We start from the raw sequence: 56529 nt of genomic DNA, 5'->3' as shown, positions 1-56529 counted from the left end.
ACTCCACAAGATTTCAATTATCGAGAAGAATCCGCTGGACGGATCCTCCAAGGTGTTCAGGACCATTTTCCCACTGTTGCTTTTACTTGTGATTGCGCTTCCCTTCCTGTTCGTGACCGAAACGGAACCCGGAATTTCAAACATGCGTAACCGCATCCACGAACGCGACAAGCTTTCCATTGCGCCCTCGTTCGAATACACCTTCGACGGCAAGGAAACTCTGCAACGCATCGCCCGCTACGCCATCGGAAGGTTCAGCGCCATCATCACCAACGAGCGCATGGTGCAGCAGTACATCAAGGTAACACTCGAAGAAAACGGCTACCCTGCCAACGCCTGGGAAAAGAACAAATTAAACGTTCCTCCCGAAGGGACCGTCGTCAAGTTTTCGAGGCCCGACTACATCGGCAACACGGCATCGGATTCCATCGGCGCCGCCTGGAAATACTGGACATCGATCGTGTCGGACAGCGTCGCCTACATTACGGAATTTTACCACCCCCAAGCCACAGCGAATTTTAGACAGCACAACGGCATCGATGTAGCCAGCCGTCAGGGAGCACGCATACTCGCGCCGTTTGCCGCCAAGGCATGGACCGCCCGCGATGAACGCGGTGGAATTGTCATCGGTCTTGTGCGCAAAAAAGACGTCGTCATTTTCATGCACTGCGACCAGTTACTTTATCTGGACGGCCAGGAAGTCATGGCCGGAGATCCCATCGCAACGGTCGGCCTCACAGGGCACACGACAGGCCCCCACGCCCACGTTGTCACGGGAATCATCGACCGCAACGGGAACAAGTCTATCGGCAATGTTCGATACAAAGTAATCGACCCGATTAAGTGGTTCTACATGTTCAAGCCCACAGCCGATGCCGTACGGAATCGATAACCCCTGTTGAAAAAAACACAACACTTCGACGCAAGTGACACTCATCACAAACTCACTCAAAAAGTGTTCTCTAAGTGTTTTTTTTAGGTCAGTTGTAAGCTATTTGTTACATCTGACCCCTCGCCAAAAAATTGACATTTAAATAATTTTGATTTCGGAATTAGGGAATTGGCTTCAACAAAGAAAAAGGATAAATAAAATGAAGTTTAGAGTTTTGGCTCTTGCAACCATGACCGCCGCCCTTCTTACCGGATGTTCCGGTGTTGTCACTCCCAAAGCAGAACTCGCTAGCCACGATTCGGACCACAACATTCCTGCCATCGACGAGATGATTATTTCTTACAAGCAGGATTACATCAACAAGTGCTATATGCCTATCGTCAAGAAGAACCCTCCCGAAAACGCATGCCAGGCGGAGCTTTTCCAGATGCTGGAACGCAGCTACCACCTGGACTACAACCAGAACCACGTGGCTATGGCATCTAACAAGTTGCTGTTCAAGGACATAGATGCAAAAATTATCGAAATGTCCCGCAACGACCCCGAAGTCCGCAACGCTATCCGTGCGGGCGCCTTCACCAGCACAAGCGAAATGCTCAGCTACTACCACGAAAAGTACCATTTCGACACTCACCTCGAACAGTACTAAGAATCAACCAATTTTACGAGAGAGAGACGCCCGCAGTTGAAAAGCTGCGGGCTCTTTTTCTATATTTGTGCCGCATTACAAATAGTAAAAACAATCCTGATGGATTCTATCGGGCCTTCGGCCCTCCAGAATGGCATTCGTATCTGTCACCCTGGAGCGAAGCGATAGGGACCAAAGAATTCAGCGGGAACAAAAAGAGACAAAATCATGGGAAAATCACTCTATCAGAAGATTTTTGAAAGCCACACGGTAGCAAAGCTCCCGAGCGGCCAGTGCCAGCTCTTTATCGGGCTCCACCTCTGCCACGAAGTCACGAGCCCGCAGGCTTTTGCGCAGCTCCGCGAAGAAGGCCAGAAGGTACTGTTCCCGGAACGCACGTTCGCCACGGTGGACCACATCATTCCGACCACGTTCCCGGAACGCAACCGCCCGCTTAAGGACGGCATTTCCGAAGAGATGTTCTCCCATATCGAAAACAACACCAAGAACAACGGCATCAAGTTCTTTGGCCCCGCCACCGCCGAACAGGGCGTAATCCACATCGTGGGCCCCGAAGAAGGCGTGACCCAGCCGGGCATGACTGTTGCCTGCGGTGACTCCCATACGGCAACCCACGGCGCATTCGGCGCTATTGCGTTCGGTATCGGAACAAGCCAGGTGGCCGACGTTCTCGCCACCCAGACCCTCGCCATGAGCCCCTTGAAGACCCGCCGCATCAAGTTCACCGGCAAGCTCAAGCCGGGCGTGACCGCCAAGGACGTGGCACTTGCCTACATCGCGAAGCTCGGCGTGAACGGCGGCGTTGGCTACGCTTACGAATTTGCAGGCCCGGTCATCGAAGAAATGGGCATGGAAGGCCGTATGACGGTCTGCAACATGGCTATCGAAGGCGGCGCCCGCGTCGGTTACTGCAACCCCGACGAAAAGACTTTCGAATACCTCAAGGGCCGTCCGTACGCTCCAAAGGCCGACAAGTGGGACGAAGCCGTTGCTTACTGGAAGTCCGTCGCTACCGACGCCGACGCCCAGTTTGACGACGAAGTCGAAATCAACTGCGACAACCTCGAACCGATGGTCACCTGGGGCATTACGCCTGCCCAGGCCATTCCGCTGAACGGCAACATGCCGAAGATTGACGAATTTACCGGCAGCGAAAAGAAGGTCATCTCCGAAGCCTACGAATACATGGGCTGGGAAGAAGGTTCCAAGATGATTGGCCGCCCCATCGACATCGCCTTCGTGGGTAGCTGCACCAACGGCCGCCTCAGCGACTTGCAGGCCGCCGCCGAAATCATCAAGGGCCACAAGGTCGCCCCGACCGTGAAGATGTGGGTCGTTCCGGGCTCCATGAAGATCAAGGTGGAAGCCGAAGCTCTCGGTCTCGACAAGATTTTCAAGGAAGCCGGTGCCGAATGGCGCGAAGCAGGCTGCTCGCTCTGCCTCGCCATGAACCCGGACAAGCTCAAGGACCGCCAGGTGAGCGCAAGCTCCAGCAACCGTAACTTCAAGGGCCGTCAGGGCAGCCCCACGGGCCGCACCATTCTCATGAGCCCCGCCATGGTGGCCGCCGCCGCCATCGAAGGCTGTGTCACCGACGTCCGCAAGTACATCAAGTAACGCAAGGAGATTTAAAAAATGAATTCTATCGACATTGTTAAAGGTTCCGGCGTTCCTGTACGCGGCAACGACATCGACACTGACCGTATCATCCCGGCACGCTTCCTCAAGTGCGTCACGTTCGAAGGCCTTGGCGACAACGCCTTTGCCGACGATATCGCTGGCCTCGCCGCTCAGGGCAAGGTCCACCCGTTCCGCGATCCGGCCTACAAGAACGGCTCCATCCTCGTCTCGAACCAGAACTTCGGTTGCGGTTCCAGCCGCGAACACGCTCCGCAGGCCCTGAAGCGCTGGGGCATCCGCGCCATCATCGCCGAAAGCTACTCCGAAATCTTCTTCGGTAACTGCGTTGCCATTGGCGTGCCTTGCTACAAGGTAAGCCACGAAGTGGCAGACAAAATTCTCGCCTGGATCGAAGCACACCCGAGCGAAGAACTCGTCACCAGCACCGAAAGCCGCACGCTCAAGATGGGTGACGAAACTATCGAGCTCACGCTTGCCGACGGCCCCCGCGGTCAGTTCCTCGACGGTTCCTGGCACGCACGTTCCGCCCTCATGGCCAACGCCGACAAGGTGCAGGAACTCGCCAGCAAGCTGCCGTACATGAACTTTCTGAAGTAAGAAGTAGACGGTAGGCAGTAGGGAGTGGTTAGTAAGGTCGCTGAGCCTGCCGAAGCGCCGCCTCCACATTGTCATTCCCGGCTTGACCGGGAATCTCCTTTTACAAAACGTCCAGGTTCAAAGCCTGGGCGTTTTTATTTTGCGAAATAGCACGGAATTCCAGCTTGTAAAAAATGCCAAAGAAAAGCTTTTTTCGTGGCTAGGGCATGTTTTTGAACAAAAGGACTTTCTGAACATTTTCTATCATCCACTAAATAAAGTTCATCTACATACTTTACTTTCTTGAGAAAGACATTAAAGTCTTCTTTTGTATCCACGTTCCCATCTAGAATAGACAAAGGGATTTTTCGTCGATAAACAGGATAATCAAACAAATCGTTCTCCTGCAAATACAAAGGCGTATCAGCAGGCATATTCAGACAATATGCCTTTATATCAAACTCAGTGAAGGCACATTGAAGAAGAAATTTTTGGTGCTGATACTGTTTCATTTTATCTACATTTCGTCCAATTTCTTAATTCTAAAGTGAGTTGCCAATTCATATTCTTCCTTCGTTCGTCCCCTCGTTTTACCATCAACGGTAATGTTATTTCGGAGAACACCATCCAAATCCAAATATCGTCTTTGTCCTGAAAGATCAAGCCTTTCTATTCTAACACTTCCAATGGTAGCCTCCGCAACCAACTGCACATTACTACCAGGAGTATGGAAAATGATTTTTCCGCTATCATTGATTTCAGGAACAGAATTAGGAGCAAACTTTTCTACAAGCGTATCTAAATTGACCTTTTGCCAAAGATCCTTGTTCTTCGACTGATGTTGATTTCTATTTTCGATTCGCTTTTTTAAAGCGGCATTCCTATCAATGTTTTCCTTGACATTTTGAACAAGTCTCGTGTATTTCCCTTTCGCGTCCATTATATTTTTCCTCCTCTTGAACGACTTGCATAATCTTCAAACACAGCATACGGAACCCCATAAGTTTCTAAAATATCCCTATATTCATCTTTCAACACGCCATAAACAAGCAAATACCCAGGCCGAGCAAAAATCAGCTTGTACCGAAGTAAAGTTTCATTTTCTGCAATATGCCCATTGGCACACCCCAAAGTTCCAACGGCGAACCAAGTTTTAGGCGGATAAATGTGAAAAACCTTCAAAGATGACAATTCCCCTGTAATCCTAAAATTCGGAAGAATTCTAATGCCACAAGAAGCAAAATAGGCGTCCAACAATTTATTTAGATAGAGATAAAAATCTTGATTCACTTCATCATCCCCCTCTCTTGCACTGAAATCAAATCCTGTCATCCCTAAGAAATTCTTGGCTATTTCCAAGCGTTCATCAATGCGGGCAAATGATGTGTACAGAATTTCATCATTCGAGAAGTTCGTAAGCAAAGCCCTTGCTGGATTCGTTGCTTTTAGGTGATTGGGAAAGGGAAGAATCTCATCTGGTATATCTCGAACAAACATATTCTGCGGAATAGTTGGAAATCCATCAACAAAAGGAACTCCCCTTTCCTTTAACTTTTTCTCTAACTCAGCCACAATTGCATATTTATCAATCTTCATACAGCCTCTGTTTGTTGTTCGCTAATTTCTAACAATATTGATAAAAAATTTTTTTAGGCGAATTCCACATCGCTTCCATATTCAATGGCAACATCAAATTGCTTCACGAGTTTATCACAAACATCCTTGGTTTCAGGATGCTGTTGTGCATATTTCTCTGTCAAAGTTTTTGCCGCGAGTACATCTTTATTCAGCAAAGTAGAGAATTCGCCTCGATCGATGAACACATTGAATTTTTCAACAAAAGTCAATAGAAACGCATCAATTAAATTAAATTCCTGGTGATTTAGCACCAATCTTTTGAAATGAGTCTTATACGTTTCATCTTCATCGTACCCGTATTCAAGGGCCTCTCGCCCCTTTTCATCCAACGGAACATCCACAAACAATGGCGATTCATCTTCTTTCCATTCCATAATTTTCCCCTATTTTTGAATAAGTTTAAGTTCTTGCAGCCGATACTTCATCGGATTAAAATTCACACCGAATTGCTTTGCCAGCATTGATATATGAGCATTTACCCAACGTTTCAACTCCAACGGTCTCTGCGGAAACCCCTTTAATCGCAGACGCTTAATAAATGCTTGAGCCACGTCATCTCGCGGCATCAAAAAACATGTTGTTGCGTAGTTCGCTTGCCATTCAAGAATGTTTATCTCAGAATCATTTTCAGAACATTCGAATAACGAAAAAGAATTGCTATTACAAGCGTGAACAGAATCCGAATTAGTGTTAGAAAAAAAATACTGGTGAAGCAACCAATGGAAACATTCATGTACAACCGTAAAATTTTCCTTTCCTCGATCAACACCTTCGCTTAAAGCTTGGTCTACAACAATTGTTCCCCGATTAAAATTCATAAAAACAGGGTGTTTGGACTTTTTTGCCACATAGTCTTCCCAAGTAGGCAAGCACGAATTGTCAAAACACACGCAACCCAAAATAGACTTGTCAGGAGTCAAATACTTCCAGTCCGGTTCGCAGCCAACAAAGTCAACAAAATCATATACATCAACCGCAGAACTCGCCTGCGGTCTCCAAGAAAAAAATTCTTCTCGTTTCTTGCGAGCAAAATCTTCTAATTGTGCCGATGTATAGATTTTCACGATCATTTACTTTTTGCACCCTGCTTTTCGATATTCTTCAATATCTGCACCCATTCCTTTTCGCCAAGGTTCAAATCCCTTGCCTTGCGAAGAGCAACACGTGCAGCATTTTGACTCATCACGTAATCCGAAATGTCCGGAGCAATCGTCCCGACCCTAGCCTCACCAGCCAAGTCAAACATCTGATTTTTTTCTTCTTCAGACAATTTTAAAACTTCAGCAATCTTATAAATTTTTTTCTTATCCGGCGGATAACGGTGATTTTTTTCGATATCGCTCATATATGCCGGAGCAATGTCCAATTCCTTGGCCAACGCTCTAAGGTTTACACCAGCATTCATACGCCTTTCCCTTACAAAATCTCCAAAAGTCATAGCCGTACCCACCGCTAAATGTTATATGTTCGCTAATTTCTAACAAGTATACATTATTTCGGCCCAAAAGGCAAGTTTTTTTTGAAAAAAACGTCTATTTCACTCAGAAAGATTTGAGTTTTCCCTCAAAATACACGTCGCCAACGTCTTTTGAGCCTCACCCAACGCACCATAGTTCTCCATCACCGACCTTACATCCAGCAAGATTCCCGCGATTCGGTGGTAAGGACGGTAATCGACCTCGCCCGGCCTTGCATCAAGATTTTTCCAGTTCCCATGGCAAAAGCCTATAAAGCGCATCTTGCAAGGACGCGTTTCAAAGCCGTCGTCCGGCGGTAGATTCAAGTTCTCGCCATCAAAACAATACGGCAGTAGGAACGCGTTGTAAATAGGCTTGGGCAGAGTGTCATTCTGGAGCGAAGCCGAAGGCGTTGCGATAGAATCCACGCCTAAAATTTCTTTCCAATGTGTTTCCACATACTCCGCATAAGCAATTTGCTTGCAGATTGAACCAGATGATGGTAAATCTGATGCAGAACCAGTCACGCCAAACTTATAATACTTGGCATCCAGAACATAAAGACGATTGCCTTCCTCATCCCACATAATCGTATCGGGACGCATTGCATAATTGGGATTTTCGTATCCGCGGGCTCCAGAACTCAGATCCCATTCACAATGCGGATTAAATTTATCCTTGGCAACTCCCTGCGGCAACTTCCCGAAAATTTTATCCACCATCGCTTCCCACACGGGGGCGAAGGTGTTTACGCCAAAATAAAAATCGTCTGCCGTTTTTCCGTCTTCGGTTTTATGCCCGGCAAGATACTCCACAATTCGGGCCAAGTCGGCGAGCAAGCGCAAATCGCGGTCGTTAAACGTTTTCGCGAGTTTAGAATGAATTGCGTTACAGAACAGGTCATAATCAAAATCCAACAGCGGTTCTTCGGACGGATCTACGCCAAACAAAAATCCGAGTTTCACAAGAGCGTCGTGAACGCAGAACTTGTGGACCTGCGTAATGAGCGTATCTTCGTTATAACTGACTTTACGGGCGATAAAGTCTAGGTACACGAGATTCTGTGCATCTTCGGTAATGACAGGTTGCACGGCCTTGATTGTCCGTCCCCAATGGATTTTCCCGTTCGCGCCCTTTTTGTACAGAATTTCCTTTTCGTCAAGGTAGCCGAAATCAAGAAAATTCCGAATAACATTCAAGTACGAAACCATCGGAAATTCAGATTCGCCATGTTCTTCCGCAAATGTGGAAATGGACGAATCCTGATGAATCTGTTCCTGCAGCAAAGGGTCAGAAAGTACCGTAAAAAGATTGACGACGCATTCCCGTAATTCTTCTTCGGGGAGTTCGCGCAAAGCCGTGTCATCCTTGAAATATCCCAAAGGAAAGATGATGCTTGTTTCCAGCGCGCCACCTTCCTTTGATTTTTCGCAACGAATGCCGACGAACTCGGTCTCCGAATTCGCCTTGGATTCGCAGGAACATATTTCGTTTAGCTTTTGCATCAAGGATTACAGCGTTGGCGATGCTACAAATGCGACAAGATTCGCCTTGTCCTTGAAAACGTCAAAGCGTTCTTTCCCTTCAGACGGTTTTTCAAAGAAGTTAATCAGCTTTTCCAACGTGTCGATACCATCTGCAAAAATCTGCGGACGCTTGAACTTGAAAACGTCATCCCACAGGAACTTCAAAACCTTTTCGGCAAAGACCTTGTCGTCGATAATGCCGCCCACGTTGCTCACGAACCAGACTCCCAGCCGCTTATCTTCGGTGCTAGAAAGCCCTTTCAGGGTTGACGTAATTTTGGCGTTGATCCATCCCCAGAATTGTCCCCATTTAATACCGGTATCGTCAATTTCTGCGTTGTACTGAGCATTGACGGCAGGCTTATTGAGGTCAAATTCGTTGCGAACCAGTTCCATGTCAAAACGACGCTGGAAAGCATTATCCAAGGTGAACACATTCTGGTCGCTAGTGTTCATCGTCGCCAAGATGGAAAGGTTAGGCGGCAAGCGGATAGCCGTATTCGAATCAAAGCGAATATTCCCAATCTGAATGCTGTTTTCAGTTCCCCGAATATAGGCGTTGACATCATCGTTCTGGACAAAATACTGGCTCCAGCCTTCTGTAAACGTGTTTACCGCCGCATTTGCCGGGTCGTTGCCGAGAGAGTCCGTTTCGCCAGCCTTAAGCCTATCTAACAACTGGAAGGTGTCACCGAAAATGGCCGCCGCATTGCCTCGGTTGATTTCTTCGATAACCAGGTAAAAATGCTCATTAGGGCTGAGATACGCACGCTTGATAATTTGCGTAAACGGCCCGGGAGTAAATTCGTAGGTGACGTGATCGTTGACTTTCGGTAAAATCTGACCGATGAATTCGGCGTTGGTGTATTCCGGGTGGAACACGACACGAACCTTGTTCTTCTCAGGAACGTCCTTCAGTTGCTCCCGGATTTTATTGCTCTTGCCGCACCCCGGAACACCGTAGTAGATGATTTGAGTGGGAATGTGAGGGTGCACATCGTGATGTTCAGGTTGTTTAATCGGATTCAGAATGTTGTTCAAATAATCTTGATTTTCGGGATTCTCATCAACAAGCCTTTTTAGTTGATTGAATAAATCATCAATTTTACGTTTTTCCATACATTTCTTTGAATTTTCAAAATTTTGGTATCCGTAAACGTATTCATATTTTTCAAATTCGTATTTCTTGTTTAAAGGAATAGCATCTGGATCATATTTACATGTTCCATTCACTTTTGCGACATACCCCTGTTCTGCAAACATTCTCGCTGTTCGACCAGGATCCCCATATCTTGTTATTTCAAGAATGTCACAAATATTATTTGATTCATCTCTTATAAACTCCGGCGACAGTTCTTGTTTTTCGTATTTTCTAAAAATACTTGATACTACATCTGGAGCGGTAGGCATTATTCATCACCTCCTAAGGCATTAACAATTTGTTCCGAAATTTTCTGCACCACCGGAACGGCAACGGAATTTCCAAACTGGTGATACATCTGCGTTCTTGATACTGGAATGACAAAATCAGGTGGAAATCCCATAATGGCTTTGCATTCTTGCTCAGTAAGAAGTCTAAGTCCCGTTTTTCCGCCTCTGACAAATGTTCCCGTAATTCTTTGAATTTTGTGGTATGATGCACACAATGTCTTTACAGGAAAATCACTATCCTTGTCAATAATTTCTGGATGACCATCATCTTTTTTGAAGATATACGATTTTTGCAAATGTTCCGAAATCGAAGGTCCTTCGGCATCAGTCTCAACAAATTGTCCGATGCCAACTTTTTTTTCATTTTCTTTAGGGAATTCAAATGAGTCAATGCCTAAATCATTTCTAAATCCAACAAAGTAAAGACGCTTGCGTTCTTGGGGAACTCCAAAATCTGCACTATTGAGAACCTTAATCGAAACGTCATATTTCAATTCTTTGCGAAGAACATCAAGGATTATTTCAAGCGTTTTGCCTTCATTGTGAGAAACAAGTCCGGGAACATTTTCCAAAAGAAATGCTTTCGGCCGTTTTTCCTTTATGATTTTTGCAATGTAAAAGAAAAGTGTTCCTTGCGTTTTATGTTCAAAACCTTCTCGTTTTCCTATAGAGCTGAAAGGCTGACAAGGGAATCCCCCGGTCAAAATATCGAAATCAGGAATTTCAGTCGGATTTATTTTTGTTATATCTCCGAATGGGTACTCGGCATAATTTGTCGAATATGTTTTCTGAGCAGATTCATCCCACTCACTTGTAAAAACACACTCTCCACCATTTCGTTGCATCGCCAAACGGAATCCGCCAATGCCTGCAAACAAATCAATGAAAGTAAACGAAGTATTTCTCTTCGGATTATAATGAGAAAAGCTTTTTTGATACGAGTTCTTACTAGGAAGACTTGATAAATCGAAATTATTCTTGCGAAGAATATTGGCGTAAAAATCTGCCGATGGAGTTCCTTGCAAAGAAAGATAATGGCTTAATACAGCGCAATCATTCTCGAATCGGTTTTCACCCAATTGTGTTTTTAGCCAAGAGGCTAAAGATTTGGTTTCCTTCGTCGGCACTTTTCGCTCCGTGTTGAAAGTGAACGAGTTCACTCTCGCGGGAGCGGTTCTGGCCGATTCGCTTGGCCGGGGTGCGGACAAAAAAGAACGGCGGGGAGCCGACTCACTCCTCGCCTAAAAGCGCGACATTTTCAAACGAATACAATACACCCGCACAATCTTGCAATGGATTGCTTCACCCTTTCAGGGTTCGCAATGACGTTGCAAAACAATCCCGAGCGGATACAATACGCCCAGGGTACACTACGCCCATGCAATCCACGGGCGATGGCGAGTTATTGTCTTATTCTCGTTGCTGAAAGTGTCGAAGTTCCAAGTAGAGGACAAGAGCAAAACTCAGCGAGTCCACCCTGTTCTGCATTTCTTCAGTCTTTTGGGGAAATAAAAAAGGCGTGGAGTTGAATGCATTTACCTACTTGAGGCCTTCGACTGCCCGCAACGAATAAACGCAAACAACTCACGCCCCAAATGGCCGTTTGCCTACAGGCAGATTTACAAAATATGCATGTACCAAAACGATGCGGCAGGCTTGCGCCGGTCGCAGACGTGAGCGTCCGTCTTATTCCCTGTGTATGAAAGTGTCGAAGTTTCAGATAGAGAACAAGAGAAAACTCTATTTGCCTTGAAATATAGATTTTTGGAATGGCAAAAGGTGACACTTGCCGTTTTTGTTGCAAAAAAGCGACCTAAAACCGTGAAAACCGGCCCCTGCGGACCGGTTTTAGAAAAAAAAGTTCCAAGGCCCTAGTTAAAGGAGCCCGTGTTCCTTGAGCATTTTCTCGTACCTGTCAGCACGGGATTCCGCCTCATCGGCGCGAGATTTCTCTTCATCAGCACGGCGTTCCGCCGCATTGGCGCGTTCACGCTCCACATACACTGCATCATCGATTTCCTGTTGCCAAGTCATATAGCGTTTCCTTGTTTCGTTATCCGACAGATACCATTGCCGCTGGCGTTCGATGTCCTTTGTTTCCTGGGATGTGGCCTTGTTGGTCGCGAAATATTCAAGATACTCCCTGCTCGACTGCTCGGCAACATCCCTGTATTTATTGAATATATAAAAATTTTTGAAGCATAGGTCTCCCAATTCATGCTCAGGGTGCTCTTTTTCCAAGTTCATGAACTTGTAAACAGCCCTACCCCACCCGAAAATGTCGTCGGGGCAAATGAACATGATATACTGTTCCTTGAGGTTGCGGTAGGATTCTCCCTTGTTCAATGCTTCCGAGTCACACAGCACCTGGTAGTAACGGGCGCGCTTCGGCAGTTCGTGGGTGTCCTCGATTTGCATCTCGATGTCAAAGGTGCGGAGGATTTCGCCCTTTGGTCCCTGCTCCTTTACAAATACATCGTAGCGGACCCCCTTGTTAAAGGGGCTGCTTTCGGTCGCTTTCTCCGGCTCCGGTTCCTGCAAGTCAAAAATTTTGACGCCGAGAAGAGCCTCCAGAAAGGGCTTTGCGATGTGCTTATGGCTGAACACCAGCGCGAACATGAAACGGTTCGTGATGGGCAACTGTTCAAACGGAACATGGTTCGTATTCATTTTTCACTCCTCCCACCTACATGCAAAAAAGGCGGGGCTTAGGTTGTTTTCTTCGCTCATTTGAGCAAGGCAAATATACAATCACTCGAATGTCAAAAGATGACATTTGTCGTTTTTTTTCAAGAACTATTTTAATTGACACAAGAATGGGCGGGTGGGTGGGGGAAGCCCGGGCGTTGCGGGCGCGGCGATTACAGAAACCCATGACGCTCGGTCCTGCCCATGCAAGCACGGTCGCGACACTCGCTTACAGGGTTTTGAGCGCCCGCTAGAAGGGGTGGTGAGCTACGAAGTGTGAACCAGGGGAAGGCTTTCCCCTCTCCCATAATTGAAAATGAATTCTATCTCCAGCTGTGAACACGCTCCGCAGGCCCTAAAGCGCTGGGGCATCCGCGCCATCATCGCCGAAAGCTACTCCGAAATCTTCTTCGGTAACTGTGTGGCCATTGGCGTGCCCTGCTATAAGGTAAGCCACGAAGTGGCCGACAAGATCCTCGCCTGGATCGAAGCACACCCGAGCGAAGAACTTGTCACCAGCACCGAAAGCCGCACGCTCAAGATGGGAGACGAAACAATCGAGCTCACGCTCGCCGACGGCCCCCGCGGTCAGTTCCTGGACGGTTCCTGGAACGCTCGCGCCGCCCTTTTGGCCAACGCCGACAAGGTGCAGGAACTTGCAAGCAAGCTGCCGTATATGAACTTTCTGAAGTAAGAAGTAGACGGTAGGCAGTAGGAAGTGGTTAGGAATGATCACGTCATTGCGAGCGTAGCGAAGCAATCCAACCCTAATCGTCATCCTGGAGCCGCGAAGCGGCGATAGGATCCACAGGCAATTCAAAAGCGTCCAGGTTAAAAACCTGGGCGTTTTCTATAAAATACATATTGCACAAAGACTCAAATTAGTATACTTTTATTATAAAAAACAAAGGTCTTATCAAATGACAGCCATCATCATTATAGTTACTATACTATCTCTCTTGCTAATTATATTCATCTCAAGGCTCTCATCAAAAAAGAAGCATATTGAAAAAGAATATGATGATGAATATGATGATGACGACGATGAAAATACAGAATACACAAAATGTTCTGCATGCCGTGGCGTCGGCGGACATTATGTTAACTCAAATGATGACGATGATGCAGAATATGAGGAATGTGAAAAATGTGATGGTTACGGAGAAATTCCAAACAAACGAATCAGTGAACAAGAACTAGATAGTTGCGAAAACGAAACAAAACAATGGATGAACTGTAAGAATTGTGACGCCTGTGGTTATATTTATACAGAAAAAGATCAAATGGTTGCATGTCCAATATGTGATGGATATGGCGTAGTAGAGGATACTCGAACTCCAGAAGAAAAAGAGGTCGATAAAATCGCAGCTGAAAAAAAAGCTCTCCAAGAAAAGCTTAAACATTTTATAGAAGACAATGAACTAGATTTCTATGGTGAAAAAAAAAGAAAAGAAGAGATTGAACTTTTCAAAACAAGGCTTAATCACTTCAATTCAGAACTAAACTCTATAAGCAATTATATCAATGACCTAAAAGAAACGACAAAAGCAACAAACAATGCAGAGCAAAAACAACTAGAAGTCCTTCACGAAATTTCTAAAGATATTTGGAAATTAATACTTCTTGTTATCTTTTTATTTTTCTATCAATGTTCAAACAACGATAAGATTTGTGATAAGATTTCCAACTTACGAGATGATATTTCCGACATAGAATATGATATAAAACACAAAAATCATTGACTTACAAGCTTGCTTGATTCAAATATATCCTTATATACAGGTCATTGCTGTGTGCCACCACTTTTTTTTCAAAACGTCCAGGTTAAAAGCCTGGGCGTTTTTTATATTTATAATAAAAGTTTTGACAAAATCTATATAAATGAAAATCAAATTTATTGCATTGATTATTACAACACTAATACTAACTTGCTGTGCACAAAATTATGCAAGTAAGGAAGGGGCAATCAGCCTATATCGAGAAAAAGAACTTCTAGATGTACACTGTTACTTGCAAACTAACGATTCTGTTTACATTTTAAAATCAACGGATTCATCATCTCTCCTGTATCAAAAAAACTATGAAAACGGTTCAAGATGCCAAGGGTGGATTTCAAACTCAAAGCTAGATTCTGTATCGCTTACATTCGTAGAGCATAAGTTTTTTTGGTTTTAGGGCGGAGCCCTAGACGTAGGGGAAGCGGAAGACTTGCCATGGGCCCTATCGCTCCGCTCCAGAGTGACAGAAGGGCAAGACTGTAGCGACCTTTGGACACTTGGCCTTTAGGCCTTAGTGTACATGGCCACCTTTAGGTGGTGGGGAGGCTTCCCCCTGCCCTTTCTCGCAAAATTTCATATATTATGCTTATACCGGTGAGGTTTATATGAATGCCATAAGACCCGTTTCAGACCTGCAAGATTGTCTCGAAGACATTTCCAAGACCGTCCACGAATCCGGACAGCCTGTGTTCTTGACTAAAGACGGCTATGGCGACATGGTTCTTATGAGCATGGAAGCGTTCGCGCATTTTCAAATTGAAAATGAAATCTATGCCAAGTTACATGAAGCCGAACTACAGGCACAGGAATCCACCAAAAGATATACTTCTGAAGAAATCCTAAATTGCCGACATTAACTCATTAGCCAATATCATTTCATTAATTCGATAACGGCATCTACAAAAAAAGAGGTCGGTCGGAATTACTCCAAATTTTAGGGCGGATAGGATTCAGAAACCCATGCTCACCTCACCCATCGACAACATTCTCGTAGAAAAGGCGAAGCGCCAAATGCACTTGCGCAATGGCGAGAATATCGTCAAGACATACAAGATTTCTTTGGGCAAGAATCCCGTTGGAGCGAAGGTCAGGTCCGGCGACAACAAGACCCCCGAAGGCAATTATACCATCGAGTGGCACAATCCCAAAAGCAAATTCCATTTATCGCTAAAGGTTTCGTACCCGAACGAAGAGCAAGTCAAGGCCGCGAAAGAAGGCAACTATGAACCCGGCGGCGACATCATGATCCACGGCTATCCGAACAAGGTTCCGGCGTTTCTTTTCAAATATTGGCACAGGTGGAAAGACTGGACCGCCGGCTGCATTGCGGTCACCAACGACGAAATCGAAGAAATCTACGCCGCCGTCAAGGACGGCACGCCGATAACCATCAAGACTTAAAATGCCGAGCTTTAGGACGTTCCCCTACCCTAACAAATCAAGCATCTGCCGGGGCGTGACAACAACAGGTGTCTCAGGGAAATGCTTAACATTTCCCGTCACAAGATGCGTTTCGACTGTTTTGCCGTGTGCTAACGCGACTGCATAAAAAACAATGTCCTTTGGGTCCGGCATCGATTCGCGAATTTCAACCAAGTCAGATTCCATCACGCAAAGGCGATTGATTTGCAACAAAGTTTCAGCGATTCTTACAGGCGAAAATCCGAATTTAGGTCTGTTGAGAACAACCCTATATTCCTCAAGAATTTCTTCATTCAAAACAGGGACTATACGTCCATCAAATACAGCCTGCAAAACGAAACCTGGAACAGAATCCCATTTCAGAAAAGCAGACACAAGAACATTCGTATCGATTACAGCATAATGCTTCATCGACCATTCCTTGCAGCGTCGATTTCAGCATTGATTTCGTCCAAAGACATTTCCGAAGCGCCCGCACGAGCCGCATCAGCGGAAAGTTGCCGCATGGTATTCAGCATCCTGCCGGCCATTGTCCATCCAGAAGCATCATAAAAAGTTCGACGTTCTGCCACAAACTGCGGAACAGTTGCGGAAGAAACCTCAAACGGAATTCGACGTTCACGCACAACCGCACGAGCGAAGACATTGATAGCCGTCGTCATGGACATGCCGAATTCTTCGCACAATTCGTCAAATTCCTTTTTAAGGTCGGATTCCATCCTGATGCTGAATGTAGTCTGCGACATAAAACGCCTCTTTAGGTTTCATTACATACCAAATATACACAAAAACGCACCTAAAAGCAACCTTATTGATAAATTCTGTAAATTTTGGGGGTTTTAGGGCGGAGCCCTAGGCGAAGGGGTAGCGGAAGACTTGCCATGGGCCCTATCGCTCCGCTCCAGGGTGACAGAAGGGCAAGGCTGTAGCGACCTTTGGACACTTGGCCTTTAGGCCTTAGTGTACATGGCCACCTTTAGGTGGTGGGGAGGCTTCCCCCTCTTTTTTATTTAAATTTCATAAAAACCCATGCTCTCCTCACCCATCGACAACATTCTCGTAGAAAAGGCAATGCGCCAAATGCACCTGCGTAACGGCGAGAATATCGTCAAGACATACAGGATTTCGCTGGGCAAGAATCCCGTTGGAGCGAAGGTCAGGTCCGGCGACAACAAGACCCCCGAAGGCAATTATACCATCGAGTGGCACAATCCCAAAAGCAAATTCCATTTATCGCTCGAAGAGCAAATCAAGGCCGCGAAAGAAGGCAACTATGAACCCGGCGGCGACATCATGATCCACGGCTATCCGAACAAGGTTCCAGCGTTTCTTTTCAAATATTGGCACAGGTGGAAAGACTGGACTGCCGGCTGCATCGCCGTCACGAACGACGAAATCGAAGAAATCTACGATGCCGTCAAAGACGGAACCCCGATAACCATCAAGCCTTAGAATTCACGTATATGCTCAAATATTAGCGATTTTCGATTAAATTCTATCAAAATCGACAATATATTAGCAGTTTTCACCCTAAACTTCAAAAACATAGATTCCTTACTTGACTATTCATTTAACATTTTGTATATTACAAAATGTTTAACGGAGGCGTTTATGGAAAATCCATTTGTCTTGCAACCATACAAAAACGCAGAACTTTTTTGCGACCGTGAAAAAGAAACAAAGGAAATCATTGACGACTTGCTGAACGGAGTCAACGTTACGCTAATTTCCCCAAGACGCTATGGGAAAACAGGACTGATTTACCACGTCTTCGAAGAGATCGCTCAAACTCGCCCATCCATCACGCTTTGCTACTGCGACATTTACTCGGCCGACAGTCTCGATGGATTCATCAAGCTTTTATCGGAATCAATCATAGCAAGCACAAAGACCGAGTCCCTCATCAAAAAATTCTTTTCGGCTTTGAGCGGAATCCGTCCCCTTGTTTCTTACGATCCGATTTCAGGGGCTCCACAAGTAAGTATCACATATCAAAATGACGGTCAGAAACAAACCACATTAAAAAATATTTTTGATTTTCTGGGATTCCAAAAGAAAAACTTTATCATCGCCTTTGATGAATTCCAAATTATCCGAAATTTCAAGGGAGTGAATATGGAAGCCTTGTTGCGAACATACATGCAGCCTTTAAAAAATGTCCGCTTCGTTTTTTGCGGTAGCCAGAAGCACGTTATGGCAGATATGTTCGTAAACGAAAAAAGCCCTTTCTACGAAAGCACGCACATCGTCTATCTTGACAAAATCAATGCCGAAATTTACGCAGCCTTCATCAAGAAGCTTTTCGGCATGGATAAACGGCGTATCGATGATGAATCTGTCAATTTTATTTTAGAATGGACTCGATGCCACACCTTTTATGTCCAATATCTTTGCCACCGAATTTTCCGCAATGGAAGCAAGGATATCACCATAAACGAAGTTCGTCAAGCCTGTTCTGAAATTTTGAGCGAAAACGTAAACGGTTTCTTGGAACGCCGCAACCTGCTAACCGACAAGCAATGGCAATTTCTGAAAGCAGTGGCCAAAGAAGGAACGGTGTCGCAGCCAACCGCAGGTAATTTCATCAACAAATACAAATTAGGAACCAGCGCCGCCGTAAAACGTGTACTCACATCTTTAATCGAAAAAGAACTCCTGCTAGAAACACTTTCTCTTGAAGGCAAGAGCTACTCTGTTTACAATGTATTTCTTAGCCGCTGGATGGAAGCTATTTAACATTTTGTATATTACAAAATATTTAACATACAACATTTCAAGAAAACAAATTTCCATCGCGAGATACTATATTTACCGTATGAAGGCGACCGTCCTAATCATATTTATCCTAGTTGCGCAAGTTTTTGCGGACTTCCACAGCATAGGTTTTGACGGTGTAGATCCGGATGCATACGAAGCAAGCATTGACTCAATGCCATTCATAGCGGATTCCGTTACAAAACTCTTTTCATTGCCCGATTCATCCCTGATACAAGCCGCAAGCGATTTCTATTCTTTCAAGATGGTCTTTAACCCCATTCGAGACAGCCTTATTCTTTTTTATACGGAACATCCAGAAGAACCGCTGGATTCACTACGGCAAGAAGTTTTGCTTAATTGGTCGTGCCGGCACCTGCTACACGTTACGAATATACCATCAACGCCCCCGTCGAAAAGGAGGACTTTCGTAAAGGACTCCTGCATGACGCCGTTTCCGCAACAATCCATTTCGGCTTCGACGTAAACATGTATGCCGCCGATGTCATCGCCATCAGGGCATTTGTCGGGCTTGGCCTTGGACTCTTTAAGTAAAAAAGCGTGCGCATCCAGGGCATGAACCGGCAGCACCACATTTCGCTACGCGAGGAGTTCGACGAGCACGACGGCGACGGCACCAGGTACATTGTCTTGCTGGACGACGAATATCCGGTTGCCACCTGCCGTTTCTATGAAATTGACGCAGACACGGCAACCATCGGCCGCGTGGTTGTTCTGCCGGAATATCGCGGACAGAAGCTCGGCGCCATGGCCGTGCGCGAAGCCGAAAAGTGGATTGCCGAATGCGGCTACAAGCAGATTGTCATCGACAGCGCATCGAGACGGTCGGCTTTTACAAGAAACTCGGTTACAAGAGTGCCAACGAAAAAACGCACCAATTCGGCGTCTTCGAATGCACCCGAATGACGAAATCGTTATAACCCTCTACTTATACGCCTTCCCCACCCACTCAGCAAGTTTCCCTTCTTTAGCGAGTTCAGCGGAATCCTTCATTTTGAAATTCGGATAAAGCGCTTGAATTTGCGATGCGGTTTTGCCTTCGATTTCGTTGTTGAAGCCGAGAATGTAGTGCATGGCAATCATGTAGATGATTTCGGTAGGAGCAGCACCACAGACTTGATTCTTGACGATATGCTCTAGCCTTTTCTTGTCGTCAGGGAAGAATTTCTTCATCTTCTTTGAACGATAAAGTCGCTTGATGATTTCGGTGATATAGAGTCCCGATTTCATGTACAGGTCGGCAAAGGTGTGGGACGGGTCATCGAAACAGCCCGGCGTTTCCTTTTCGAGCATATCCACCATGTCCTTTACGACTTTTTTCGGCGTAAAAATCTGGTTCGTCTTCTGCGGCGGAATGTAGTCGAATATGTCTCCCTTTACATCTTCCCTGAAGTAGTCCGCCAGTTCCGAGCGTTTGCGCATAAATTCCTTAACAGAATCGTTGAATACGACCGAATCAAAGAGATGACCTTCGTAATGCTTTCGTTCGCCATCGCTGTCGGTGTAGTCGCCGCCATCGCGAAGGAATTTGAATTCATCGATGGTGATACTCGTTACCTCAAGGAAAACATTACCCGGAATGTCGCGTTCAAATGTTTCGAGAGTCGTATTTTTCTTTGAATCGTCACCGTAGTATTTTCCGTAGGCCATCAAGAAAGAGGGAATCGTGCGGGCAAATCCACGCAGGTGGTCGCGAACCTTTTCTTCAATATCATTCTTTTTCTTTTCAATCTTGCTTTCTTCTACAGCCTTGACGGTTTCCTCTGTCGCCTTTTTCCAAATGTCCGATGTATCAGAAACAGTCTCCTGGAATTTTTTCTTGGCCGTTTCCATTTCTTTTTTGAATTCAGAATTAATTTGTTTTTCTTCAGCCTTGGAATTGCAGTTTTTCAACGCCTCGTCGCGCTTGTGTTCCGCTGTACCGGCTTCTATCTTGAAATCGGCGGCGGCAGAACTGATTTTCTTTTGTCCGTAATTTTGCAGTTTGCGCTCGAATTCCTTGGACTGAGATTTGGTCATCTCTTGACCAAACTTGACCTTGGCTTCTTCGGCTACTTTCTTTACAGATACATCGTAAACAGTGGTCAATTCCTTAACGATATTTTCAATTTTCGACGGCTCGTGGTCTCGCAGTAACCGATTCACGTCTTTTTCGTAATCATTAGATTGCTGTGCAAAAACCGGATTACCGAACTTATCTGCGGCGGTCCCGACCACCTGTTCCGATGGAACATCGACATTTCCATTCCCATCAAGAGGAAGTTCATTCGCCTGTTCCGGAGTAACAATATTCTTGTCCGCTTCTGCCTTGGTGACAGGATTCACTTTCTTAAGGATTTCATTCACAATCGAAGGCGCAGCAAAAATTCCGCTGATATTCTGGAAAAGGAAATTGCTCATGAATCCATGATTCACGACTTCCTTGGCGTGGATATGCCTCGGGATGGACAACACCTTTTCTGCATCCAGCTCTATCATTTCGCCATTGTCGTCTTCGCCTACCACAGGGAAGAAGTTCAAGAGTTCCAGAACATGCTTCTTGCGCTTTTCGCTATCGCCTGCACCACCGGCAGTATCCTTGTACTGGTCGTTTGCGATGGTTTCAACGATAGTCAGCGTGCGTGCCGGATCAAAATCAAACACATACGCATTATCTTTGCGATATGTTTTGCCATCCTTATCCAAGAAAAGGCACGGATTTTGAGCACGGAATGCGGCCTGCATATACAGCGCCGGAGAGCGCATGGAGCAAAGCATCAGAACAGCGGTCCATTCGGGAATGGTGACGCCCGTCGTAAGCTGCCCCACCGAAAGTGTGATAGTCTTTTCGTTGTTCCTGATAGCTTCGCGGACAGCGGTAATCGCCTTCTGGTTTTCCAGTTCCTCGTCGCCATTACCTACAGCAAGGACAACCGTATATTCCTTGAATACAGGGTGCTGTGTCAAAAGCTTTTTCAAGGCGATGGCTGAATCAACGCGATTCAACAACCAGAACGTATGCTTGAGCTGGTTCCTGAGTTCTTCCGTAGAGAACGGATACTTTTTCTGCTCCGTGAGAGCGTCCAGGAACTTCTTTACATCTTCGAGATGTTCAAAATACCCCGAAGCATTCGTCTTAAAGAACTCGTTCAAGTCAAAGTAATATTGCGTTTCTTCGTCATCAATGAGAGTTCCGGCATCGGCCTTCGCTCCCATCATATCGGACATCTGGTAAGTGAACAGATTGAGCTTCGGCAAGTCTTCGTAAGGATTTTCTACACCCTTTTCGGCAAATTCCTTTTTACGCTCCTGTTCGTCAGCGTATGTCCAGTTGAATATAGCCTCTTCGGGGAACTTGTCGGAAGCAAGCATCTTGAACGGAGTGCCCGAAAGGTTCAGCGTAAAACGGCGTTTGATGCGTTCCAGGGCAACATCCGTTTTATCGGTTTCTACGCCCTCGTGCGCCTCGTCAAGAATCAGCACATCCCAGTCAAGTTCAGAAACTTCACGGAGTTTTTCGTAATCGCCACCAAAAGCCTTTGCTCCTTTAAGGTCTTGCAAGGAGATAAATTCAATGCAGCCGAGCCTATTCTTGCTAACGGCACGAGTAAACTCATCCCTTGTCAAAACATGCTTGTATTTTTGCGGATTCTTCTTGAAAACATCCACCTGGCTTACAAAATAGTAGCCACCTTCCGTCCCGACGAAACGGGCATAATCGCTATACCAGCTATCGGCAATGGCGGGGCGGTTGGTCAAGATAAGAACATTCTTTGCTCCAATGCGCTTACAAAAGTCGTATGCCGTAAGGGTCTTGCCAAAGCGGGGTTTTGCATTCCACAGGAATTCGGGAGCCTTGTCCTTTTTCAGGATTTTCACCAGTTTGTGGTTATCGAAATAATCGGCGGTCTTTCTGGCAGCATCTTCCTGTTCATCACGGAGTTCGTAGATTTCGACGCCTTCCATTTCGGTAAGGATTCCGTGATTTTCCTTAAAATCATTAAAATGATTTTTAGAAGTTTTTGCGTCAGTCTTGAACCATTCCGTTTTCGGTTTCCTTTCGATATCCACCTTGTTTGTCAGGTATTTATGAAAATCATAATCACGGAAAGGCGTCAAATCATCTTCAAAAACCGCCCTACCGCTCCACGCAATAGGGGCATCGGTATCGGAGGTGTGGGTTTGCTGATGGACGCGTTCCTTTACGGCATCCTTCAAGTTTTCGCCAAAATTGACTTCGGTATCACCGATTTTTATCCATCCTTCATGGGTGCGGTCATTTGGAGTGGTGTATGCGTAGATGGCGCGGTTCACGGGCCGCATCGTCTTGATTTGAGTGACGCTGCTAGACATTAGACCATCTCCTTGACATGAGTTTCAATGAAGTCCTTTTCTTCTTTGGAGAGGCCGTATTTCTTATAGAGTTGCAAATCTATTTCGTGAACAGGCTTGGTCCAGTCGATATCGGATTTAGAGGTAAAATCTTGGAGGGGAACGTATTTCCAGACAGGCTTGTTTGCCATGGGGGTGACTTTGAGAACTCCGATTAATATACGAACAAATTTTGTCTTTATATAATTTGCGGTGTTAAGAGCCTCTTTTTTTGTATTAAATGCTCCTATACTGATGAAAGATTCTGTTGCTCCAACACCAGGCTTTTCAATAACAAGTTCGCTCATGGTCTCCCCAAGTGAGCCCGAACCATAAGCTTGCGCCACAAATACCTTATATTTGTCAAGATTTTCAACTTGCTTTACATATCGTCTATTAATGTATTTATACGTTCTGTTATCATCAATTCCGAGAATGCATACGTAATCTTTTCCATCAATCGGACTTTTGCCAAAGAAAACTTGCGGAAGACATTTGAAGATATTTGAGGACATGTCATATAAATGCCCCTTACTTAACATATCTGCAGCTTTAGGGAAGTCTGCATGAAGTTCGGGAGTCAATCTGTATGTGGAACGAGAATAGACTATATTGGATAAACTTTTATACGATTTGAAGTTTTTAACTTTGTCCAAAATACTATTCAGCTCTGTATAAGGTGTAAAAACTTCTATTGCACGATATTTTTTTGTCATATCATGCATCGTAACAACAATTCCTCCTTTGATTGGTGTTGAAAGAGATGGAAAAACCTTTTCGGAATTTTCTTCATAAAACAATACTGACAAATGCTCGTCAGCTAGCATTTTCTCATTCCACTGTTTGGGCGTAGCTCCTGCATTGAATAAAAAACGGGCCGGATGAATCATTTCAACTTTGTCTGATAATTTGTATGCTTCTGATAAATAGGTATGATAAATCGGAGGAGCAAAATTCTTTTTTCCAGGATCTATTTGATTCGTTTGTTCTTCCTGATACGGTGGATTCCCTATCACGGCAAAGAATTTTTTCATGATACACTCTCCCTTATTTTGAAAAAGTTGAAATTCCGGCGGAGATTGAAAAACACATTTGTGCTTTCTTCGCCAGTCGTAAATCCGGCATATTTCGGTGGAGGCTTCGCTTGTTTCACCTTCTGTCTCGAATCCGAGGAAAGTCATTTGTCCGCATTCCTTTTCCTTGATTTGCGGAGTCCTGCCCGTAAGGCCATCCATCTGCCAAAAGTTCCACGCAATTACGTTAGCGGCACTCCGCGCCGTCGTTCTGTCCGGTTTTTCGCCTAATTTCTTTTCCCAATGTTCCGTCCAAGACAAGAACACGTTGATGCGGGCAATCAAGAGGTTGTCCCCCTGGTATTCGTACCCGTAGCAACTTTCCAGAGAACGCATGGACCATTTCTTGTATTCGTCACCATCCGCATTCTCTTCGACCACGCGAAGTTTACGGTCCAAGAAACCAATGCGATCCTTGACCTCGATAAAATTTCCATCTGTAGGGTTGTAGCGGCTCGTCACGAAGGGCGCTTCGCCGCAGGTGATTTCAAGCCTTGTCTGGTCGATGTATTCTTGCCAGGTTCTACCGTCGGTAAACTGGATTTTTTTACGATTCCTAGTCCAAGCCTTATCGCCTTCGGTATTGAATGCTCCCGTATAGCCCAGGTAGTCATCGTCCAGGGCGTTATTCATCTGGTTGCAAATCCACGACGGTGTAAAAACTTCAGCACGCTTCTTGGTGCGATTCTTTTGGGTGTCGAGTGCCTTGGCAATTCGCGGACGCACAAGCATCAGGCTTCCGCCGGTAATGTCCTTGAATTCTATTTCGCTTTTCGGGGAAATGGCGTCATATTCGTCTGTGGCCCACAGGATGTTCTTGCCCGTGGTCTTGTCTTTTAGGAGTATCGGGAGTACGGCTCCTCGATACACGTCAAAGATTTGCCGGACAGGCGTGTCAGCCGCAATGTTTTTCATTCCATTCTCCCGAACTTCAAGCGCAACGTTCTGTTTCGCTCCCGTTCAGGGACTGGATTACGGCGATTTCACAAAAAGAGAATACACGACACCCTAGGCACACAATACACCCACGCCAAAACGGGGCGCGCATGCGTCCGGATTTCTAAGTACCCTCTTATTCTTTCGTTCTGAAATTGTCGAGATTCCAAGCTAAGAACAAGAGCTATCCCGTGAGAATTTCTCTTGTTCTGACTCAATCTACACAAAAAAGGCGTGGAGTTGAATGTCCTTACAGCTTGAGGCTCTCGACTGCCTGAACGAATAAGGACAAACAACCCACGCCCCGTAAAGGCCGATACGCACAAACGGACCGCATGAAAGCGGCCTGCATAGCGAACCGTTGCCGGTACTTGCATACCGACAGACGTGAGCGTCCGTCTTATTCTCTCGTTCAAAATGGTCGAGATTTCAAGCTGAGAATAAGGGAAACTCTCTATTTTCAACGACAATATAAATTATTATTGTTAAGAAAACACTAGCATTGAAAATTTTTTCAAATATCTAACTCTTTGACAGCCAACAGATAAGAAACAATTTTATTTGATTTTGTTTATTAAATTACAAAAACTCCTTGTTTTTAATCAAAATTCAATGTATATTTAATTTCTAGAAACAGTATGTCTGGCCCCAAAAAGGAAGGACCTCCGATTGCAGTCAGAGATCCTTCGGCGAAGAGTTTTTGGTAACTCAACCGCAAAACAAAGATACCAAATTCCTTTGCCTTCGGCCAACATTCAACCGCTCCTCCGGGGCAAAGGAAAGACTCATGGCAGAACAGTACATCCCGTACACAAGCACACAACGCTCGACAAGCGGACTTCGAGCATATCTCACGACCCCGCGCTGGACAGCACCCGCAAGTTCAACGCGAGTAGCACAGCCTTCCGCATACAAACGAATATTCGGCCTACCGAAGCCCCAAATAGAAAAGCCATCTTTCAGCCAACTACTACAATCCATTAAGAACATGGACAGTCTTGTGGTACTCCCTGAGTGGCACAACTACATAAGCAATGAACGCGCACTTGAGCTTACGCGGGTACTAAGGGATTATGGCGGATACAACGGACTTGACTGGAACCTAACCTCCGGCTTCGCAAATCCTCGTCTGGATTCCTTGATAAGATACAGATTCCCTGATTATCCGAGAAACTTCTCCAAGGATGACGCACTTTCATTCAAGGGAGTCCTCATTCCCGGCACAAATATCGGACTCGACGTTCCTCATTTCAATGCGACACTGAGCAGGTATTTGGACAACGACGTATACCGCCGCAACATTCCTGCGGAATGGGCAAGTTGGGCTGGCGACATGTTTACTTTTGCAGATAGTTTGGATTATATGTGGCGCAAAGGCATAGAAATAGACAGCCTAAACCGTTTAGCCAAATCAAATCTCGGATTTTCAACAAACTGGAAAGGCAATCCATTTGGTCAAGAAGATCTATATGCTGATATTGACGCACGCAACATATCCGTACTCATCAACAATGGGCTATCATTTTACGATGCAATGGATAATTATTACAACAACGGACTTTACAGTCGCTTCGGGCATTTCGTGAATTCTTACGGCGGCTGGAAGAACTTCAAAAATCGAGTAAACAGTTACACCTTTTTCCCGAAGACTCCATTTGTTAATCCTATCTTTGTAGAGGCCGCAAAACAAGCATTTATAAACAAAATCCGTGAAGGCTGTTTGAATGAGATGGATTGTTACATTCCTTGACGCAATCGTATTGGCATACTCCCTTTACGGCATCGTCGTTTGGAAAAACGTTTTTCCGGAATATATTCATTCTGAATATGCAGAGAAATTCAGCGAAAACGGCCTGGACGTAGCTCTTTTTGTCAATGTGAATCCATACATTCAATTTCTGAGACTCCCAGACTGCACCTATGACGTCTTTATAAAAAAAAATGGCGAACCCTCGTACAGCAAATTAACAGGGGGATACTTTGGAAGGGGGGCTTCTGGCACAGATGGTTGTTCAAAAGGAAACATGGAAACACCCCTTGTTCAAGTATTCCGTACAAAAAACGGTTCCAATTTTATTGGCGTGTATAGAGAAGAACAATACCATTACAACGATGCCACTTTTGATTTGTTTCTCGACTCAAACAAGACGGACCACTCCGTTTTGGTACTGAGACCCACTCCAAAAATAAAGAATCCATCGGACGATACTACTTATACCGACGACGATTTGCTATCACTGTATCTGGACAATCGGACTAAAGTCGACTGTGAATTATACACTTTCGACCGAGAAAAATATTTCGGAGCCAACAAACAAAAAAACAGCATAAAGCAGAATGCTAAACTCTTTTTTAGCGACAGCACAAACATTAATGGCCTATACGATGTTTTTTCGCAATTACATCTGAGTCCCGAATGCATCCATTCTCTCGCCATTTTTGCAAAAAACGATCAAAGTAGCATAGAAACACCTGACGCGCCTTTTAATTACTACTGCGAAGATTACCAATGTATATTTTGGTAGCAGACAAGAAAATTAAACAAATGTACACTTGTTTGTTATAAACAATTTTTGGTATATTTGTTTTTAACATGCTAGAACCATTCCAGGCAGAAAACATCGAAGACGCTTTCAAGCGCATCGACAAAACCACTTTTGTGGACGAACTGGTCGATTCTATTTCCCGTCTCAAGGTTTATTCGGCAGTTCTCAAGAGATCAATCGCCCGAGAATCCTGCATGACATCGATGTACATGAAGGAGAGCCTGCATTCTAGCCGAATGGAAACAACAAGGACTTCACTGCAGAACTCGCTCGAAAAGGCCGCCCTAGATGACGATTCCGACAAGGACGTAAACGAGGTGAGAAACTATTTCGCCGCCACAAGGTATGGGCGCGAATACCTGATGCGCACAGGAGTATTCTCCGAAGAAATGCTCCTGGAAATGCACCGGATTCTCTTGAGCGGGAACGTGCACAGGACAACGGAAAGCATCGGCTGTTACAGAACCGAGCAAAATTTTATTCAAAACGTAAATTCCAAGGAAATTACCTTTGTGCCGCCCGAAGCAAAGCAGGTCAAGCCACTAATGGACAACCTGATTAGCTTCATGAACAATCCGGCTTCCGGAGAACGGAACCTGGTGAACGCGGCCGTTATACACGAACAGTTCGAAACCATCCACCCCTTCGCCGACGGAAACGGTCGCGTAGGCCGCATGCTTATCCCGCTATTCCTTTTCAAAGTCCGCGAGATAGAAATGCCCTGGCTTTTCTTGAGCGAGGCCATCGAAAAGGAAAAATTCCGCTACTACAAGATGCTGAACGACGTTCGCACGAATGGCGCCTGGAACGAATGGATAAAGTTTTTCCTCGGAATTGTAGACCGTCAGTGCGTCAAGTACGAGGGAAACATCCAGAAAATCGAGGAACTCTACGGTTCCTGCCTTAAAAAGATTACGGACATTTCGTCTTCAAGACTATTGAAACAAGTGTTCACCTGTTTTTTCAAAAGCCCGATAAAAAACAGCCGTTCCATTGAGCGAGAAACAGGCCTTTCAAACACGACGGTAAACCGCATGCTAGACAAGCTCACGGCAAACAACATCGTATTTGCCGACGAGAAAAAACGCGGCAACCTGTACTACTTCTACGACTTGATTGAACTGCTGTAAATTCAGGGTTTTATCGTCAATCTCGATAAAATCAATCCTGAAACTTACGCAGTCTTTATCAAGAAACTTTTCGGCATGGATAAACGGCGTATCGATGACGCAACAATCAATTTTATTTTAATTTCATCAACAAATACAAATCCGGTTTACCGGCATAAAGGATTTTTTCCCCTTTTCCGACCAAAAGCGTCAGTTCGTTGTCCATAAAAGTACTCCTGACAAGAAATTAGCAAAGAATTTCTTAGCCTATTTTGTCGAATATTCCAACTTGGAATATCATTTTGTAAAAAATTTCTCACGCATTTCCTATAATAATGTATTATGTAGTTAAGGTAAAGATTGTTCATGCGAGAAACATTTGCAATTATATATATACTACTAATAATCCTTCTCGGACTATTTGGGACGATTTCACGACGGTCAAGCAAGAGCGTCGCGAAGCCTGTTTCTTATTTGCAATTTACCTTCATTGTCCCCATCATCGGAAATTTGATACTTGTCCTTTCCGAGAACGAATTTCTCTCGACTATTGGCAGCTACATTTATTTTATAGGCATGGACCTTATGGTCATGTGCCTGTTCGATTTCTCTCTTTCTTATTGTGGCATTTCTTGGAGAAACCACAAAAAGAAATGCATGATTCTCTATTCCATTCTGACCATCGATATCATCCAGTATTTTTTCAACCCTTTTTTCGGCCACGCCTTTGGCATGGAAGCCATCACGGTCGACGGTACGCTTTACTATAGGCACGTTCCCTATGCAGGGCAATTCTGTCACCGCATCATCGTCTACCTGGCTTACGCAACATCACTAGCCTTCTTCATTGTAAAAACAATCAAAGTTCCTCGAATTTACGTTGAAAAATACTATGTCATCTTGTTTGCCATGAGTTTAGGTGGAATATGGCAGACTTACTACATTATCTCAAGAACGCCCATAGACCGTTCCATGATCGGTTTTACCATTTGCAGCATTCTTATTTTCTATTTTTCGCTTTTCTACCGACCGTTCAGGCTTCTCGACCGAATGCTTGCAAATATCGCATCCAAGTTACCCGAAGCTGTCGTATTCTTTGACGCAAGCGACCGCTGCGTTTGGATTAACGGGAAAGCCCGAAAAATACTGAACATTCATTCCGACAATTTTGAGCATGTCAAGAAGCGTTTGGCCAGCAGGTTCAACATCGTTGACTCAGGCGAAGATAACTGGAGTACAAAACAAACCATCGGATTTGGGAAAGCTGCAAAGCACTACGCAATCGAAAAACATTTGGTGACTGATGCAAAGAACAAGAAAATCGGCCACTTTTTAAGCATCCAAGACAATACAGAAGATATCCTCAACCACCTGCGCGAAATTTACGAAGCCACCCACGACAAACTCACGGGACTCTTTACCAAGGAACACCTGTTCAACCAGATTCGGAACAAGGTCGCAACCAATAAGGACTCTTCCTATTCCATAGCACTCCTCGATATCAAAGATTTCAAGATGATAAACGACATCTTCGGTAATGAGGTGGGAGACAGCGTCCTCAAAAGGGTGGCCAACTGGATCAGGGAAAACGCAACCGAGGAGTGGATTTTCGGAAGACTTTCAGGGGACGCGTTCGGCATTTGCTATCCGACAGACTCCGTAAGACTTGACGCCGTCGAACAACGACTTTCGAAGTTCGCCATTTCGAACGGATCTATTGACCAGCACATTCTGATGCATGTGGGTATATACAACGTAACCGATCCCAGTATCGACATATCCATCATGTTCGACCGAGCCCACTTGGCCCTCACCACCATCAAGAACGAATTCAACCTACATATCGCCATCTACGACGACAATATGCGCAACCAGGTGCTCTGGAATCAAAAAATATCCACGGAACTGGAAGCGGCCATCAAAAATCGGCAGATTGTCCCCTATCTGCAGCCTATCGTAAACAATAATGGAACCATTATCGGCGCCGAAGCCCTTGTCCGTTGGCTCCACCCCGACGAAGGATTCCTCCCCCCGTTCAAGTTCATCCCCGTATTCGAGAAGAACGGGATGATCGCCCTGGTAGATAAGTACATTTGGCGTTGCGCCTGCGAAATTCTTTCTTCGTGGAAAGACGAAAAAGCAAATCTGTTTATCTCCGTGAACATTTCGCCCAAGGACTTCTACTTCATGGATGTCTATGCCGAAATCATGGCGCTTATCGAGGAATTCAAGATAGAACCGCCGCGACTCCGTATCGAGATTACCGAAACGGTGATGATGACCGAAGCCGAAAGCCGCATGGCCATCTTGAGCAAATTCCGCAAATCGGGATTCATCGTCGAAATGGACGACTTCGGCAGCGGATATTCTTCCCTAAACCAGCTCAAAGACATGCCGCTTGACGTTCTAAAAATCGATATGAAGTTCCTGAGCAAGGCCGAGGACAACCACCGCGCAACAACTATCTTGCGCAACGTACTCAGGCTTTCGAACGATCTCGGACTGTTCTCACTTACCGAAGGTGTCGAGACCGAAGACCAGTACAAGATACTCAACGAAATAGGCTGTCACCTGTTCCAGGGATATTTCTTTGCAAAACCCATGTCCGTCGCTGACTTTGAAAAACTTTGCGATAAAAAAGAAAGGTAACCTACGACGAATCAAACGCCCCCAATGCCACCCGAGATTCAAAAACAGATGAAAAAGGTCGGCCTCAAGATTTCTTTCATGATGGCGCTCATGATGAGTTTCGCGCTTTCACTTACCGGAAACCTGACCGCCGAACATCCGCCTGAAATGCCGATGATTGCGATTATCATCGGATTCCTGGAAAGTTTCGTCCTCAGTTTTGCCGTCAGTTTCGGTATCGGTCTCGTTGTTCCGATGCCCAAGGTAAATGCGGCGTTGGGACGCAAGTTCCACCTGCAGCCGAGAACGCACAAGGCCCATATCGTGGAATCCATCGTATCGAACCTGATCTATACACCGCTCATGACAACCGTCATGGTCACGTTCGTGTATTTCTTCTTGATTCCCCCTGGACATAGGCCGCCGTACCTGCCGATGTTCATCAGCTCGCAGGTCATCTGCTTTGTCGTGGCACAGGTTCTCATTTTTATCTTCGAGCCGATTATCATCAAGATTGCGATGCCGAAGATGCCGCCGCGCCCGCCTTTTGAGCAGGAGCACCCCCATCCTTAAGAAAACCTAGAGCCACGAAGCGGCGAACGGAATCAAAAAATCCGCTTGGGAAAACCCAGCGGATTTTTTCATATTCGTTTATGCCAACCTTATGCAAGGCGGTTGTTGACTACGTTCCAGTCCACAATCTGCCAGAGTCCCTTGAGGTAGTCCGGACGACGGTTGCGGTAGTCGATGTAGTAGGCATGTTCCCACACATCGAAAGTCAACAGCGGCTTGAGGCCCTTGGTGAGCGGGTTTTGGGCGTTGCCTTCCTGCGTAATAACGAGCTTGCCCTGCGCATCGGCAGAAAGCCATACCCAACCGGAACCGAAGAGGCCTGCACCCTTCGCCAGGAATTCTTCCTGGAACTTTTCGAAGGAGCCAAAATCGCGCGCGATTGCTTCGGCAATCTTGCCTGTCGGAACATTGCCCGCAGACGGAGCCTTGAACTGCATGAAGTACATGTAATGGTTCAGGAACTGTCCCGCATTATTGAACACGCCGCCTTCGGCCGTTTTCACGATTTCAGCGATAGACTTGCCTTCGAATGCGCTACCCGGAAGAGCGGCGTTCAAGTTATTGAGGTAAGTCTGCAGATGCTTGCCATAGTGGAATTCGATGGTTTCCTGGCTGAGCACCGGAGCGAGATCTCCCGCTGCGTAAGGAAGCGCGGGCATTTCAAATTTTCTATTGATTGGTTGAATCATTATGACTATCCTTCTTCGCGGCTATGCCGCAATGTGTGGTGTGGAATGTGGAATGTGGAATGCGAAATGAAAAATGAGAAATTGTAATTACTCACTAAACATCTCACACTTCACATCTGTTAAATACTTGTCTCTATATAATCTCGTCTAAAGGTGCCGTTGCCGAGAAGGATGTCAATGGGCAACTTCTTGAATTCGTATTCGTAAGGGGGCTGTTTCCAGGCGAAATCCTTCGGGTACTCGTTGAAGATATACTGCAACAGCTTTACCGCCATGTCAAAGCTGCGGAACTTGTCACGGTTGAGCACGTGAATCTGCGCACCGCCGCAAATCTGACCTGCGCCCTTATGGAATGTGGGCTGGAAGTAATTCTCGCGGAAATACACGCCGGGGAGCTTGAGTCCGTTCATATACTTGCAGAGCTTGACCGCATCAATAAACGGGGCTCCGAAAATCTCGAAGGGGCGCGTGGTGCCGCGGCCTTCGCTCACATTGGTGGCCTCGAACAGGCACATGCCCGGGTAGACGATAGCGGTATCGAGCGTCGGCATGTTCGGGCTCGGCAAAATCCACGGAAGTCCCGTCTGGTCGTACCACATCTTTTTATCGTAGCCTTCCATGCCAAGCACGTAGAGTTCACACTTGGGAAAACGTTCTTCCTTGAACTGCACCGCCAGTTCGCCAATCGTCTTTGCGTGGCGCGTTCGGATACTGTGGAGTCCCACGAAACTTGCGTAGTCAAGGTCCAGCACCGGGCCTTCTTCATCGACGCAGTTGATGGGGTTCGGACGGTCCACTACAATCACGGGGATTCCGGCCTTTTCGCAGGCTTTCATACAAAGAAACAGAGTCCAGATAAACGTGTAGTAGCGGGCACCGACATCCTGCAAGTCCACGAGCATTATGTCCACGTGACTGAGCATTTCTGCAGTAGGTTCGCGGTGTTCGCCGTAGAGGCTATAAACGGGAATGCCCAGTTCGGGGTCGGTGTAACCTTCCCATTCGATCATGTTGTCCTGGGTATGCCCCTTGATACCATGCTGGGGACCAAAAAGGGCAGAAAGCTTAAAGAGTTTGCCGTCGTATTCCTTGAGCAAATCGAGGGTATAATGCAAATCCGGGAGAACCGATGCCGGGTGGAGGACTGCACCAAGGCGCTTGCCCTTGAGGTTTGCCGGGAAAACCTTTTCGAAGCGAGAGAGAGCGAGTGTGACCATAATAGATTCGGAATTCAGATTTCGAAATTCGGAGTTAGAAGTTAAAATCGAAGAATCAATCAAAATATAAATCAAAACAAACGTAAAAGCAACAAAAAGTGTACATTCGTCCCTGAAAATGACAAACATTGTTTGCAAAATGCAAAATTTTCACAAAATGGCACAAAATGACAGTCGGAATTTTTTATTTTTACCATAGAACAAAAAAACAATAGGATGAATTATGGCATATTTGAATAAAGTGATGCTTATCGGCAATATCGGCAAGGACCCCGTCATTAGCGCAAGCGCAACAGGCCGCAAGCGCGTATCGTTCTCCCTTGCCACCAGCCGTCGCTATCGCGATAACAATGGTGAACAGAAGGAACAGACGGACTGGCACAATATCGTGGGTTGGGGCAAGATTGCCGACACCATGGAAACGCTCGGTGTCCACAAGGGCATGACCCTTTATGTTGAAGGTTCTCTCACCAACCGCAGCTGGACCGACCAGACGACCGGCCAGAAGCGTTACAGCACCGAAGTCAATCTGGATACATTCCAGCTTCTGACCCCGCGTGGCCAGAATGGAGGCAATTTCCAGGGAGGCAACTCCTACAACCAGTCCAGCAACTATACCCAGGCTAGCGCTCCCACCTACGATGCCCCCGCACCCGAAGGCGTGGATGACGACCTTCCTTTCTAAAAAATGAACCAACAGATTGCTGATATCGCCTTGATGATGGTGCTCCCGCTGGGCATCACCTTTACGGCGATACTCATGTCCGTATCTGCGGACACACGCACCCAGAAGATGCTGGGTGTGTTTTTGTCGATCCTGATTGTAGCCATGGACTGCATCTTCTACTTTGCGAAGAACTCGTTCATCACCTACAACTGCGACGGCGGACTTCTGCTTTCATTCGCAAGTCTGTTCTTTTTCGCCATCATCAGCTTTATCCGTTTCGAAGACCGTGCAGCCAAGGCCGGAAACATATTCCTCGCCTTCTTCATGTTGTCTGCCTTCATGGGTATCGCCTACTGGGACCGTCCGACCTTCATTCCCACTTCGGACTACACCGACGCTGAACTTGCAGCGATGAATTCCCAGTACCAGGACTACATCGCCTCGTTCGAGACCGGTGAAGGCGGAAAGATCCTGCCGAACAAGTCCAGAACTTCTGCAAAGGCAGCCTCCTCGGTAGCATCAGCCCAAAAGAACCGGGAAGACGGCTCGCTGAGCCGCATGGAAAGCTACCTTGTCGATGCGGAGACCGTCATCAAGCGCATGACCGACATCATCAACGCCATCGACAATTTCGAACCTCTCGCCTCGAACATTTCTGAAGCGGAACGCGAACAGCGCAGCAGCCAGGCGCTCGCCATCAACAACAATGCCGTCGCCTTAAACAAGAAGGTTCTCGGGCTTTTCCACCCGCACGAATCGAGCGAGGCGCACACGGAACTGATTCAGGCGAGCGAATGCGTGCGTCTTGCCGCATACGCACTCTACAGCTACACGCTCCAGGAAAACCCGGAACAGCAGCTGATTCTTTACCGACAGTCCAGAGACCAGATTGCCCAGATGAAAATCTACCTGAAGCGTTTCTGGAACGCCACTGAAGTTTTACAATCAAACAATCAACAACAAACCGAACAATAAAGGTTAATTATGATTCGCAACGTAGCCATTATGGGCGCAACCGGCGCCGTGGGCCAAGAAATTCTCTCCATCCTCGAAGAACGCAATTTCCCACTGCAGAGCCTGAAGCTCCTCGCCTCCGAACGTAGCGCAGGCAAAGAATTCAAGTTCAAGGGCGAAACCCTCAAGTGCGAAGTCCTGAACAAGGACTCCTTCAAGGGTGTCGACCTGGTGCTCAGCTCCGCTGGTGCAGCGATTTCCCAGGAATTCGCCCCCATCGCCGTCGAAAACGGCGCCGTGGTGGTGGATAACACCAGCTTCTTCCGCATGGACCCGAAGGTCCCGCTGGTCGTGCCCGAAGTGAACCCCGAAGACATCCAGCTCTACAAGGCTGAGAACGGCGGCAAGGGCATTATTGCCAACCCGAACTGCACGACCATCATGATGGTCGTGGTGCTGAACCCCATCGAGAAGATTTCCCACATCAAGAAGATTCACATTTCTTCTTACCAGAGCGCTAGCGGTGCTGGTGCCATCGCCATGGAAGAACTGAAGCAGCAGTACAAGGATATCCTTGAAACGGGTACCACCACCCACATCAACAAGTTCCCCTTCCAGCTCGCCTACAACGTGATTCCGCAGATCGACAAGATGACGGAAAACGACTACACGAAGGAAGAAATGAAGATGTACAACGAAACTCGCAAGATCATGCATTCTGACGTTCGCACGAGCGCCACTTGCGTGCGCGTGAGCTCGCTGCGTTCCCACTCCGAATCCGTGTGGTTCGAAACGGAACGTCCGGTTTCTGTGGAAGAAATTCGCAATGCCTTGAAGAACGCCCCGGGCGTGACCCTCAAGGACGATCCGCAGAACTACGTGTACCCGATGCCGCTGGAAAGCGCCGGCAAGGACAACGTGTTCGTAGGCCGAATCCGTAAGGACCTCGCCGACGAGAACAGCAACACGCTGTGGCTCACCGGTGACCAGATCCGCAAGGGCGCTGCCCTCAACGCCGTGCAGATCGCTGAACTTCTGTAATTTACACGCGGGCCATGTTCCGCAAAAAAATAATTAAACAACGACCCGATTTAATCGGGCCGTTTTTTTGCTTTTATGCAATTCGAATCAAAGGCACATCACCAAAGTGCCTGCAGAAATCAAAATACATCCAATGGCAGACTTAATGGTAAATGTTTCGTGCAGAAACACAAAAGCAAAAACTAAGGTAAGCACGATGCTCATCTTATCGATTGGAACCACCTTGGAAGCTTCACCCATCTGCAACGCCCGATAGTAGAAAAGCCAAGAGGCTCCCGTCGCCAGACCAGAAAGAATCAAGAACATCCAACTCTTGCGACTAATTTCCGTAATTCCGCCCAAGCCATTGGTAAGAAAAACCATCCCCCAAGCCATGGCTAGAACAACCACAGTTCGGATTGCCGTGGCCAGGTTGGAATTCACTCCATCAATGCCAACTTTTGCCAAGATTGATGTCAATGCAGCAAAAACTGCAGAAAGAATCGCAAACAGTAACCACATGTGGCAAGTTCCTTATAGCAATCAAATGCGACGGTTATGCTAAAGTTCCCATCATCTATAGTTTATTCAGAACCGAGCAGGACAAGGCGCGAGTCCCCGTAGCATATTTGTCATACGTGAGGGGACGAGTAACGCCGTAATGCGATGGTTATGGATAAACTATGCCAGTTCTTCCGGGTTCAGACACTTAAGCTCTTCAACGACGAACTTGCCGTCCTTGCGGATAAGCTTGTCGTCGAACCAAATTTCGCCGCCACCGTATTCCGGGCGCATGATAAGCACCAGGTCCCAGTGAATGGCGCTGATGTTGCCGTTCGGTGCTTCTTCGTAGCAACGACCCGGCGTAAAGTGGATGGAGCCAGCAATCTTTTCGTCGAAAAGGATATCGCACATGGGAGCGTTTACGAACGGGTTAAAACCGATAGCGAACTCGCCCACGTAGCGGCCACCTTCGTCAGTATCGAAGAGAGCGTTCAGGGCCACGTTGTCGCCGGATTCGCAGGTGGCATTCACAATCTTGCCGTCCTTGAATTCCAGGCGGATATTGCTGAAATACTTGCCATCGTAAAGGGTGGGCGTATTGTACTGAATCACGCCGTTGACACTGTTGCGTACCGGTGCGGTATAGACTTCGCCATCGGGGATGTTCATGTTGCCGCAGCACGGAATGGCCGGAATGTCCTTGATGCTGAAGGTCAAATCAGTGCCGTTTGCCACAAGGCGTACCTTGTCGGTGCGGTTCATGAGGTCCACGAGATTCTGTGCGGCCTTGGCCATCTTCGGATAGTCTGCAAGGCATGCTTCGAAGTAGAAATCTTCGAACGCCTCGGAACTCATCTTGGCACCCTGCGCCATGGAGGGATTCGGCCAGCGAAGAACACACCAACGGGTCTTATCGACGCGGTAATTCAGCACGGGTTCCATAATCTTGCGGTAATTCATCATCTGACGGCCGTCAATATCGCAATTTTCGAGAGCGTTGTCGGCACCGCGAATGGCGATGTAAGCCTGCATCTTCTGCATTTCGGCCATAGCGAGGTCTGCCTGAAGCTGCATCTGTTCGATGGTCGCCGACTTGATCATTTCGCGACGGACACGGCCGCGGTAATTATGCACGAATGCGTTACCGCCCACTTTAGCGACAGCCTTCACGAGTTCAGTCGTGACTTCGTCGGGAGTGTCGGTGGTTTCGATAAGGATGTTTTCGCCCTGCTTAAGTGCAATGGCATTGTCAATCAAATTTTCAGCTAGCTTTGTAACGCGAGGATCTGTCATTTCTATACTCCTATTTGCAGACTACAATATAGCAAAAGGAGATCGCCACGGCGCTACGCACCTCGCGATGGCGAGAACACGTAGCTTCCGCAGCGAAATAATTTATTCCGAGAATGTGAACGGAATTGTCACCGTGGTATTGCCCGATTTCACCTTGCTGAATGTCCAGCGACCGACTGATTTCTTGATTTCATTGTCGAATTCGCTGTAATCCGTCGTGGACGACACCAGCGACATACTGATGATTTCGCCACCTGGAGCAATCGTGAACTTGAGCGTTACCTTTCCTTGGAACCCCGGCTTCTTTTTGAGGTATTTATTGTAGACATGCCGAAGCCCCGGAGTACGCTGACGGACAACCTTCATGATATCTGCAGCGGAACGGGATGCGGGGCCAGCACCCCACTCGATTTCGTTTTCTTTGGGAGCCTTTATATTTCCCATTGACTTGGTCGAAATGGCGCCAGAGGAGCCCCCAATCAAGTTCGAGATGTCGTCGCCGATACCGCCGCTGCCACCGGCAAACATGCCTTGGTTAAAGCCGTCTGAAATTTTTCCACGGACTTCACCAATCTTTGTCTTGCCTGTCACTTGCAAGCCATTCGTATTCTTGAGGACCTTGTCGATATCCTTGGCAAAGCTTTGCCTGATCAAGTCATAAGCGGCGGCCGAAGCATTTGCAGTTTGTGCCTCTAGCGCATGAATCACGCCACGATTGAGCGGGGCTCGAGGGTTACCTCGCCCTACGGGTTTCCCGCCAGAGCCAGGCCTTTTGCGTTGGATATCTTGTGGTTTTCGTTCCGGTTTCTTGTCGGGCTTTTTATCCTCCTTTTTGTCGATGATGTTCATGGTTGCTTGCATTTCGGTGGTTGGCGTATCCACAAAAATGGAATCGTCAATCAGCACCTCGTACGTCGTGGCCCAGAAGCACAGGAGTATCGCGACCAGAAGCGATACGCCTGCAATGCGCACCATCTTCTTATCGGAATCCGGCATCAAGGACGCGATGAACGTTTCCGGGGTTTGTATGACTGCTGTCATGATTTTATCCTCCCTTTGCAGGGTTTTGGTGTTTTGAGATACAGGCAGGGACTCTACCCTTTTGACAGGGCATTATTCTTGCCTTTAGGCAGACTTCGGAACAGGACTTTAACAAGCAAGCCCATTACACAAAGTCAAAGATGTCAGGGAATCAAAACGACAAAATAAAGAAATTATTTTATTCGCAATCCATTCTATACCTGTTCCTTTATTCAGAATGAGAATGGTTCATATCTTTCTTCACTAGAAAACTACAAACAAAAAATCAAACGGATTCATCGGAATCGGTAAACAATTTTTCATCGAGCAAATTGTAAATTCGAACAAAAGAACAAAAATGCCGTCGTTATGGGGCCGCATCAAAATTCGAGTCTCTTTGGAGAACGAAGACTTTTTACAAAAAACATGTCAACCTGGTTTATTCCAACTTAGAGTACCAAGGCTTTTGAAGCCTCCGTTCGTATCGCATCCGTTACAATTAGCCCTAAATTAGCGCTCTTTGAAAGCATTTCTTTACGAATTTTGATAAAAAAAGTTAGGAGTTACCTATATTTTCACTATCATGAAACTTTTAGCAACACCCCCCGACTTAAATAAGATTGCGCGCCCGAACTGGATTGAAATCAACTTAGACGCCCTCTGCAACAACATTCAATTTATCAGGAGCCAGATTCCGGCCAACACAAAGATTCTCCTGCCCGTAAAGGCGGATTCATACGGCCACGGCAGTCTCGCCTGCTCCTTTGCAGCCAAGTTTGGTGGTGCCGACTACCTCGGAGTCGCCCACATTAGCGAAGGCATGCTGCTCCGCCAGTACGGAATGGACCTGCCGATTCTGGTACTCGGCCCCTGCACACCGGCGGACTTCGCCTACTTTGTTGAATTCCAGCTGACTGCAGCCATTACGGATATCCGCACCGCCATGGCATTCGACCAGTTCCTGTGCGAGACGGAAACCACCTGCAAGGCCCACCTCGCCATCGATACCGGCATGAACCGCTACGGCTTTGACGCCGAAGACTTCAACAACATCCGTGCGGCGCTCAGCCTCAAGAATCTGCGTTTCGAAGGGATGTTCACCCACCTGGCCACTGCCGACATGCCGGGGAATCCGAAAACCGAAATTCAGATTCAGCGTTTTACACGCCTAGTCGATGTTTTGGAAGCCGAAGGACTCCGCCCCGAAATCTGCCACTGCAGCAGTTCGGCGGGAACCCTCACCCATCCCGAAAGCCATTTCGACATGGTTCGCCCAGGCCTCGCCCTTTACGGTTACAACTGCATGGGCGCAGCCCCTTCCCCGTGGCCGATCAAGCCCGTCATGAAAATCAAGTCAACCATCCGCCACATCCACGACGTGAAGCCCGGCGAAACGGTGAGCTACGGCGGCTACTGGATGGCGCAACAGCCCACGCGCATCGCAACCATCGCCATCGGCTACGGCGACGGTTACCTGCGCGGTGAATACAACAAGGGTTTCGTCTTTATCCGTGGACAACTCTGCCCGATTCTCGGACGCGTATGCATGGACGCGACCATGGTCGATGTAAGCCACATTCCTGATGTACAAGTCGGCGAAACCGTCGATGTGGTGAACGGTGAACTCGACTTCCGCATTTCGATGGAAAGTGTCGCCGATGACCACCACACGATTCCGTACGAATTAACAAGCCGCGTCGCACGCCGACTGTATCGCAAGTATTACTGGAAGAACCGCCTGGTCCGCTGGGATTACCTGCGTCAGGAATTCGGGGTCAAGGACTACAAGGAATACCCTCTTCGTTAATGTCTACGGCATTAACGAAATTCAGAATTCGAAATCCTGATTTCGGGATTAAATTCGTATAAACTAAAAAAGGCTTCCCCAAGGGAGCCTTTTTTGTAACTAAAGCTAAGTTGCCAAGCGTTGGCATTTTTTGCTAAAGCAAGTTCGGGTCTATCGTCGGTTCGTATCCGGGCTGAACGAAATCCTCGGGAGCAATGCCGCGCTTACGGGCAGCCTTTTCTTGCTTGATTCGCTTGCGTTCCGCGGCCTTCGCCTTACGGTTCGCCGCACGGGCGGCACGTTCGGCAAAGCGCTGGGCGCGCGTCTTACGTTCCTTCAATTCAGGGAAAACACCTTCGTCAAACACATCCAGCGATTCGTTGTCCATTTCGTCCGCCTCATCGCCTTCGGTAAAACGCATTTCGGGATCAAAATCGCGGAAGCCTTCGTCTTCGTTGTCAAAGACCGGAGTGTCAGCAGGGCATTCCTTTTTGAGAAGCTTGAGAACTTGTTCGAAAGGCTTTTCTAGCGGGACCTTGAACTTCATCTTCTTGCCCGTCGTCGGGTGAATGAGCTCAATCTTGACCGCCTGCAAAAGCTGAGCCGGGGCAATTTCAAGAACCTTCGCCGCGACATCCTTCATCAAGGGAGCGACGCGGTTCAAGCAGCCGTCGCGGCCATCGTACAGCGGGTCGCCCACCACCGGGTGCCCCATGTAACGGCTATGCACGCGAATCTGGTGTGTACGGCCGGATTCCAACTGCAATTCCAGAAGCGTCGCAAAAGCGAAGAATTTCTTAGCCACAAAGTGCGTACGGGAAGGCTTACCGTCGCTTACGACCGCCATCTTGAGGCGGTTCTTCGGATTACGCCCGATAGGGGCATCGATTGTGCCTTCCAAGTCGCGGGGATGCCCCCACACCAGGGCGTTGTAGGTGCGGTGCAAGGTGCGCGTTTCCAGCTGGTGGGCCAGGTGACGGTGCGCGGCATCGTTCTTGGCGACCACCATAAGCCCTGGTGTATCCTTGTCCAGACGATGGACAATGCCCGGGCGTAACGGACCGTTGACCGCTGACAAATTCTCCTTGAAATGATACAGGAGTCCCGCCGCCAGCGTTCCGTTCTGCACGCCGTTGCCGGGATGCACCACCAGGTTTCGCGGCTTGTTCAACACGACAATATCGTCGTCCTCGTAGACAATATCGAGCGGAATGTTTTCCGGTTCAAGCGTACTCGCTTCTTTTTCGGGGACCTTTTCCACCACCACGACCATTCCCGCCTCGACACGGAAATTCTTGGGAGAGGCAACACCGCCCACCTTGACTTCGCCAGCGGCAATCAGTTTCTGGATATCGGTGCGGGAAACATTTTCCATGACACCCACAAGAAACTTGTCGATGCGTTCACCGGAATGCTTTTCGTCTACTAGGTAATTCATAAGCAGTAGGAAGTAGGAGGTTAAATCAAGTCATTCTCGATCGAAGGGAGGCCGGACAGCACTTGGTTACTTGTAACCTTAGTGCGCATGGTCCCCGGACGGGGGATCCCGTCGCTGCGCTCCAGGATGACGCAGGGGCACTGCGCTCCAAGATGACGCAGGGGGTCACTTTTCGGTTCTATGCTCTTTTTCGTTCTTAATTTCTTGATGGATTTTCTTCAAAATAATGGGTGAAAGAATCACAATGGCGACACCGACCGTTACAAAAGAATCGGCCACATTATACGTCGGGAAGCGAGTCATGATAAAGTCAGGGAAATCGCAGTCGATAAAATCAACCACCATCGAAAGGCGCATACGGTCGATAAAGTTACCGACGGCACCGCCCAAAATCATTACCACACCGAGGCGGCTCATCCAATCGCGCTTATCAATGGACTTGTAGAACCACAAAAGTACAATCGTCGCCACAACCGAAATCAGCAAGAAAAACAGCCACGGAGGCAAGAAAGGCATCAGGTCTTGCGGACGACTGCTGAAGGCAGCACCCTTGTTAAACACCAACTGAAAGCGAACCAATTCACCGACAACGTTGATGACGTCGTGATTCGGCGCTCCGGTCTCGTTCGTAAAACGCACAAGCGCCCACAGCTTTGTCAGCTGATCGGCAACAATGCTAAAAAGAATAACGCCCAAATGGAACGGCCACTTATTTATAAAATCAAATTTTTTCATATTCCTTTTCGAGATCCTTCGTCTTCCGCTCAGGATGACGCTCCAAATTTCCGTTCTCAACTTTTAATTGTTTCCGCCTCGCTCTTCAATTTAGCGTAAGACTTTTCAATCCATCGATCCGAATAGAAATGCAACGTGGTTGACTTGATAATCCGCTTCACGGTATCACGGGTAATCTTGACCTTTTTCTCGGAAGCAAAGAGACTCGAACCGTCGCCAATCAATTTCATGTTCTCGGCGGCCATGAAGAGCGGCCATAGGCAGAACAGCCTCGTGCGCATCTTGACATTCGGAATCAGCTTGGTATAGGCAATCGCATCGTCCAGGTGTCCCCAGGCTTTTTTCACGAGTTCACCCATGACGGCGGCGCGGCGCTTGTCAAAATCAGCCTTCGCAGCGGCATCCGTCGGGACATTGAACATTTCATATGAATGAGCGAATCCATGCCTACGGCAGATTTCTTCGGGCACAAAGCAGACTCGGCGAGACGAATCTTCGATGCAGTCCTTCACGATGTTCGCCACCTGCAACGCAAGCCCGAAACTCACATCGAGTTTCTGCATTTCGGCCTTGCGAGCATCACCAATCAGGCAAGTATCCGCAGCAAACAAGTTCGACAACAGTTTACCGACAATACCCGCCACATAGTAGCAGTATTCGTCGAGGTCGGCGACACTCTCCAGCGTAAACCAGCCGGAACTGAGCGCCGCCTCTTGCCTGAGCGCAAACTTCGCCATGCCACGACACATTTCAATCGTCACCGCACGCACCGGAGCCGCATAGACTTCGGGCAATTCCTTCAGCAACGGAACCACCACGTGCGTATGCAGGCACAAGTTCATGTACGGGTGTTCCGACTTGCGCCAACTTTCGGGAAGCGAACGTTCAAATTTTGCAACAGCCTCTTCAGGCAGGTCCGCCGTCCTGAAAATGTCGGCAAACAGGCCCAAGACAATTTCCTTCTCGGAAGCCTTCATGTCAGGATCGTCTTCAACCGTATCGGCAATGCGCAGATACAGATAGGCAAGCAGGATACTCTTGTGAAGCTTTCCCTTCAGAACATTGATGTTGAGCGCAAAAGTTCTTGAGACCTGCAAGAGAATCTCTTCGGCGTACTTCCATGCCGCGCGGCCATCGAGGACATTTTCGCCTACTCCAATTGAATCTAGGATATTGGACATCATTGAAGGCTCCTAGTACATCGTCTCTGCGTAAACATCAGGCGGAATCTTTTTCGTCTTCGCCATCGCATTCACATATTTCCACAAACGACCGTGAGCTTCTGCATATTTCAGCTTCTTGGTAAAGCTCCAGATGGTATGGTTATGGACATCGCTCTCGCTGCGGAAATTGCCCCTGATTTCGGATTCGTAACGAACCTTACGATACTCCAAAAAATAAGCGGACTGATAAAGTTCTGCGGTCTTGCTCTTGGCGGTACGGCAAAGAACCGCTCCGACGATAAAGAACAGCGGCGATACAGCAAAACCGTAGTACCAAGGGTAATCAAGCCACTTGAAAAACACCCAGACAGCCGGAAGCGCCGATACCAACGCCATCAGAAGTGTAAAAAGAAAATCCAACGGAAGCCAATAACCACGCCACGCAGGGACATACGCCCATTTGATTCCTTTTCTGACCAATTTTTTCATGTAGCGCGGATAGGTGACGCGATAAAACCAAAAGTACAGTCCGATCCAAAAAAATACCGGAATCCAAAACCAATAATCCAAACTTTCAAGAATCTGCATACGCAGACAAATGTAGAAATTTTAGATTCCCGTGCTGCCGAAACCGCCGCGGTCTGCGCCGTCAAGCGGGCCTTCCTCGAAGGTAAGCGTCGGCTGCAGCTCCATGATGCGGAACTGCGCGATGCGGCTTCCCTTCTCGATGGTCACGTCGCGGGTGGCGTACACGGGCATTTTCCACCAGTCGTTTGCACCGCAATAACTGGAATCCACCACGCCCACCGAATTCGCCTGCAAGATGCCGAAATTCTTGAATGTGGAACTACGCGGGGCGATATGAGCCTCGTAACCCTCGGGCAACTTCATTGCGACCCCCAGGTGAATGAGCCTGAACTCCCCCGCCTTGAGTGACACCGTCTCCGCCGCAGCAAGGTCAATCCAGTCGGACTTTCCGCCAATATAAGCGAGACGCGCGATAGAATCGTCGAGATATTGAATTTTAATCGTCTGTGAAGCCATAAGCCAAATATAAATAGTTTTCAACGATGCCATGATCAGTCGCGAAATCGACGACAACTTCAACGAGGATTACTGCAAGTGGTGCTATGCCGACGGCAAGTTCGCCTACACCGACAAGAATTTGCTGCTGGACTTTTTGCTTTCGCACATGCCTAATCCGGAAAATACGCCAGATGCGGAAAGACGCAAGTTCTTCGATTCGCACCTCTCGCAATTAAAGCATTGGGCAGGCTAAACGCCTCAAATAACGGCGTCAATCTTTTCGTTCCAGTGGTCCGTGGTTTCACGGGCCACTTCGTTTCCACAGTCGTAGATGCACAGGAAGCAGATTTCGTTCACGACTTCGTAATCGGAGCCGCCATTGAACACGTTGGCGTTGCCGTATTCTTCACGGTCTTTCCACAGGTAGACCTTGCAGGAATTCTGCGCGGAAACAGACTTGCAGTATGCGGCAAGAATGTCTTCCGTGAGGTCGGCGGCATTCGTCGCAGCGCCCGCGGCTTCCGAAGTGTCGACACCAGCGGTGCCTTTCACCACCAAGGGCGACGCAAGGATTTCGGCAAGAGTTATGATACGCGAGCCTTCCTTGGCCAGAATTCGCCCGGCGATGTTGTATTCGACTTCCATTTATTTCGATTCAGTAGACTCGGCCATTTCGGCAGCCTTAGCGGCTTTCTGTGCCGCGGCCTTGTCGGCGGCCTGTTCCAGGCGGGCGGGCTTTTTCGCAAGATTACGGATAAGTCCGAACAACGCCGAAAGTTCGTTGCGGGTAGGGTGCAGGCGCTGCAAAAGCGTATTGAGGAAGTTGTCACGCCACGACTGGTCGTGATACTGGCCAGTCAAGTAGCGGTCCAGGAACTTCTTGAAGCTGTCAATCTGGTCGATGGTCGCCGGAGCCGTCTCGCAGGCCCCCTTGCTTCCGCGTTTCGCGCGACCTTCGCCATTGGCGAGCGTTCCGCTGCGGCAAAGTTCGTACAGGCCCACCGTCACCGCCTGCGCCAAGTTCAAACTCATAAGTCCCGGCACCGGGATTTCGCACTGGTACGTGCAGGCGTTCACCTCTTCGGTTTCGAGGCCACAAGATTCTCGACCAAACACAAGAGCAATCGTGCCATTCTCGGGCAACAATTCCGAAAGCCCGGGCATCATCGTGTGCTTGATGGCAGAACCGTAAATGCGGCGGCTGAAGGCAACTGCGCAGGCGCAATCGCCGATGGCATCTTCGAACTTGTGCACGATGGTCGCCTTGTCCAGGACCTCGTGGCTGTTCGGTGCCGTGTGGTAAGAATTTTCAATCACCTTGTCACGCTTCGGATAAACAATATAAAGTTCATCGAGGGCGTAGCAGTGCATGGCGCGGGCCACAAAGCCCACATTGTGCGGATGTTCCGGTTCAACAAGTACAACTCTGAATTTACGCATGAGTGAGTGGTTAGTGATTAGTGGTTAGTGATTAGTGATTAGTGGTTAGTGATTAGTGGTTAGTAAACAGGGGTTGGAGGGACGTTCCACTTGAAACCCTTGCCGCGGATTTCGTTTTCTATTATTTCGTCTTGATTGACGATGGCTCCTGGATACAAAATCGAGTGATCTATCACAGCCATAGAAGGCATTTCAACACCAGCATGGATAACGCATTTACGCATAGCACAGGCATTCGTTTCCGTATCATTGTAAAACTTACAGCCTAGCTCGTCCATTCGAGCCATGCAAGCCGACATCAGGCCTTCGGGCGAACCCATGTCAATCCAGGTCGCATGGAGCTGCGTCATGTCCACGAACGGAGCACGACCTGCCGCAATTTCTTGCTTCCAGAATTCACGGATATCAAATTCCCCGTCGCGAATACGCGAAAGGGCTTCGTCGCTGTACCACGAAACGCCCGAGAATGTCGCTGGCAAGCCCTCTTCGCTACCGAAACGGCCAACCACGCCGGCCAAGCGACCGTCCGCCCCCACGCGGAAGGTATTCACCTTCGGAAAATCGACCGCCAGCAAGGCCACCTGCGGACCGTTCGGCTGAGCCGCCAACGCCAGCGCATTTCGAACAAAAGCCTTCAAGTCAAAATTGCAATAGGCGTCACCATTCATAATCAAGAGGCCGCCGCGGTAACCTTCATTATAAATACGCTTGAGCGGACCGGCTGTCCCGAGAATATCGGGCAGTTCCACCCAAACTTTTTCAAATCCGAGAGTTTTTCCCGCTGCCACCACCTGGTCCGCCAGATAGTGCGCATTTGCGTGTAACCGAATGTTACCAATTGCACGAGCCTTTCGGGCCTGCAAATCCAAAATCGAGGCATCCACCACAGGGACGAGCGGTTTCGGCACGTCATTTGTCAGCGGGCGAAGTCGCGTCCCGAGGCCCGCCGCCAAGATCAACACATTCAGGGAATCATTTTCCATCATAAACAAAGATAGAAAATGCACCTCTAAAAAAAATTAACAAGCCGTTCCAAAGCAACAATTCTATTTTTAAAGCATGAAGAAGCGTTACATAGCCCTTATCGTTCTCACAGTTCTCTGCATCCTCCTCGTCGTAGCACTCAAAGTCGGCCCCAACATAGCCAAGAACTATATAGTCGACCACTCCGAGGAACTCATCGGTCGCAAGATGAAAATCGAAAACGTGGACTTCAGCCCGTTTTCTTTCACAGTCACCGTCGATGACTTCGCCATCTACGAAAGCGACGGCACCACACCATTCGTCGCTTTCGAAAAGTTCCGCATCAACGTGAACCCCACGCGTCTCGTCAAAAAAGAAATCAGCGTGAGCGAAATCTACCTGAAGGGCCTGTATACGCGAGTCACGCAGAAAGGCGACCAATTCAACTTCAGCGACATTTTAGACAAATTTGCAGCCGACAGCACAGCCGACTCTACCGCAGCAAATGCCAAGGCAGCCTCTGTGCAGGCGCAAGCCGCAGACACGACTCAAGCCTTGAATCTCGACCCGAACGAAATGATCGGCTTCAACGTCGCCCTCGAAAACATCACTCTCGAAAAAGGCAACATCATTTACGAAGACCTCAAGGTCGGCTCCAAGATTCACCTGGAAGATTTCTCCGTCGCCATTCCCGCCGTGTACTTCAGCAACAAGAACACCAACATCGGAGTGAACCTCAAGTTTGCAAACGGTGGCGACCTCGGCGTGAAAGTACAATTCAATATGACGACGCAGGACTTCGGCGTGAACGTGGCGCTCAACAAGCTCGCACTCGCTATCGCCAAGCCCTACCTCAAAGACTTTATCAACTACAAGGATTTTGAAGGCTCGCTCGGCGTGAACCTGAACGTCGCAGGCAATGTCAACCAGATTCTCGCCTCGAACGTAAGCGGAACCGTCGCCGTAGACGGCATCAAGCTCACCGAAACCAGTGGCAAGGTCATCGGCGTTTCTCATGTGGGTGTGGGCATCGCCAAGGCAAACCTGGAACAGATGGATTTCCGCGTTGACTCGGTTATCGTAGACGGAGCATCCGCACACCTCGACCTGTTCAAGGATGGCAAGACCAACATCGACGTCCTGCTTGAACCGATTATGAAGCCCGCCAAGAACAACTCTTCCGATACAACCGCTGTCGAAGAGCCGAATTCTAAAGAGAAATCCAAGCCTCTCAAGGCGGTTGTAAACAGGCTCGCCGTCGTCAACACCACCGTTACAGCCACGGACCACACGCCCAAGCAGCCGTTCAACTACAAGGTGAGCAACATCGCCGTCAACGGTTCAAATATCAACTTCAACACCCCCTGCGCCATAAACGTAACAGCCTCCTTCCCCGAAGGCGGATCGCTTTCGCTCAAGTACAAGGGCGCACTTTCCGACATCAGCACGATGGACGCCTACATCAGCGTGAAGAACCTCGCCCTCAAGCACTTTTCGCCGTATAGCCACCACTACACAGGCTACCCCATCAGTTCGGGCACCATGGCGTTTGCGAGCGAAAACAAGATGAGCGGATGGAACATCGAAAGCAAGAATACGATTGACATCTACAACATCGATGTGGGCGACAAGGATTCAGAGACCGACCCGGAATACACCGTTCCGATGAAAATCGGCCTCTACATTCTCAAGGACAAAAACGACAAGATTCAGTTCGACATCCCCGTGAAAGGCAACGTGAAGGATCCCGAATTTTATTACCTAAAAATCGTATGGAAGACCGTTATGAACCTGCTCGTCAAAGTCGCGCTTTCTCCGTTCAAGGTTGTCGGAAATGTCGCCGCGGCCGGTGCAGGAGTTGTCGGACTTGACCTCGGCAAGAATGACGAAATACGCATCGATCCTCTCGCCAGTTCATTCAGCAGCGAACAGTACGCCAAGGCACAAAAGATGACTGAAGCGCTCGCCAAGGACAGCAAACTCAAATTAAACTTCGTTCAGAGCTTCAACCTGAAGCGAACCGTTGACGCCTACAAGACGCGCAAGTTGAAAACAGAATTCTACAAGGCAACGCAGAACAAGACGACGCTTAATGAACTCGATGAAAAGGCTATCCAGGCTATCGCCGACAAGGACAGCGCCTACGCCGCCTACGCCGACGCACACGCCAAGGAACTCGACCGCAAGACTCTCGAAAAAGAAATCCTTGATATGGCCGAGGCCCGCAATCAGGAACTGCTCAAGACCCTACAGCAACAGCCCGGAGTCACCAAGAAGAACGTGACCGTGACAACAGCCCCGCGCAGCGCACTCACACCGAAAAAGGCGATGTACAAGGTGCAGATTGATGTGCAGTAAAAAGAGCTTAGTTGGTAGAACTTAGAGCTTAGATATATTTAGTCTCTCAAGAATCCCGTGAGCGGGTCGGAGGCGGAAGCGCCGCGCGTGAGAACGCGCCCAAGGCCTGCCAAGTAGGCTTTGCGGCCCGCTTCGATGGCAAGCTTGAAACTCTGCGCCATCATAGGTAAATCGCCTGCGGTAGCGAGAGCAGTATTCGCCATAATCGCGGCGGCGCCCATTTCCATCGCAGCACAAGCTTCAGATGGTTTGCCGATTCCCGCATCCACAATAATCGGAAGGTCGATTTCATCGATGAGAAGTTGGATGAATTCGCGAGTCGAAAGCCCCTTATTGCTTCCAATCGGAGCGGCGAGCGGCATCACGGCTGCGGCACCTGCGTTCGCGAGGTCTCGCGCCACGTTCAAATCCGGGTACATGTAAGGCATCACAACGAAACCCTCTTTCGCCAAGGTTTCCGTCGCCTTGATGGTTTCGTAGTTGTCGGGCAAAAGATACTTGGTGTCGCGCATGATTTCGATTTTCACGAAATCACCGCAGCCGAGTTCGCGGGAAAGACGCGCGATGCGCACCGCCTCGGCGGCGTTGCGTGCGCCGGACGTGTTGGGTAACAGCGTCACGCCCTTCGGAATATAATCCAGAATATTTTCGTGGTCCTTAGTATTCGCACGGCGCACCGCGAGGGTCACAATCTGTGCCCCGGCATCGCGCACCGCTGCTTCAATCAACTTAAGGGAATACTTGCCGGAACCTAAAATGAAACGGGAACTGAATTCGTGACCGCCAATAACAAGAGCATCTTTCTTTTCGTCCATAATACTTTACCTTAATCCACCTATTCCAAAATAAAATTTAGAATTTCTCAACGGCTTTCTAATGCCTCCACCACCTGCAAATCAGCAGGGAGCCAATCCACAGTACGCAACTCTGCCTGAGAAAGCCATCTAGAAGCTTCGTGTTCCAGAAGTTCCGGAGCCTTTCCGCCCGCAATCGTACATAGATAGCAATGCATGGTCACATGAAAAGCAGGATAATCATATTCCACTGTGCAGACAAAATCACCGACAAGGACATCGACGGCTAGTTCTTCCTTAAGTTCGCGAACCAACGCCTGTTCGGAAGTTTCGCCGGATTCCATTTTTCCACCGGGAAATTCCCAATAGTCCTTGTAGTCGCCATAACCTCGCTGAGTGGCAAGCACCTTGGTACCGGCCGTTCGCCATGCACCATCACAAATAATACCCGCCACGACTTCAATCGTTTTCATGGCAGGTAATTTAGAAATTTTATGGAATAAAGGCTACTTGATCACAATGCGGAAGATCCGTCCACCCTCTTGAGGCTTGACCAGGTAAGAACCAGGACGCTTGACCAGGGCGGTCATTTTCGCCTGAATGTTTACTAGCTCTGTATCAGAGAACCTTGCAATCAAACGTCCCTGCATGTCGAATACATTGTAGTTCGATACACTAGGTGAACCCAATAGAGTCGGACGATTTCCAATCACAGTTGTTGAATCCCCTGTTGAATCGGATACTCCGCACTTATCGGCTTTACAAAGTTCCAGCCAGTCGATGTTCACATAGTTGCCCACAATTTCAAGTTTGAGCACATGGTCACCCGCATCAAGATTCACCTTGCCCGCATCGTATGTAGAATAAGTTTCCCAGTCAGCGCCTTGCGGGAAAACGACATCGTCCTTGACGACCTTGTCATCCACATACAACTTAATGCCAGTATTTTCGGAAGAAGTTGCGTAGCTCACGGACAAGCCATACTCACCCGCTTCGACTACCTTCACCGTGTATTCGAGCCATTCCCCTTCCTGCGTGTAGCCGATGGCGTAGCCATTGCCCGCCTTTACGATATCAACAGCATCGTCGCGGTACTCGCCGCCCTTGTTATCGTCATCCTTGTCGAGGAATGACTTGCCTGAGCCACCGACATCGTAATTTTCGGCTTCAATTTTTCCCGGGATTGCAGCGGTAACATCCTTATAAGGCGCCTGAGGAATAACCGGCGTAACGTACACGCGGTAACCATACTTGGTATTCGTAATGTTTACCGGCACCGTAATCTTGCCGTCACTTACACCATATTCCTTGTCTGACACCGGAGTCGTCGATGGAACAGCCTTGTCCTTGTCTTCCCATACCACATATTCCACAGCCACATTCACCTTGTTTCCAAATGCAGCGGGAATCCCCGAGATATTCACGTTTACATCGCCCAAGGTATTGCCTCCAAGCACAATGCTTGCAAAGCCTTTCTTCTTGTCAAGGGCGGCAAAGCCGTCTACGCCGTCGCTCTTGTCTTTGGGCGGCGTAACCTTAGCCATGTAGCCGCTCATATCACCGTACCACTTATACAGCCACCAACCGCCGCCGCGCTCGTTGTTCTTGGTGAGCAAGCTACCCAATCGTCCCGGAAGCGGCACAAACCACCAAGAAATCATAGCGCTTTCGACACCGTGGCGTTCGAATTTGGCGATAAACGGAACAGACAGACCCGGGCAGCCTTCTTCGCTATGTTCCGTCGAAGAATATTCATTGATACTCAACGGACGCGGCTTGACATTGTATTTCTTTTCGAGATTGCGGTAGGTTTCAACAGCCCCCACAAAACCACCGCTGCCCCACTGGTGCCAGCTGACCACGTCGGGCATGCAGTTGTTCTGCGAGCAGTATTTCACGAACTCTTCCATCTTGGACGCATGGTAAAATGAATACGAAGGTCCGATAATTTTTGCACCCGGGTCAAGCTTGCGAATCAAATCATAAGTCTGTTTCCAAAGACCGGAATTAAAATCAATACCCGAAACCTTCCAGGTGTCGTTCGGCTCGTTCCAGATTTCGTAACCGTCGAAGTTCTTGTTACTTGATTTGAGTTTGTCGTTAATGACCGAAGTCACCTCGTTTTTCCAGTGATCCATGTTCTGGAACTTGTAGGGCCAACCAGGCAAGACGTCGGCCAAGCGGATCTGGATTTTGGCACCGATGCTTTCGACACGCGGGGCAACGAGGAACGCACCACCGATGCCCTGCTGGCGGCCGCTACCGCTACGCGCCGGCGAAAGAAAAACGTTCGGTTTCAGGGGCGCCACATCTTTCCCGATATCGCTCGGAAGTGTCTCAGTAAGGCCGTAAAGCGAGCCCGTGGCCACATGGGTTACCGGCTTAATGCTATCGCCTAAGCTAACGTTCAAGTTCACGGCAGCATCCGAAAATGCGGCCAAAGTCAAAATAGCAGCAAAACTGTTTATCTTTTTCATAAACATCTCCAAAAATCACCAATAAAAAAATACCCCCTTTTAAAGGGGTTTTCACATACACTTTGTATCTTTCTATGGATGGATTGTCAATGGGACCTGCGCATTTTCTTACGCAAAATCAACAATGATACGCACAACGGTCAGGGCCTGATGGGCGGCGCAGAGCATCACGCGCGGGGCGATCAAGCCGATTCCGTCATTCACATCGCTTTTGCCGTCACCACAGACATAAAAGCGCTTAGTCAGCTTGCGGGTCGTAATTGAATTTCCGCTATCGTAGCCCGCCATTCCAGAAGCCGCGACTAGGTACTTTTCAGGCATATTTTCGAGCACCGTATTCACAAGCATCGCCTTCGCCTCGGCATTGTCAAACGCCTCGCAAACCACGTCGGCCTTCGCCAGGAGCGGGACCGCATTGTCAGCAGTCACCTTTTCAAAGTGAGTTTCGTATTCCGTGTACGGGGCAATCTCTTTCAAGTTCGCAAGTAACGCCTCAGGCTTCGGCATTCCCACCTGGTTCGCCTTGTACTGCTGACGATGCAAGTTCGTCACATCGACGCAATCGAAATCAACCAGAATCAGTTTGCCGACTCCGGCCCGCGCCAAAGAAATCGCGATATTTGAACCAAGCCCGCCCAAGCCGCAAACGGCAACCGTGGCAGCCTGCAACTTGCGTACGGCGTCTGCACCTTGCCGATTTTCTAGCGCGGCAAGCATTTCTTCGCGAGAGGGGATTCTTAACTGCGAAAGTTCGACAGGCATCACCCACCGCCTACAAAGTTCACGACCTCGACGACATCGCCATCGGCAAGCACCGTCTCGGCATACTTTGCCTTCGGAACAATTTCCTCGTTCCGTTCCACAGCGATGCGCACGGTATTGTACCCCGCTTCCGCAAGGTATTCGGCAACGGTCTTCCCCGCCGCATCGACACTCTGTCCATTAATCGTAAGCATAGAACAAATATAGGAAATTAGAACATCACCCTGTACGGGAGAAGTCCTGCACGCCCTTGAGTTCCAGCAGGTTGGTGCACCGCACATCAATCCACTTACTCGCGTCACCCGCCGAGGGCAGTTCGCATTTCGAAATCACGTCGCCCTTCTTGCCTTCCTTGCGGATGTTCAGCGTACCGCCGGCACCGTTCTTCACCTGCACAAGCACGCCCGGGCCCACGATGGAATCCGTAATCACGTTCTTGAAAATCGCGTAGCCGCCGTCCTTGATGGCAAACTCGTCCTTGTCCGTAAGGCGCACGCGGATACCGTTGTCGAAACCGTTCGCAGGAATCGTGTCGCGGATAATGCGCTGGAAGTCTAGGCGGTCGAGTTCCGCATAGAGCTTGCCCTTCGTAATCTCGATGAAGTTCGAGCCGCGCTTGAGTTTTGCAGGAATGTACACCACCGACTTCTCGGGGAATGCGCTCCACGCGCCCGTCAGCGGCAGCGCCACCTCCTGGTTCTTGCCGTTGATGCTCACGAAGTGCGAGCTGCCGTTCGCGCCGTCTTCGGTCCAGTTGTTGTCGTAGCGGTAGCGAATCAGGTAATCGCCCGCCTGCGGGATAATCATCGGCAGGCGAATCTTGCTGTCTTCGTAGTTGATGTAGGCACAGAATTCCCCGTTCGATGCATCGGAGCTGCTCGAAATATCCACATGCGTCAAGGCGCCATGTTCCGCCTCGGCGCCCAGATGTCAATCATATTCAGCGCGTACTTGTAAAGCCACTGCGAAAATTCCGGCATGGCGGGCTCGCCGTTCTTCCTGTTCAGCGCATCCTCGGAAAATTGCATGAGCATGTGGTTGTCCGTCGTCGCGAGCGCATAGCCGTCCTCGTAACGGATGATGTCCGGGTCATGCCCCGCCCAGCGCGTCTCCTTCGCGTACCAATCGGCCGCAAAAGTCGAATAAGCTAAAGTAAGTATTGCCGCAGTCGTTACGACAGACGCCTTGCCAATCCCGAATTTCATTTTTCCTCGCTTTACCCACACACCACACTCTAAATTTATACACCCTTAAGCCTTTCGTCAACCATCCGACGGTCCAATGCCATTGATTTTTTCACAATAAACTACCCTGCACTGAAAGTGCAGGGTTTTAACCATTTTTTGGACAATAAAAAAAATGGCCCAAAAGTCAAGAATCTATCCAATTTTTCTGATTTTTTCAGCGTCAAACCGCTTGCGAACCCGTATAAAATAAGGTATATTCAGAAAGCAGGTCTTATAAGGGCTCTTTATGAGCCGAGGTAGAATAAAAGAAATTGCTAATCAACGAATGTAAATATCCGCTTTTTGCCTCTCTTGTCAAAGGCTTCCAATTCCTTTATTGCTTCCTTAGAGAATTTCTTCCTTGAAAAAACTCTCTGGTCGCTACATACAGCCATCAAAGCTTCCTGATTATGGAAAACAAAAATGCTCATTCCAGTACCTCCTCGACAAAATCTGATAAGTACCCCTTTAAATTTACATCTTTTCTTGACCACATGGCATATATTTCTGCAAAAAACTCATCTAAATCACCCTTTTCAGGTCTTATAAGGGCTCTTTATGAGCCGAGGTAGAATTTATATTCAGAAAAGGAGGAAGATTATGCCTGCTGAATTTACACCAAGTCCGGAATTCCTGAAGTTACTCGCACTCGTTGACGAGTGGTCTACGCACGATAAGGAATACATCTGGGAAAGCTCCCTGAAGGATGGAGCACCTCAATATGTGCACGAAGCTTTAAAAGAGCTTGTCAAGATTCAAAAGGAACTAGACAAGGAAGGAAGCTGCATCTAGTCTTATAAGGGCTCTTTATGAGCCGAGGTAGAATGTATATTGGTGATATGTAGGTTTGATTATGGCTGAACAGAAAAAAGAATTCTTCTGGAAATACGAAAGTGTCCTTGACCACGACATAACGCCGGAACAGTTCAAGTCCGTCACCGCCTTTTCCCTGGAGTAACATATGATTACACCGCAGCAAGCACTCGAAATCTTCAGAAAGCGTTACCCCAAAACGCGGGTTCTATGGATTCGTGAGCATAGTGATTTCTATTCCTTCGAAAGGCGTTCCGAAGACGGTCACTCGTATATTACAGGCGGAATCCCTGTTGTAGATAAAAAAGACGGAAGCATGTACGGAGTGCTGATTTGGAAAGAGCCTCAATTGAATAGTTTTAAGAAAATCCCTGTCTAAGTCTTATAAGGCCTCTTTATGAGCCGAGGTAGAACTTGAGGCGCAGTTCGTTCATATCCTCTAAAAAATAAACTACCCTGCACTGAAAGTGCAGGGTTTTGTATGTCGTATGCGGAT

Annotated in this window: 60 protein-coding genes (1 of these 60 only partly in view); 25 read left to right on the top strand and 35 right to left on the bottom strand. The window is 47.9% G+C overall.

Annotation, left to right across the window (positions count from 1 at the left end; genetic code table 11):
• The 4 genes from Q0P86_RS03830 to Q0P86_RS03815 all read left to right on the top strand — a co-directional run.
• Positions 1-892 carry the 3' portion of a M23 family metallopeptidase gene (locus tag Q0P86_RS03830; protein WP_295037587.1) on the top strand. The gene continues 641 nt to the left of window position 1, outside the view, so the window shows 892 of its 1533 coding nt (coding positions 642-1533); the start codon falls outside the window, past its left edge; the stop codon is at positions 890-892.
• 199 nt (positions 893-1091) lie between these two features.
• Positions 1092-1541 (top strand): hypothetical protein, encoded by a 450-nt coding sequence (locus Q0P86_RS03825; protein ID WP_295037585.1) that lies wholly within the window; start codon positions 1092-1094, stop codon positions 1539-1541.
• Positions 1542-1748: 207 nt separating this feature from the next.
• Complete coding sequence (leuC, locus tag Q0P86_RS03820; RefSeq protein WP_295037583.1) at positions 1749-3158, top strand: 3-isopropylmalate dehydratase large subunit; 1410 nt, start codon at positions 1749-1751, stop codon at positions 3156-3158.
• An 18-nt stretch (positions 3159-3176) separates the two neighbouring features.
• A complete protein-coding gene (locus tag Q0P86_RS03815) occupies positions 3177-3779 on the top strand; it encodes a 3-isopropylmalate dehydratase small subunit 2 (protein ID WP_072810665.1) in 603 nt (200 codons plus the stop codon).
• A gap of 134 nt (positions 3780-3913) precedes the next feature.
• Here the strand turns inward: Q0P86_RS03815 and Q0P86_RS03810 are convergent, their stop codons facing one another.
• The 10 genes from Q0P86_RS03810 to Q0P86_RS03765 form a co-directional block, all read right to left on the bottom strand.
• Positions 3914-4192: a hypothetical protein gene (locus Q0P86_RS03810; protein ID WP_295037580.1), complete on the bottom strand. Its 279-nt coding sequence runs from the start codon at positions 4190-4192 to the stop codon at positions 3914-3916.
• Between the two features lie 83 nt (positions 4193-4275).
• Positions 4276-4698 (bottom strand): hypothetical protein, encoded by a 423-nt coding sequence (locus Q0P86_RS03805; RefSeq protein ID WP_295037578.1) that lies wholly within the window; start codon positions 4696-4698, stop codon positions 4276-4278.
• Complete coding sequence (locus Q0P86_RS03800) at positions 4698-5354, bottom strand: DUF4417 domain-containing protein (RefSeq protein WP_295037576.1); 657 nt, start codon at positions 5352-5354, stop codon at positions 4698-4700. The genes Q0P86_RS03805 and Q0P86_RS03800 overlap by 1 nt, the downstream gene beginning before the upstream one ends.
• A 53-nt stretch (positions 5355-5407) precedes the next feature.
• Positions 5408-5770 carry a hypothetical protein gene (locus Q0P86_RS03795; protein ID WP_295037575.1) on the bottom strand — a complete coding sequence of 121 codons (363 nt, stop codon included), beginning with the start codon at positions 5768-5770 and terminating at the stop codon, positions 5408-5410.
• A gap of 9 nt (positions 5771-5779) precedes the next feature.
• Positions 5780-6466 carry an ImmA/IrrE family metallo-endopeptidase gene (locus tag Q0P86_RS03790; protein ID WP_295037573.1) on the bottom strand — a complete coding sequence of 229 codons (687 nt, stop codon included), beginning with the start codon at positions 6464-6466 and terminating at the stop codon, positions 5780-5782.
• Positions 6463-6834 (bottom strand): helix-turn-helix transcriptional regulator, encoded by a 372-nt coding sequence (locus Q0P86_RS03785; RefSeq protein WP_295037571.1) that lies wholly within the window; start codon positions 6832-6834, stop codon positions 6463-6465. Before Q0P86_RS03785 ends, Q0P86_RS03790 begins: the two co-directional genes overlap by 4 nt.
• Positions 6835-6933: 99 nt before the next feature.
• Complete coding sequence (locus tag Q0P86_RS03780) at positions 6934-8358, bottom strand: LlaJI family restriction endonuclease (protein ID WP_295036817.1); 1425 nt, start codon at positions 8356-8358, stop codon at positions 6934-6936.
• Between the two features lie 6 nt (positions 8359-8364).
• Entirely contained in the window at positions 8365-9498 is a 1134-nt protein-coding gene (locus Q0P86_RS03775; RefSeq protein WP_295037569.1) for an AAA family ATPase, read from the bottom strand.
• Between the two features lie 290 nt (positions 9499-9788).
• Positions 9789-10937, bottom strand: coding sequence for a DNA cytosine methyltransferase (locus Q0P86_RS03770; RefSeq protein ID WP_295037566.1), 1149 nt, complete (start codon positions 10935-10937; stop codon positions 9789-9791).
• Between the two features lie 748 nt (positions 10938-11685).
• Positions 11686-12480 (bottom strand): Rpn family recombination-promoting nuclease/putative transposase, encoded by a 795-nt coding sequence (locus Q0P86_RS03765; RefSeq protein ID WP_295037565.1) that lies wholly within the window; start codon positions 12478-12480, stop codon positions 11686-11688.
• A gap of 334 nt (positions 12481-12814) precedes the next feature.
• Here Q0P86_RS03765 and Q0P86_RS03760 point away from each other — a divergent pair, with 334 nt between their 5' ends.
• From Q0P86_RS03760 to Q0P86_RS03745, 4 genes are all read left to right on the top strand, one after another.
• Positions 12815-13192, top strand: coding sequence for a hypothetical protein (locus Q0P86_RS03760; RefSeq protein ID WP_295037563.1), 378 nt, complete (start codon positions 12815-12817; stop codon positions 13190-13192).
• A gap of 226 nt (positions 13193-13418) precedes the next feature.
• Complete coding sequence (locus Q0P86_RS03755) at positions 13419-14240, top strand: hypothetical protein (RefSeq protein WP_295037561.1); 822 nt, start codon at positions 13419-13421, stop codon at positions 14238-14240.
• 641 nt (positions 14241-14881) lie between these two features.
• Positions 14882-15133 carry a type II toxin-antitoxin system Phd/YefM family antitoxin gene (locus tag Q0P86_RS03750; RefSeq protein ID WP_295037559.1) on the top strand — a complete coding sequence of 84 codons (252 nt, stop codon included), beginning with the start codon at positions 14882-14884 and terminating at the stop codon, positions 15131-15133.
• A gap of 103 nt (positions 15134-15236) precedes the next feature.
• Positions 15237-15677, top strand: coding sequence for a L,D-transpeptidase family protein (locus Q0P86_RS03745; protein WP_295037557.1), 441 nt, complete (start codon positions 15237-15239; stop codon positions 15675-15677).
• A 24-nt stretch (positions 15678-15701) separates the two neighbouring features.
• Here Q0P86_RS03745 and Q0P86_RS03740 read toward each other — a convergent pair whose 3' ends face one another.
• Together Q0P86_RS03740 and Q0P86_RS03735 are read right to left on the bottom strand one after the other, a co-directional pair.
• The gene (locus Q0P86_RS03740; RefSeq protein WP_294115825.1) at positions 15702-16109 is read right to left on the bottom strand and encodes a putative toxin-antitoxin system toxin component, PIN family; all 408 of its coding nucleotides are present in this window, start codon (positions 16107-16109) and stop codon (positions 15702-15704) included.
• Positions 16106-16444 carry a type II toxin-antitoxin system RelB/DinJ family antitoxin gene (locus tag Q0P86_RS03735; RefSeq protein WP_295037556.1) on the bottom strand — a complete coding sequence of 113 codons (339 nt, stop codon included), beginning with the start codon at positions 16442-16444 and terminating at the stop codon, positions 16106-16108. Before Q0P86_RS03735 ends, Q0P86_RS03740 begins: the two co-directional genes overlap by 4 nt.
• Positions 16445-16727: 283 nt before the next feature.
• Here Q0P86_RS03735 and Q0P86_RS03730 point away from each other — a divergent pair, with 283 nt between their 5' ends.
• From Q0P86_RS03730 to Q0P86_RS03715, 4 genes are all read left to right on the top strand, one after another.
• Positions 16728-17150 (top strand): murein L,D-transpeptidase family protein, encoded by a 423-nt coding sequence (locus Q0P86_RS03730; RefSeq protein WP_295037555.1) that lies wholly within the window; start codon positions 16728-16730, stop codon positions 17148-17150.
• A gap of 159 nt (positions 17151-17309) precedes the next feature.
• Entirely contained in the window at positions 17310-18434 is a 1125-nt protein-coding gene (locus tag Q0P86_RS03725) for an ATP-binding protein (RefSeq protein ID WP_295037554.1), read from the top strand.
• A gap of 384 nt (positions 18435-18818) precedes the next feature.
• Entirely contained in the window at positions 18819-19007 is a 189-nt protein-coding gene (locus Q0P86_RS03720) for a hypothetical protein (RefSeq protein ID WP_295037553.1), read from the top strand.
• 21 nt (positions 19008-19028) lie between these two features.
• Positions 19029-19379, top strand: a complete 351-nt coding sequence (locus Q0P86_RS03715; RefSeq protein WP_295037552.1) for a GNAT family N-acetyltransferase — start codon at positions 19029-19031, stop codon at positions 19377-19379.
• Positions 19380-19397: 18 nt separating this feature from the next.
• Here the strand turns inward: Q0P86_RS03715 and Q0P86_RS03710 are convergent, their stop codons facing one another.
• Together Q0P86_RS03710 and Q0P86_RS03705 are read right to left on the bottom strand one after the other, a co-directional pair.
• Positions 19398-22805 (bottom strand): DEAD/DEAH box helicase family protein, encoded by a 3408-nt coding sequence (locus Q0P86_RS03710; RefSeq protein ID WP_295037551.1) that lies wholly within the window; start codon positions 22803-22805, stop codon positions 19398-19400.
• Positions 22805-24811, bottom strand: a complete 2007-nt coding sequence (locus Q0P86_RS03705) for an Eco57I restriction-modification methylase domain-containing protein (RefSeq protein ID WP_295037550.1) — start codon at positions 24809-24811, stop codon at positions 22805-22807. Before Q0P86_RS03705 ends, Q0P86_RS03710 begins: the two co-directional genes overlap by 1 nt.
• Before the next feature lie 1009 nt (positions 24812-25820).
• Between Q0P86_RS03705 and Q0P86_RS03700 the strand changes: the two genes are divergently transcribed.
• The 5 genes from Q0P86_RS03700 (at position 25821) to Q0P86_RS03680 (ending at position 31688) form a co-directional block, all read left to right on the top strand.
• A complete protein-coding gene (locus Q0P86_RS03700; RefSeq protein ID WP_295037549.1) occupies positions 25821-26582 on the top strand; it encodes a hypothetical protein in 762 nt (253 codons plus the stop codon).
• Complete coding sequence (locus tag Q0P86_RS03695; RefSeq protein WP_290996131.1) at positions 26557-27357, top strand: hypothetical protein; 801 nt, start codon at positions 26557-26559, stop codon at positions 27355-27357. The genes Q0P86_RS03700 and Q0P86_RS03695 overlap by 26 nt, the downstream gene beginning before the upstream one ends.
• Positions 27358-27425: 68 nt before the next feature.
• Positions 27426-28508, top strand: coding sequence for a Fic family protein (locus tag Q0P86_RS03690; protein WP_290996135.1), 1083 nt, complete (start codon positions 27426-27428; stop codon positions 28506-28508).
• A 345-nt stretch (positions 28509-28853) separates the two neighbouring features.
• Positions 28854-31136 (top strand): EAL domain-containing protein, encoded by a 2283-nt coding sequence (locus tag Q0P86_RS03685; RefSeq protein ID WP_295037548.1) that lies wholly within the window; start codon positions 28854-28856, stop codon positions 31134-31136.
• 48 nt (positions 31137-31184) lie between these two features.
• Entirely contained in the window at positions 31185-31688 is a 504-nt protein-coding gene (locus Q0P86_RS03680; protein ID WP_295037546.1) for a hypothetical protein, read from the top strand.
• Positions 31689-31777: 89 nt separating this feature from the next.
• On the opposite strand, the gene Q0P86_RS03675 is transcribed toward Q0P86_RS03680, so the two are convergent.
• On the bottom strand, positions 31778-32377 hold the full coding sequence (locus Q0P86_RS03675; protein WP_294984849.1) for a superoxide dismutase: 600 nt from the start codon (positions 32375-32377) through the stop codon (positions 31778-31780).
• A gap of 119 nt (positions 32378-32496) precedes the next feature.
• Positions 32497-33594 (bottom strand): DUF1343 domain-containing protein, encoded by a 1098-nt coding sequence (locus tag Q0P86_RS03670; protein WP_291025690.1) that lies wholly within the window; start codon positions 33592-33594, stop codon positions 32497-32499.
• Positions 33595-33817: 223 nt separating this feature from the next.
• On the opposite strand from Q0P86_RS03670, the gene Q0P86_RS03665 reads away from it, so the two are divergent.
• From Q0P86_RS03665 to Q0P86_RS03655, 3 genes are read left to right on the top strand one after another with little or no spacing between them, the layout of a single operon-like run.
• Positions 33818-34279, top strand: a complete 462-nt coding sequence (locus Q0P86_RS03665; protein ID WP_295037544.1) for a single-stranded DNA-binding protein — start codon at positions 33818-33820, stop codon at positions 34277-34279.
• 3 nt (positions 34280-34282) lie between these two features.
• Positions 34283-35236: a hypothetical protein gene (locus tag Q0P86_RS03660; RefSeq protein ID WP_294114229.1), complete on the top strand. Its 954-nt coding sequence runs from the start codon at positions 34283-34285 to the stop codon at positions 35234-35236.
• 9 nt (positions 35237-35245) lie between these two features.
• Entirely contained in the window at positions 35246-36256 is a 1011-nt protein-coding gene (locus Q0P86_RS03655) for an aspartate-semialdehyde dehydrogenase (RefSeq protein WP_295037542.1), read from the top strand.
• A gap of 87 nt (positions 36257-36343) precedes the next feature.
• Here the strand turns inward: Q0P86_RS03655 and Q0P86_RS03650 are convergent, their stop codons facing one another.
• From Q0P86_RS03650 to Q0P86_RS03640, 3 genes are all read right to left on the bottom strand, one after another.
• Positions 36344-36757, bottom strand: a complete 414-nt coding sequence (locus Q0P86_RS03650) for an EamA family transporter (RefSeq protein ID WP_290996165.1) — start codon at positions 36755-36757, stop codon at positions 36344-36346.
• 159 nt (positions 36758-36916) lie between these two features.
• On the bottom strand, positions 36917-38032 hold the full coding sequence (locus Q0P86_RS03645; protein WP_295037540.1) for an aminopeptidase: 1116 nt from the start codon (positions 38030-38032) through the stop codon (positions 36917-36919).
• A gap of 102 nt (positions 38033-38134) precedes the next feature.
• The gene (locus Q0P86_RS03640) at positions 38135-39073 is read right to left on the bottom strand and encodes an AgmX/PglI C-terminal domain-containing protein (RefSeq protein WP_295037538.1); all 939 of its coding nucleotides are present in this window, start codon (positions 39071-39073) and stop codon (positions 38135-38137) included.
• 562 nt (positions 39074-39635) lie between these two features.
• Between Q0P86_RS03640 and alr the strand changes: the two genes are divergently transcribed.
• The gene (gene alr / locus Q0P86_RS03635) at positions 39636-40859 is read left to right on the top strand and encodes an alanine racemase (protein WP_295037536.1); all 1224 of its coding nucleotides are present in this window, start codon (positions 39636-39638) and stop codon (positions 40857-40859) included.
• 133 nt (positions 40860-40992) lie between these two features.
• Here alr and Q0P86_RS03630 read toward each other — a convergent pair whose 3' ends face one another.
• From Q0P86_RS03630 to Q0P86_RS03610, 5 genes are all read right to left on the bottom strand, one after another.
• Positions 40993-42276, bottom strand: a complete 1284-nt coding sequence (locus tag Q0P86_RS03630; protein ID WP_295037534.1) for an RluA family pseudouridine synthase — start codon at positions 42274-42276, stop codon at positions 40993-40995.
• 165 nt (positions 42277-42441) lie between these two features.
• Entirely contained in the window at positions 42442-43011 is a 570-nt protein-coding gene (gene lspA / locus Q0P86_RS03625) for a signal peptidase II (protein WP_291021777.1), read from the bottom strand.
• A 56-nt stretch (positions 43012-43067) separates the two neighbouring features.
• Positions 43068-44195 carry a squalene/phytoene synthase family protein gene (locus tag Q0P86_RS03620; protein ID WP_290996184.1) on the bottom strand — a complete coding sequence of 376 codons (1128 nt, stop codon included), beginning with the start codon at positions 44193-44195 and terminating at the stop codon, positions 43068-43070.
• 9 nt (positions 44196-44204) lie between these two features.
• Complete coding sequence (locus Q0P86_RS03615) at positions 44205-44663, bottom strand: hypothetical protein (protein WP_295037532.1); 459 nt, start codon at positions 44661-44663, stop codon at positions 44205-44207.
• 120 nt (positions 44664-44783) lie between these two features.
• Positions 44784-45218 carry a deoxyuridine 5'-triphosphate nucleotidohydrolase gene (locus Q0P86_RS03610; protein ID WP_295037530.1) on the bottom strand — a complete coding sequence of 145 codons (435 nt, stop codon included), beginning with the start codon at positions 45216-45218 and terminating at the stop codon, positions 44784-44786.
• A 31-nt stretch (positions 45219-45249) separates the two neighbouring features.
• Between Q0P86_RS03610 and Q0P86_RS03605 the strand changes: the two genes are divergently transcribed.
• Positions 45250-45453 carry a zinc ribbon domain-containing protein gene (locus tag Q0P86_RS03605; RefSeq protein ID WP_290996193.1) on the top strand — a complete coding sequence of 68 codons (204 nt, stop codon included), beginning with the start codon at positions 45250-45252 and terminating at the stop codon, positions 45451-45453.
• Between the two features lie 5 nt (positions 45454-45458).
• On the opposite strand, the gene Q0P86_RS03600 is transcribed toward Q0P86_RS03605, so the two are convergent.
• Genes Q0P86_RS03600 through Q0P86_RS03590 form a run of 3 tightly spaced genes read right to left on the bottom strand, consistent with a single transcriptional unit; the run spans position 45459 to position 47626 of the window.
• Positions 45459-45845, bottom strand: a complete 387-nt coding sequence (locus tag Q0P86_RS03600; protein ID WP_291021771.1) for a hypothetical protein — start codon at positions 45843-45845, stop codon at positions 45459-45461.
• Positions 45846-46640 carry an RNA methyltransferase gene (locus Q0P86_RS03595; protein ID WP_290996197.1) on the bottom strand — a complete coding sequence of 265 codons (795 nt, stop codon included), beginning with the start codon at positions 46638-46640 and terminating at the stop codon, positions 45846-45848.
• Positions 46641-46699: 59 nt separating this feature from the next.
• Entirely contained in the window at positions 46700-47626 is a 927-nt protein-coding gene (locus tag Q0P86_RS03590) for a sugar phosphate nucleotidyltransferase (RefSeq protein WP_295037528.1), read from the bottom strand.
• A 73-nt stretch (positions 47627-47699) separates the two neighbouring features.
• Between Q0P86_RS03590 and Q0P86_RS03585 the strand changes: the two genes are divergently transcribed.
• Positions 47700-49961 carry a DUF748 domain-containing protein gene (locus Q0P86_RS03585; protein WP_295037526.1) on the top strand — a complete coding sequence of 754 codons (2262 nt, stop codon included), beginning with the start codon at positions 47700-47702 and terminating at the stop codon, positions 49959-49961.
• Positions 49962-49999: 38 nt separating this feature from the next.
• Here Q0P86_RS03585 and Q0P86_RS03580 read toward each other — a convergent pair whose 3' ends face one another.
• From Q0P86_RS03580 to Q0P86_RS03545, 8 genes are all read right to left on the bottom strand, one after another.
• A complete protein-coding gene (locus tag Q0P86_RS03580; protein ID WP_295037524.1) occupies positions 50000-50776 on the bottom strand; it encodes a thiazole synthase in 777 nt (258 codons plus the stop codon).
• Between the two features lie 47 nt (positions 50777-50823).
• On the bottom strand, positions 50824-51228 hold the full coding sequence (locus Q0P86_RS03575) for a (deoxy)nucleoside triphosphate pyrophosphohydrolase (RefSeq protein WP_290996204.1): 405 nt from the start codon (positions 51226-51228) through the stop codon (positions 50824-50826).
• Between the two features lie 33 nt (positions 51229-51261).
• On the bottom strand, positions 51262-53232 hold the full coding sequence (locus tag Q0P86_RS03570) for a cellulase family glycosylhydrolase (protein WP_295037522.1): 1971 nt from the start codon (positions 53230-53232) through the stop codon (positions 51262-51264).
• A gap of 108 nt (positions 53233-53340) precedes the next feature.
• Complete coding sequence (gene thiF / locus Q0P86_RS03565) at positions 53341-53994, bottom strand: thiamine biosynthesis protein ThiF (RefSeq protein WP_295037520.1); 654 nt, start codon at positions 53992-53994, stop codon at positions 53341-53343.
• A complete protein-coding gene (gene thiS, locus Q0P86_RS03560) occupies positions 53994-54188 on the bottom strand; it encodes a sulfur carrier protein ThiS (RefSeq protein WP_072978161.1) in 195 nt (64 codons plus the stop codon). Before thiS ends, thiF begins: the two co-directional genes overlap by 1 nt.
• Positions 54189-54213: 25 nt before the next feature.
• Positions 54214-54885, bottom strand: coding sequence for a hypothetical protein (locus Q0P86_RS03555; protein WP_295037518.1), 672 nt, complete (start codon positions 54883-54885; stop codon positions 54214-54216).
• Between the two features lie 5 nt (positions 54886-54890).
• On the bottom strand, positions 54891-55199 hold the full coding sequence (locus Q0P86_RS03550; RefSeq protein ID WP_295037516.1) for a hypothetical protein: 309 nt from the start codon (positions 55197-55199) through the stop codon (positions 54891-54893).
• 296 nt (positions 55200-55495) lie between these two features.
• On the bottom strand, positions 55496-55651 hold the full coding sequence (locus Q0P86_RS03545) for a hypothetical protein (protein WP_295037514.1): 156 nt from the start codon (positions 55649-55651) through the stop codon (positions 55496-55498).
• A gap of 169 nt (positions 55652-55820) precedes the next feature.
• Between Q0P86_RS03545 and Q0P86_RS03540 the strand changes: the two genes are divergently transcribed.
• Together Q0P86_RS03540 and Q0P86_RS03535 are read left to right on the top strand one after the other, a co-directional pair.
• Positions 55821-56012, top strand: coding sequence for a hypothetical protein (locus Q0P86_RS03540; protein ID WP_291022939.1), 192 nt, complete (start codon positions 55821-55823; stop codon positions 56010-56012).
• Positions 56013-56181: 169 nt separating this feature from the next.
• A complete protein-coding gene (locus Q0P86_RS03535; protein ID WP_295037510.1) occupies positions 56182-56412 on the top strand; it encodes a hypothetical protein in 231 nt (76 codons plus the stop codon).
• Positions 56413-56529 lie beyond the last annotated feature (117 nt).

Origin of the sequence: uncultured Fibrobacter sp. (assembly GCF_946062555.1) — a bacterium.
Taxonomy (GTDB): Bacteria; Fibrobacterota; Fibrobacteria; order Fibrobacterales; family Fibrobacteraceae; genus Fibrobacter.
Note: the sequence above shows the minus strand (reverse complement) of the source record. Positions and strands in the feature narration are given on the sequence as shown.

Coding starts and splice junctions, on each gene's coding strand:
- Q0P86_RS03690 (WP_290996135.1), top strand. CDS start 27,426: ATGCTAGAACCATTCCAGGCAGAAAACATCGAAGACGCTTTCAAGCGC.
- Q0P86_RS03665 (WP_295037544.1), top strand. CDS start 33,818: ATGGCATATTTGAATAAAGTGATGCTTATCGGCAATATCGGCAAGGAC.
- Q0P86_RS03585 (WP_295037526.1), top strand. CDS start 47,700: ATGAAGAAGCGTTACATAGCCCTTATCGTTCTCACAGTTCTCTGCATC.
- Q0P86_RS03710 (WP_295037551.1), bottom strand. CDS start 22,805: ATGTCTAGCAGCGTCACTCAAATCAAGACGATGCGGCCCGTGAACCGC.
- Q0P86_RS03680 (WP_295037546.1), top strand. CDS start 31,185: ATGAAAAAGGTCGGCCTCAAGATTTCTTTCATGATGGCGCTCATGATG.
- Q0P86_RS03725 (WP_295037554.1), top strand. CDS start 17,310: ATGGAAAATCCATTTGTCTTGCAACCATACAAAAACGCAGAACTTTTT.
- Q0P86_RS03760 (WP_295037563.1), top strand. CDS start 12,815: ATGAATTCTATCTCCAGCTGTGAACACGCTCCGCAGGCCCTAAAGCGC.
- Q0P86_RS03765 (WP_295037565.1), bottom strand. CDS start 12,480: ATGAATACGAACCATGTTCCGTTTGAACAGTTGCCCATCACGAACCGT.
- Q0P86_RS03575 (WP_290996204.1), bottom strand. CDS start 51,228: ATGAAAACGATTGAAGTCGTGGCGGGTATTATTTGTGATGGTGCATGG.
- Q0P86_RS03800 (WP_295037576.1), bottom strand. CDS start 5,354: ATGAAGATTGATAAATATGCAATTGTGGCTGAGTTAGAGAAAAAGTTA.
- Q0P86_RS03695 (WP_290996131.1), top strand. CDS start 26,557: ATGAGATGGATTGTTACATTCCTTGACGCAATCGTATTGGCATACTCC.
- Q0P86_RS03650 (WP_290996165.1), bottom strand. CDS start 36,757: ATGTGGTTACTGTTTGCGATTCTTTCTGCAGTTTTTGCTGCATTGACA.
- Q0P86_RS03675 (WP_294984849.1), bottom strand. CDS start 32,377: ATGATTCAACCAATCAATAGAAAATTTGAAATGCCCGCGCTTCCTTAC.
- Q0P86_RS03655 (WP_295037542.1), top strand. CDS start 35,246: ATGATTCGCAACGTAGCCATTATGGGCGCAACCGGCGCCGTGGGCCAA.
- Q0P86_RS03640 (WP_295037538.1), bottom strand. CDS start 39,073: ATGACAGCAGTCATACAAACCCCGGAAACGTTCATCGCGTCCTTGATG.
- Q0P86_RS03580 (WP_295037524.1), bottom strand. CDS start 50,776: ATGGACGAAAAGAAAGATGCTCTTGTTATTGGCGGTCACGAATTCAGT.
- Q0P86_RS03545 (WP_295037514.1), bottom strand. CDS start 55,651: ATGAGCATTTTTGTTTTCCATAATCAGGAAGCTTTGATGGCTGTATGT.
- Q0P86_RS03730 (WP_295037555.1), top strand. CDS start 16,728: ATGCTCTCCTCACCCATCGACAACATTCTCGTAGAAAAGGCAATGCGC.
- Q0P86_RS03685 (WP_295037548.1), top strand. CDS start 28,854: ATGCGAGAAACATTTGCAATTATATATATACTACTAATAATCCTTCTC.
- Q0P86_RS03660 (WP_294114229.1), top strand. CDS start 34,283: ATGAACCAACAGATTGCTGATATCGCCTTGATGATGGTGCTCCCGCTG.
- Q0P86_RS03600 (WP_291021771.1), bottom strand. CDS start 45,845: ATGGAAGTCGAATACAACATCGCCGGGCGAATTCTGGCCAAGGAAGGC.
- Q0P86_RS03620 (WP_290996184.1), bottom strand. CDS start 44,195: ATGATGTCCAATATCCTAGATTCAATTGGAGTAGGCGAAAATGTCCTC.
- thiF (WP_295037520.1), bottom strand. CDS start 53,994: ATGCCTGTCGAACTTTCGCAGTTAAGAATCCCCTCTCGCGAAGAAATG.
- Q0P86_RS03825 (WP_295037585.1), top strand. CDS start 1,092: ATGAAGTTTAGAGTTTTGGCTCTTGCAACCATGACCGCCGCCCTTCTT.
- Q0P86_RS03740 (WP_294115825.1), bottom strand. CDS start 16,109: ATGAAGCATTATGCTGTAATCGATACGAATGTTCTTGTGTCTGCTTTT.
- lspA (WP_291021777.1), bottom strand. CDS start 43,011: ATGAAAAAATTTGATTTTATAAATAAGTGGCCGTTCCATTTGGGCGTT.
- Q0P86_RS03810 (WP_295037580.1), bottom strand. CDS start 4,192: ATGCCTGCTGATACGCCTTTGTATTTGCAGGAGAACGATTTGTTTGAT.
- Q0P86_RS03755 (WP_295037561.1), top strand. CDS start 13,419: ATGACAGCCATCATCATTATAGTTACTATACTATCTCTCTTGCTAATT.
- Q0P86_RS03775 (WP_295037569.1), bottom strand. CDS start 9,498: ATGGAAAAACGTAAAATTGATGATTTATTCAATCAACTAAAAAGGCTT.
- Q0P86_RS03550 (WP_295037516.1), bottom strand. CDS start 55,199: ATGAAATTCGGGATTGGCAAGGCGTCTGTCGTAACGACTGCGGCAATA.
- leuC (WP_295037583.1), top strand. CDS start 1,749: ATGGGAAAATCACTCTATCAGAAGATTTTTGAAAGCCACACGGTAGCA.
- Q0P86_RS03780 (WP_295036817.1), bottom strand. CDS start 8,358: ATGCAAAAGCTAAACGAAATATGTTCCTGCGAATCCAAGGCGAATTCG.
- alr (WP_295037536.1), top strand. CDS start 39,636: ATGAAACTTTTAGCAACACCCCCCGACTTAAATAAGATTGCGCGCCCG.
- Q0P86_RS03630 (WP_295037534.1), bottom strand. CDS start 42,276: ATGAATTACCTAGTAGACGAAAAGCATTCCGGTGAACGCATCGACAAG.
- Q0P86_RS03615 (WP_295037532.1), bottom strand. CDS start 44,663: ATGAAAAAATTGGTCAGAAAAGGAATCAAATGGGCGTATGTCCCTGCG.
- Q0P86_RS03750 (WP_295037559.1), top strand. CDS start 14,882: ATGAATGCCATAAGACCCGTTTCAGACCTGCAAGATTGTCTCGAAGAC.
- Q0P86_RS03535 (WP_295037510.1), top strand. CDS start 56,182: ATGATTACACCGCAGCAAGCACTCGAAATCTTCAGAAAGCGTTACCCC.
- Q0P86_RS03790 (WP_295037573.1), bottom strand. CDS start 6,466: ATGATCGTGAAAATCTATACATCGGCACAATTAGAAGATTTTGCTCGC.
- Q0P86_RS03590 (WP_295037528.1), bottom strand. CDS start 47,626: ATGATGGAAAATGATTCCCTGAATGTGTTGATCTTGGCGGCGGGCCTC.
- Q0P86_RS03735 (WP_295037556.1), bottom strand. CDS start 16,444: ATGTCGCAGACTACATTCAGCATCAGGATGGAATCCGACCTTAAAAAG.
- Q0P86_RS03670 (WP_291025690.1), bottom strand. CDS start 33,594: ATGGTCACACTCGCTCTCTCTCGCTTCGAAAAGGTTTTCCCGGCAAAC.
- Q0P86_RS03745 (WP_295037557.1), top strand. CDS start 15,237: ATGCTCACCTCACCCATCGACAACATTCTCGTAGAAAAGGCGAAGCGC.
- Q0P86_RS03785 (WP_295037571.1), bottom strand. CDS start 6,834: ATGACTTTTGGAGATTTTGTAAGGGAAAGGCGTATGAATGCTGGTGTA.
- Q0P86_RS03595 (WP_290996197.1), bottom strand. CDS start 46,640: ATGCGTAAATTCAGAGTTGTACTTGTTGAACCGGAACATCCGCACAAT.
- thiS (WP_072978161.1), bottom strand. CDS start 54,188: ATGCTTACGATTAATGGACAGAGTGTCGATGCGGCGGGGAAGACCGTT.
- Q0P86_RS03645 (WP_295037540.1), bottom strand. CDS start 38,032: ATGACAGATCCTCGCGTTACAAAGCTAGCTGAAAATTTGATTGACAAT.
- Q0P86_RS03795 (WP_295037575.1), bottom strand. CDS start 5,770: ATGGAATGGAAAGAAGATGAATCGCCATTGTTTGTGGATGTTCCGTTG.
- Q0P86_RS03570 (WP_295037522.1), bottom strand. CDS start 53,232: ATGAAAAAGATAAACAGTTTTGCTGCTATTTTGACTTTGGCCGCATTT.
- Q0P86_RS03610 (WP_295037530.1), bottom strand. CDS start 45,218: ATGGCTTCACAGACGATTAAAATTCAATATCTCGACGATTCTATCGCG.
- Q0P86_RS03805 (WP_295037578.1), bottom strand. CDS start 4,698: ATGGACGCGAAAGGGAAATACACGAGACTTGTTCAAAATGTCAAGGAA.
- Q0P86_RS03815 (WP_072810665.1), top strand. CDS start 3,177: ATGAATTCTATCGACATTGTTAAAGGTTCCGGCGTTCCTGTACGCGGC.
- Q0P86_RS03705 (WP_295037550.1), bottom strand. CDS start 24,811: ATGAAAAACATTGCGGCTGACACGCCTGTCCGGCAAATCTTTGACGTG.
- Q0P86_RS03540 (WP_291022939.1), top strand. CDS start 55,821: ATGCCTGCTGAATTTACACCAAGTCCGGAATTCCTGAAGTTACTCGCA.
- Q0P86_RS03700 (WP_295037549.1), top strand. CDS start 25,821: ATGGACAGTCTTGTGGTACTCCCTGAGTGGCACAACTACATAAGCAAT.
- Q0P86_RS03605 (WP_290996193.1), top strand. CDS start 45,250: ATGATCAGTCGCGAAATCGACGACAACTTCAACGAGGATTACTGCAAG.
- Q0P86_RS03715 (WP_295037552.1), top strand. CDS start 19,029: ATGAACCGGCAGCACCACATTTCGCTACGCGAGGAGTTCGACGAGCAC.